This is a genomic window from Sphaerisporangium album (assembly GCF_003323745.1).
GTDB classification, from domain to species: domain Bacteria; phylum Actinomycetota; class Actinomycetes; order Streptosporangiales; family Streptosporangiaceae; genus Sphaerisporangium; species Sphaerisporangium album.
This window is the reverse complement of record NZ_QOIL01000011.1, coordinates 173,014-230,684: the sequence shown is the minus strand read 5'-3', so window position 1 is coordinate 230,684 and position 57,671 is coordinate 173,014. Positions and strand designations below refer to the sequence as shown.

Annotated in this window: 48 protein-coding genes (2 of these 48 only partly in view); 18 read left to right on the top strand and 30 right to left on the bottom strand. The window is 70.7% G+C overall.

The genetic code is table 11. The features are described 5' to 3' along the window. The 11 genes from DQ384_RS20790 to fxlM all read right to left on the bottom strand — a co-directional run. A protein-coding gene (locus tag DQ384_RS20790; RefSeq protein ID WP_114030514.1) for a solute symporter family protein crosses the window boundary here: on the bottom strand, positions 1-1,108 show its 5' portion. Its footprint begins 503 nt before the window's first position; only the first 1,108 of its 1,611 coding nucleotides appear in the window; it begins with the start codon at positions 1,106-1,108; its stop codon lies beyond the left edge, outside the window. Then, entirely contained in the window at positions 1,101-1,433 is a 333-nt protein-coding gene (locus DQ384_RS20785) for a DUF485 domain-containing protein (RefSeq protein ID WP_114030513.1), read from the bottom strand. Before DQ384_RS20785 ends, DQ384_RS20790 begins: the two co-directional genes overlap by 8 nt. Before the next feature lie 172 nt (positions 1,434-1,605). Then, complete coding sequence (locus DQ384_RS20780; RefSeq protein ID WP_114030512.1) at positions 1,606-3,336, bottom strand: sodium/solute symporter; 1,731 nt, start codon at positions 3,334-3,336, stop codon at positions 1,606-1,608. Between the two features lie 34 nt (positions 3,337-3,370). Then, positions 3,371-3,751 carry a hypothetical protein gene (locus DQ384_RS20775; RefSeq protein ID WP_114030511.1) on the bottom strand — a complete coding sequence of 127 codons (381 nt, stop codon included), beginning with the start codon at positions 3,749-3,751 and terminating at the stop codon, positions 3,371-3,373. Next, complete coding sequence (locus DQ384_RS20770) at positions 3,748-4,548, bottom strand: LytR/AlgR family response regulator transcription factor (RefSeq protein ID WP_114030510.1); 801 nt, start codon at positions 4,546-4,548, stop codon at positions 3,748-3,750. The genes DQ384_RS20775 and DQ384_RS20770 overlap by 4 nt, the downstream gene beginning before the upstream one ends. A 242-nt stretch (positions 4,549-4,790) precedes the next feature. Then, on the bottom strand, positions 4,791-5,909 hold the full coding sequence (locus tag DQ384_RS20765; RefSeq protein ID WP_220183038.1) for a hypothetical protein: 1,119 nt from the start codon (positions 5,907-5,909) through the stop codon (positions 4,791-4,793). Next, positions 5,906-6,859 (bottom strand): thiopeptide-type bacteriocin biosynthesis protein, encoded by a 954-nt coding sequence (locus DQ384_RS20760; protein WP_245966653.1) that lies wholly within the window; start codon positions 6,857-6,859, stop codon positions 5,906-5,908. Before DQ384_RS20760 ends, DQ384_RS20765 begins: the two co-directional genes overlap by 4 nt. Then, positions 6,856-8,010 carry a lanthionine synthetase C family protein gene (locus DQ384_RS20755; RefSeq protein ID WP_114030507.1) on the bottom strand — a complete coding sequence of 385 codons (1,155 nt, stop codon included), beginning with the start codon at positions 8,008-8,010 and terminating at the stop codon, positions 6,856-6,858. Before DQ384_RS20755 ends, DQ384_RS20760 begins: the two co-directional genes overlap by 4 nt. A gap of 23 nt (positions 8,011-8,033) precedes the next feature. Next, positions 8,034-11,102, bottom strand: a complete 3,069-nt coding sequence (locus tag DQ384_RS20750) for a lantibiotic dehydratase (protein ID WP_114030506.1) — start codon at positions 11,100-11,102, stop codon at positions 8,034-8,036. Between the two features lie 78 nt (positions 11,103-11,180). Next, positions 11,181-11,378 carry an FxLD family lanthipeptide gene (locus DQ384_RS20745; RefSeq protein WP_114030505.1) on the bottom strand — a complete coding sequence of 66 codons (198 nt, stop codon included), beginning with the start codon at positions 11,376-11,378 and terminating at the stop codon, positions 11,181-11,183. 55 nt (positions 11,379-11,433) lie between these two features. Then, positions 11,434-12,669: a methyltransferase, FxLD system gene (fxlM, locus tag DQ384_RS20740; protein WP_114030504.1), complete on the bottom strand. Its 1,236-nt coding sequence runs from the start codon at positions 12,667-12,669 to the stop codon at positions 11,434-11,436. Positions 12,670-13,303: 634 nt separating this feature from the next. Here fxlM and DQ384_RS20735 point away from each other — a divergent pair. After that, on the top strand, positions 13,304-14,479 hold the full coding sequence (locus tag DQ384_RS20735) for a helix-turn-helix domain-containing protein (protein ID WP_147268847.1): 1,176 nt from the start codon (positions 13,304-13,306) through the stop codon (positions 14,477-14,479). Here DQ384_RS20735 and DQ384_RS20730 read toward each other — a convergent pair. From DQ384_RS20730 to DQ384_RS20715, 4 genes are all read right to left on the bottom strand, one after another. Beyond that, positions 14,456-15,313, bottom strand: a complete 858-nt coding sequence (locus DQ384_RS20730) for an alpha/beta hydrolase (protein WP_114030502.1) — start codon at positions 15,311-15,313, stop codon at positions 14,456-14,458. The genes DQ384_RS20735 and DQ384_RS20730 overlap by 24 nt on opposite strands. Before the next feature lie 799 nt (positions 15,314-16,112). Beyond that, positions 16,113-16,985: a GyrI-like domain-containing protein gene (locus DQ384_RS44215; RefSeq protein WP_425451476.1), complete on the bottom strand. Its 873-nt coding sequence runs from the start codon at positions 16,983-16,985 to the stop codon at positions 16,113-16,115. 160 nt (positions 16,986-17,145) lie between these two features. Further along, positions 17,146-18,339, bottom strand: coding sequence for a sensor histidine kinase (locus DQ384_RS20720; protein ID WP_114030501.1), 1,194 nt, complete (start codon positions 18,337-18,339; stop codon positions 17,146-17,148). 149 nt (positions 18,340-18,488) lie between these two features. After that, positions 18,489-19,058, bottom strand: coding sequence for an ATP-binding protein (locus DQ384_RS20715; protein ID WP_220183037.1), 570 nt, complete (start codon positions 19,056-19,058; stop codon positions 18,489-18,491). A 229-nt stretch (positions 19,059-19,287) separates the two neighbouring features. Here DQ384_RS20715 and DQ384_RS41350 point away from each other — a divergent pair, with 229 nt between their 5' ends. After that, positions 19,288-20,874, top strand: a complete 1,587-nt coding sequence (locus tag DQ384_RS41350) for an NsdA family TPR-like regulatory protein (RefSeq protein WP_181871310.1) — start codon at positions 19,288-19,290, stop codon at positions 20,872-20,874. 96 nt (positions 20,875-20,970) lie between these two features. Here DQ384_RS41350 and DQ384_RS20705 read toward each other — a convergent pair whose 3' ends face one another. The 8 genes from DQ384_RS20705 to DQ384_RS20670 all read right to left on the bottom strand — a co-directional run bounded on the left by DQ384_RS20705 (position 20,971) and on the right by DQ384_RS20670 (position 32,181). After that, positions 20,971-24,147, bottom strand: coding sequence for a type I restriction endonuclease subunit R (locus DQ384_RS20705; RefSeq protein WP_114030500.1), 3,177 nt, complete (start codon positions 24,145-24,147; stop codon positions 20,971-20,973). After that, the gene (locus tag DQ384_RS20700) at positions 24,147-25,301 is read right to left on the bottom strand and encodes a restriction endonuclease subunit S domain-containing protein (RefSeq protein WP_114030499.1); all 1,155 of its coding nucleotides are present in this window, start codon (positions 25,299-25,301) and stop codon (positions 24,147-24,149) included. Before DQ384_RS20700 ends, DQ384_RS20705 begins: the two co-directional genes overlap by 1 nt. A 74-nt stretch (positions 25,302-25,375) precedes the next feature. Then, on the bottom strand, positions 25,376-27,121 hold the full coding sequence (locus tag DQ384_RS20695) for a type I restriction-modification system subunit M (protein ID WP_114030498.1): 1,746 nt from the start codon (positions 27,119-27,121) through the stop codon (positions 25,376-25,378). Positions 27,122-27,574: 453 nt separating this feature from the next. Next, positions 27,575-28,018: an HIT family protein gene (locus DQ384_RS20690; RefSeq protein WP_245966652.1), complete on the bottom strand. Its 444-nt coding sequence runs from the start codon at positions 28,016-28,018 to the stop codon at positions 27,575-27,577. Next, positions 28,015-29,172 (bottom strand): acyl-CoA dehydrogenase family protein, encoded by a 1,158-nt coding sequence (locus DQ384_RS20685; protein WP_114030497.1) that lies wholly within the window; start codon positions 29,170-29,172, stop codon positions 28,015-28,017. Before DQ384_RS20685 ends, DQ384_RS20690 begins: the two co-directional genes overlap by 4 nt. A gap of 199 nt (positions 29,173-29,371) precedes the next feature. Then, positions 29,372-29,746 carry a DUF5335 family protein gene (locus DQ384_RS20680; protein WP_114030496.1) on the bottom strand — a complete coding sequence of 125 codons (375 nt, stop codon included), beginning with the start codon at positions 29,744-29,746 and terminating at the stop codon, positions 29,372-29,374. 96 nt (positions 29,747-29,842) lie between these two features. Continuing rightward, positions 29,843-31,399 carry a sensor histidine kinase gene (locus tag DQ384_RS20675; protein WP_220183036.1) on the bottom strand — a complete coding sequence of 519 codons (1,557 nt, stop codon included), beginning with the start codon at positions 31,397-31,399 and terminating at the stop codon, positions 29,843-29,845. 41 nt (positions 31,400-31,440) lie between these two features. Then, complete coding sequence (locus DQ384_RS20670) at positions 31,441-32,181, bottom strand: response regulator transcription factor (RefSeq protein ID WP_114030494.1); 741 nt, start codon at positions 32,179-32,181, stop codon at positions 31,441-31,443. A 137-nt stretch (positions 32,182-32,318) separates the two neighbouring features. Here DQ384_RS20670 and DQ384_RS20665 point away from each other — a divergent pair, with 137 nt between their 5' ends. From DQ384_RS20665 to DQ384_RS20650, 4 genes are all read left to right on the top strand, one after another. Beyond that, complete coding sequence (locus DQ384_RS20665) at positions 32,319-33,707, top strand: ferredoxin reductase family protein (protein WP_245966651.1); 1,389 nt, start codon at positions 32,319-32,321, stop codon at positions 33,705-33,707. Positions 33,708-33,747: 40 nt separating this feature from the next. Then, positions 33,748-34,266, top strand: coding sequence for an FMN-binding protein (locus DQ384_RS20660; RefSeq protein ID WP_114030493.1), 519 nt, complete (start codon positions 33,748-33,750; stop codon positions 34,264-34,266). Continuing rightward, complete coding sequence (locus tag DQ384_RS20655; RefSeq protein ID WP_245966650.1) at positions 34,266-35,042, top strand: FAD:protein FMN transferase; 777 nt, start codon at positions 34,266-34,268, stop codon at positions 35,040-35,042. The genes DQ384_RS20660 and DQ384_RS20655 overlap by 1 nt, the downstream gene beginning before the upstream one ends. Before the next feature lie 73 nt (positions 35,043-35,115). After that, positions 35,116-36,324 (top strand): MalY/PatB family protein, encoded by a 1,209-nt coding sequence (locus DQ384_RS20650; protein WP_245966649.1) that lies wholly within the window; start codon positions 35,116-35,118, stop codon positions 36,322-36,324. A 126-nt stretch (positions 36,325-36,450) separates the two neighbouring features. Here DQ384_RS20650 and DQ384_RS20645 read toward each other — a convergent pair whose 3' ends face one another. Both DQ384_RS20645 and DQ384_RS20640 read right to left on the bottom strand, forming a co-directional pair. Then, complete coding sequence (locus DQ384_RS20645; protein WP_114030491.1) at positions 36,451-37,389, bottom strand: diacylglycerol/lipid kinase family protein; 939 nt, start codon at positions 37,387-37,389, stop codon at positions 36,451-36,453. 200 nt (positions 37,390-37,589) lie between these two features. Further along, positions 37,590-40,361 carry an immune inhibitor A domain-containing protein gene (locus tag DQ384_RS20640; protein ID WP_245966648.1) on the bottom strand — a complete coding sequence of 924 codons (2,772 nt, stop codon included), beginning with the start codon at positions 40,359-40,361 and terminating at the stop codon, positions 37,590-37,592. A gap of 330 nt (positions 40,362-40,691) precedes the next feature. On the opposite strand from DQ384_RS20640, the gene DQ384_RS20635 reads away from it, so the two are divergent. The 10 genes from DQ384_RS20635 (at position 40,692) to DQ384_RS20590 (ending at position 52,433) form a co-directional block, all read left to right on the top strand. Further along, positions 40,692-42,050 (top strand): FAD-binding oxidoreductase, encoded by a 1,359-nt coding sequence (locus DQ384_RS20635; protein WP_114030490.1) that lies wholly within the window; start codon positions 40,692-40,694, stop codon positions 42,048-42,050. Between the two features lie 80 nt (positions 42,051-42,130). After that, positions 42,131-43,834: a serine/threonine-protein kinase gene (locus DQ384_RS20630; RefSeq protein ID WP_114030489.1), complete on the top strand. Its 1,704-nt coding sequence runs from the start codon at positions 42,131-42,133 to the stop codon at positions 43,832-43,834. Between the two features lie 132 nt (positions 43,835-43,966). After that, positions 43,967-45,499: an acyl-CoA carboxylase subunit beta gene (locus DQ384_RS20625; protein WP_114030594.1), complete on the top strand. Its 1,533-nt coding sequence runs from the start codon at positions 43,967-43,969 to the stop codon at positions 45,497-45,499. Positions 45,500-45,503: 4 nt separating this feature from the next. Beyond that, entirely contained in the window at positions 45,504-47,570 is a 2,067-nt protein-coding gene (locus DQ384_RS20620; RefSeq protein WP_114030488.1) for an ATP-binding protein, read from the top strand. A 61-nt stretch (positions 47,571-47,631) separates the two neighbouring features. Further along, positions 47,632-48,429, top strand: coding sequence for an enoyl-CoA hydratase-related protein (locus tag DQ384_RS20615; RefSeq protein WP_114030487.1), 798 nt, complete (start codon positions 47,632-47,634; stop codon positions 48,427-48,429). A gap of 74 nt (positions 48,430-48,503) precedes the next feature. Further along, positions 48,504-50,285, top strand: coding sequence for an acyclic terpene utilization AtuA family protein (locus tag DQ384_RS20610; RefSeq protein ID WP_245966664.1), 1,782 nt, complete (start codon positions 48,504-48,506; stop codon positions 50,283-50,285). After that, positions 50,251-50,754 (top strand): DinB family protein, encoded by a 504-nt coding sequence (locus tag DQ384_RS20605; protein ID WP_114030485.1) that lies wholly within the window; start codon positions 50,251-50,253, stop codon positions 50,752-50,754. Before DQ384_RS20610 ends, DQ384_RS20605 begins: the two co-directional genes overlap by 35 nt. A gap of 79 nt (positions 50,755-50,833) precedes the next feature. Next, positions 50,834-51,076: a hypothetical protein gene (locus DQ384_RS20600; RefSeq protein ID WP_114030484.1), complete on the top strand. Its 243-nt coding sequence runs from the start codon at positions 50,834-50,836 to the stop codon at positions 51,074-51,076. A gap of 72 nt (positions 51,077-51,148) precedes the next feature. Then, the gene (locus tag DQ384_RS20595) at positions 51,149-52,000 is read left to right on the top strand and encodes a helix-turn-helix domain-containing protein (RefSeq protein ID WP_114030483.1); all 852 of its coding nucleotides are present in this window, start codon (positions 51,149-51,151) and stop codon (positions 51,998-52,000) included. A 175-nt stretch (positions 52,001-52,175) separates the two neighbouring features. Beyond that, entirely contained in the window at positions 52,176-52,433 is a 258-nt protein-coding gene (locus DQ384_RS20590) for a hypothetical protein (protein ID WP_114030482.1), read from the top strand. Between the two features lie 32 nt (positions 52,434-52,465). On the opposite strand, the gene DQ384_RS20585 is transcribed toward DQ384_RS20590, so the two are convergent. Continuing rightward, complete coding sequence (locus DQ384_RS20585; protein WP_245966647.1) at positions 52,466-53,572, bottom strand: leucine-rich repeat domain-containing protein; 1,107 nt, start codon at positions 53,570-53,572, stop codon at positions 52,466-52,468. 120 nt (positions 53,573-53,692) lie between these two features. Continuing rightward, complete coding sequence (locus DQ384_RS20580) at positions 53,693-54,826, bottom strand: epoxide hydrolase family protein (RefSeq protein ID WP_114030481.1); 1,134 nt, start codon at positions 54,824-54,826, stop codon at positions 53,693-53,695. A gap of 299 nt (positions 54,827-55,125) precedes the next feature. Between DQ384_RS20580 and DQ384_RS42230 the strand changes: the two genes are divergently transcribed. After that, positions 55,126-55,308 (top strand): alpha/beta fold hydrolase, encoded by a 183-nt coding sequence (locus tag DQ384_RS42230; RefSeq protein ID WP_220183035.1) that lies wholly within the window; start codon positions 55,126-55,128, stop codon positions 55,306-55,308. Further along, entirely contained in the window at positions 55,305-55,685 is a 381-nt protein-coding gene (locus tag DQ384_RS20570; protein ID WP_114030480.1) for a VOC family protein, read from the top strand. Before DQ384_RS42230 ends, DQ384_RS20570 begins: the two co-directional genes overlap by 4 nt. Before the next feature lie 467 nt (positions 55,686-56,152). Here the strand turns inward: DQ384_RS20570 and DQ384_RS20565 are convergent, their stop codons facing one another. The 3 genes from DQ384_RS20565 to DQ384_RS20555 form a co-directional block, all read right to left on the bottom strand. Further along, positions 56,153-56,929, bottom strand: coding sequence for a TetR/AcrR family transcriptional regulator (locus DQ384_RS20565; protein ID WP_181871309.1), 777 nt, complete (start codon positions 56,927-56,929; stop codon positions 56,153-56,155). A 215-nt stretch (positions 56,930-57,144) separates the two neighbouring features. Further along, positions 57,145-57,561, bottom strand: coding sequence for a ferritin-like domain-containing protein (locus DQ384_RS20560; RefSeq protein ID WP_114030478.1), 417 nt, complete (start codon positions 57,559-57,561; stop codon positions 57,145-57,147). 83 nt (positions 57,562-57,644) lie between these two features. Continuing rightward, positions 57,645-57,671: the final stretch of a glycosyltransferase family 39 protein gene (locus DQ384_RS20555; protein ID WP_245966646.1), read on the bottom strand. The gene runs 2,265 nt beyond the window's last position; 27 of the gene's 2,292 nt are visible here — the last part of the coding sequence; its start codon lies beyond the right edge, outside the window; the stop codon is at positions 57,645-57,647.

The window sequence follows — 57,671 nt, the reverse complement described above, 5'->3', positions numbered from 1 at the left end:
CGAAGCTGGACGAGGACGCCAGCGTCAGGCCCGCCACCACGGCGAGGATCGTCGCGAAGGCGACCGCGGCGATGACGGCGAGCAGGATCGTCCCGCCGACGTCGCCGAACATCAGCTCGCCCACCTTCTGGGCGAGCTGCGGGGCCGCGGTGTTGCCCGCCTTGTTCTGCTCGGCGATGGCCTTGCTGCCCACCAGCGCCGCGGCGCCGAAGCCGAGGACCAGCGTGAACAGGTAGAAGACGCCGATGATGCCGATGCCCCACAGGACGGACTTGCGGGCGTCCTTGGCGGTGGGCACGGTGTAGAAGCGGATGAGGATGTGCGGCAGGCCGGCCGTGCCGAGGACCAGCGCGAGGCCCAGGCTGATCAGGTCGAGCTTGCTCGCGAGGCCCTTGGCCTCGACGCCGTACTTCTGACCGTAGTTGAGGAAGGCCTCCCCCTTGCCGCTCTGCTGGGCGGCCGTGCCGAGCAGGTTGGAGAGGTTGAAGCCGAAGTGGCCGAGCACCAGCAGGGTGATCAGGGCGGCGCCGGTCATCAGCAGCACGGCCTTGACGATCTGCACCCAGGTGGTGCCCTTCATGCCGCCGACCACCACGTAGACGATCATCAGCAGGCCGACCACGACGATCGTGAGGGCCTTGCCCGCGGTGGAGGTGATGCCGAAGAGCAGGCCCACCAGGGCGCCCGCGCCGACCATCTGGGCGAGCAGGTAGAAGATGCTGACGACGATGGTGGAGACCCCGGCGGCCGTGCGCACCGGGCGCGGGCTCATCCGGAAGGCCAGCACGTCGGCCATCGTGTACTTGCCCGAGTTGCGCATCAGCTCGGCGACCAGCAGCAGCGCGATCAGCCAGGCGACCAGGAACCCGATGGAGTACAGGAAGCCGTCGATACCGGACAGGGCGATGATGCCCGCGATGCCGAGGAACGACGCCGCCGACATGTAGTCGCCGCCGATGGCCATGCCGTTCTGGAAGCCGGTGAACGAGCGGCCGCCCGCGTAGAAGTCGCTGGCGCTGCGGTTCTGGCGGCTGGCCCAGAAGGTGATGCCGAGGGTGGCGGCGACGAAGATCAGGAAGAGCGTGATGGACAGCGCGTGGTTACTCACCGCGCACCCCCTCGATCTCGCCGCGAAGCTTGTCGGCCAGTGGATCGAGCTTCTCGCCCGCGTGCCGCGCGTACAGCCAGGCGATCAGGAACGTCGACACGAACTGCAGAACCCCGAATATCAGCGCGACGTTGACGCTGCCGATGACCTTGGTGCCCATGAAGTCGCGCGCCCACGCCGACAGCACCACGTACAGCAGGTACCACGCGAGGAAGGCGACGTTCACCGGGAAGGCCCAGCTGCGGTAGCGCCGGCGCAGTTCCTGGAACTCGGCGCCGGCCTGCACCTGTTCGAACCCCGATGATTCATCTTGTCTGGTCGTCACGAGACCTCCCGCACACGGTGACTTGGATCACGCTCACCGTAGGAGGATGTGAGGAGTCGCGGAGGGCGCCGGGCGGCATTGTCGCCAAGCCGCCCCGACCCATCGCTCACAGGAGGGATGCCTGCGACGAAAGGCGTGTTCCACGCGACGAGCGGTCCCCCGGCGCCGGTGATCAGGTCGAGCGGGGGCGCCAGTCGCCGCGGTTGACGTCCAGCGTGTCGGGCGCGTGCAGCCGCACCATCGTCCGCGCGACGCCGCGCGGGGTCCGGCCGGGCGTGAGCAGCGAGACGGCGATCATCACGAGGAACGAGATCGGCACCGTCCACGCCGCCGGCTGCGCCAGCAGCGCGCCCGCCCAGCCCGTCCTGGGGCTCCCGGTGATGACGGCGAACCCGGCGCCGCCGGCCAGCCCGCCGCCGAGGAGCAGCCCGGCCATCGCGCCGGTGGTGGTCAGCCTGCGCCACCAGATGCCGAGCACGAGCAGCGGGCAGAACGAGGACGCGGCCACCGCGAAGGCGAGGCCCACGACGTCGGCGACGGCCAGCGACCGGGCCATGGTGGCGAGCACGAGCGGCACGCTGACCGCCATGAGCGTGGCGGCGCGGAAGGACGGCACTCCCCCGCGCAGGAGGTCCTGCCCGATGACGCCCGCCACCGACACCGCGAGCCCGGACGAGGTGGACAGGAACGCGGCGAACGCCCCGGCGGTGACGAGCGCGCCCAGCAGGTCGCCGGCGACGCCGCCGACCAGCCGTCCGGGCAGGGTGAGCACCACCGCGTCGGTGCGGCCGGTCATCAGCAACTCGGGCGTGTAGAGGCGGCCGAGGAAGCCGTAGACGGCCGGAAGCAGGTAGAAGGCGCCGAGCAGGCTGAGCACGACGAGCGTCGTCCTGCGGGCGGCCCGCCCGTCGGGGTTGGTGTAGAAGCGGACGAGCACGTGCGGCAGGCCCATGGTGCCGAGGAAGGTTGCGAGGATCAGCGAGTACGTCGTGTAGATCGGATGCTCGCGGCCGTGCAGCGGCAGCGCCCACTCGTGGTCGCTGAGCACCGGCAAATCCTCCACGTGCGGCACGGGCGTGCCGGCGGGGAAGGTGACCGTCGTGTCGTGGGCGATGCGGTGCGGGCCGGGGCTCAGGGCGATCGGCTCCCCCTGGACGGCGCGGCCGTCCACCCGGCCGGTCGCGGTGACCGTCACCGGCCGCTGGACGCGCACGGTCACATCGGCGCTCACCGCGACCGTCACCGCGTCGGCGAACACGGGCGGGGCATCGCGGTGCGGAGCCGGCCGTCCCGCGCTGTGCCAGGCGAGCAGCAGGAACGCGACCGGCAGCGCGAGCGCGGTCAGCTTGAGCCAGTACTGGAACGCCTGGACGAACGTGATGGACCGCATGCCGCCGGACAGCACGTTGACCCCGACGACCACCGCCACCAGCAGGCCGCCCACCCACGCGGGCGCGCCGGTGATCTCGCGGAACACCAGGCCCGCGCTCTGGAACTGCGGCATCAGGTAGAGCCAGCCGATGAGGACGACCAGCACGCTCGCCACGCGGCGCACGGCCATCGACTCCAGCCGGGCCTCGGCGAAGTCCGGCAGCGTGTACGCGCCGGAGCGGCGCAGCGGAGCCGAGACCAGCACGAGCAGCACCAGGTAGCCGCCGGTCCACCCCACCGGCAGCCACAGCATGTCGGCCCCGTAGGCGAGGATCAGCCCGGCGATGCCGAGGAAGGACGCCGCCGAGAGGTACTCGCCGCCGATCGCCGAGGCGTTCCACAGCGGCGAGACCGTCCGCGAGGCCACGTAGAAGTCGGAGGTCGTGCGCGACAGCCGCAGCCCGAACGCCCCGATGAGGACCGCGGCCACCACCACGACCAGCACCGCGGTGAGGCCGAGCCCGGCGCTCACCGCGCCCGCCGTGCCGGCCCCGTCGACCGGGGGCTCACTCGCGCTCGACCAGGTCGGCGAAGTGGCGCTCGTTGCGCTCGGCGTTGCGCACGTACAGCCAGGCTCCGGCCACGAACGCGGGGTAGATCAGCCCGGCGAGCACCACCCAGGGCAGGGGCAGCCCGAGCAGACGGGCCTCGCGCAGGCCGGGGACCAGCATGAACAGCAACGGCAGGCCGCCGACCAGGCACGCGAGCACCGTGCAGACGAACAGCGCCAGCCGGAACTGGGTGCGGATCAGCGAGCGCATGTAGACCTCGCCGAGGCTGGTCTGCTCGTCGATCTCCATCGTGGCCGGGTAGCGGGGGCGGCGGGCGGCCCTGGTGCGCGGGCTGGTCACGACCTCGCGGCGGGGCGGCCCCTTCTGCGGCGTCATTCGGCGCGGCCCCTGCGGGCGCGGCGCACCAGCAGGTCGCGCAGCTCGCGCGTGTGCCGGCGGCTCACCGGGATCTCGGTCTCGCCGATGCGCACCGTGCAGCGGCCCGAGTCGATGTGCAGCTCGTCGATGTGCTTGACGGCGACCAGGTGGCTGCGGTGGACGCGGACGAACCCGGCCCCGGCCCAGCGTTCCTCCAGGGCGGCCAGCGGGATGCGCACCAGGTGGCTGCCGGTGGGCGTGTGCAGCCGGGCGTAGTCGCCCTGCGCCTCGACGAAGCGGACGTCGGAGCTGGCCACGAACCGGGTCACGCCCGCCAGCTCGACGGGGATGGTGTCGGAGTCCGGGGCGGCGCGGGCGACGTCCTCCGGCGGAGGCCCGGGGACGGCGGCGGCCGCGTCGGGGGAGGCGGCCGGGACGGCCGCGCACACCCGGCGGATCGCCTCGGCCAGCCGTTCCGGCCTGACCGGTTTGAGCAGGTAGTCCTCGGCCTTGATCTCGAAGGCGTCCACCGCGTGGTCCTCGTAGGCGGTGACGAACACGACCCGGGGCGGACGGGTGAACTGGGCGAGCAGACGGCCGAGCACGACACCGTCCAGCCCGCGCATGCGGATGTCGAGGAACACCGCCTCGATCGGGCGGCCGTCGGCCATGGCACGGTCGAGGATCTTCAGCGCCGAGGCCCCGTCGCGCGCCGTGGCCACCTCGCCGATGCGGGGATCGGCGCGCAGCAGGTACGCCAGGTCCTCCAGCGCCGGCTGCTCGTCGTCCACCGCCAGCACGCGCAGCGCGGTCACGTCACTCCCATTCAGCCGATCGCACTCCTGAGTGAACTAGAGAGTGATGAATCCGACAGAGGAAGTCAACGCCTCATGTCACCGGCGGCCATAACTATCCGGAGACACCACGCGACCCCCCGCCCGGGTAACGGGCCATGTCCCGCTAAGCAGCAATGTGACCAGCTTTGAGCCCGCCGATGAACGCATGCCACTCATCAGCGGAGCAGACCAGTTTGTGTTTCAGAGCTACGTGCAGGCTCTCAGCATGGAGAAGAGGGGGCGAGCCGTATGGCTTCGGTCAAGACGTCTGTCGCGATCTTCGCTGAGCAGATCAGCGCGTCCAGCAGCGGCTCCGGCAGTTCACCAGCTCCCAGGCCAGCAGACGCCACCAGGCCAGTCAACGCTTGCCGATGCGCCGCGGACAAGGGATGGCCACCTGTGAGCACATCGCGAGCGGCGTAACCATCGCCAGACTCGACCACCTCCTCAGCCACCCGGGCGTGCACGCGGTCAGCCGCTCCGGAGGCCGTGCTGCTCGCGAGCGTGGCTACGGTCAGCCCGAGCCGGGCACGGAAGACCGCAAAGCCGGGCAGAGGCACTCTTCCAAGGAACTGCTCGACCATCGCCGCAACGTTTCGGCCGGCCGACGCGCTGCTCCGGTCCGCGCACATCACGCTCAGGCACGAGCCGACCAAGTGCTCCCAGGGCTCGGTCAGCGTGCACTCCTCCAACACCCTCTGAGCTGCTCGAGCTTCACCACGCAGGCAATGGGCGATGATCTCGGCCTGTCGTCCCTCCATCAGGTGCACGCCGACCCCGTTGTGGACCCGAGCATGGGTGACCGCCTCGTCCCAGCGGTCAGCGAGCGCCAGGGCGCGGATGCCGTCCGCGAGGTACTGCAGCCAGACCCATTCGCGCAGCTTGTGATGTTCCTGCCGGGTGGCGGTGATGTTGGTCAGGGGCAGGCGGCGGCCCTCGATCACCAAGTCGGTGCCGTTCCTGGCCGCTTGGTACATGCTGTCCAGCAGTCGTAGCGCGTGCTGCCCGGCGTCGGCGCGGATCTGAAGCCGGGCGAGGTTGAGGGCGGGTTCCAGCATGTATCGCGCTTGGAGCACGGTGAGGGGGTGATCGGCCTCACGGTAGATGTTGATGTGCTGCCAGCACAGCTCACGGGCCAAGTCCGGTAGGCCGCAGTCGCTCGCCAGCAGCGCGGCCTTGTTCAGTGCGTGCGCCCCCTCGTGCAGCGGATCCGCGCCGGGGCGCGCGGCGCTGTCGGCGATCTCCTTGACACGCTCCGGAAGCGAAGGGCAGGCGGGCCGGGCGCGGCCGACGAGCGGGAAGCGGCGGACGGCGGCACGCAGTATGAGGTCCATGATCAAGTCTCGGGAAGGAAGGCGGCCGTGGCCGCGCGGGAGAGGATGCCTTGCGTGGTGGCCGACAGGCCGAGCCGGTTCCAGTGGAAGATCACGACGTGAGTGAGGAGGGCCCGTAACCCGCGGTCAAGACGGCCTTCGGCAGCGGCGCGGCCGAGCTGGTTGCCGGCGGTCTGCCAGGCGGTGAGCCACGGCGCAGCGAACGCGGCGGGCCCACCGGGCTCGAACGGTTGGGTGTCGGCTTGGGCGGGGATGGACAGCAGCGTGCGCACGTTGGTGGTCAGCGCTTCGAGGCGGCCGGTGTCGGCGGGGGCAGGTGCTGGTCGTAGCTGAGTCGCGCGGGCGAACACGTCGCCGCGCTCGAACCAGTCCAGGCCGGCCGCCTGGAGCAGGGCGTTGATCAGCACGATGGACAGTTCACGGCGGCCGAGGCTGGGACTGTCCTGGCGGGCGAACTCCAGCGCGCCGAGGCTGTCGGCGCAGAACAGATCGTGCGCGGCCTGCATCCCGTCTGGTCCGCCGAATGCGGCGGTTTCCGGCTCGTAAATGGTCGGCCACCAGCGGGTGAGTGCCCCTGCTGCGGTCAGCTCATCGAGCACCTGGTCAACGGCGGGAACGTCGGCTTCCCGCAGACGCAGCCGCCAGCCAGGAGGCTTACGCAGGAACCACCAGCCGTTGACAGCCCCGCGCCCCTGAAGCTGTTCCAGACGGGGCCCGAGGTGGTGGGCGCTGATCTCCTCGGCGGTGTCCCAGTCGGGAAACTGGACGCGTAGCTGATACCAGCCGGTCTCAGCGCGGCGTTCGAGCGCCGCGAGCCCCGCGGCCTGGAAGGCGATGGCGGCCTCATCGAGGTCACCCGGGTCCACACCCGTATCGGCGGCCACCGTGTCGAGATCTACCCCTGCAAGAAAGGCGAGGACACCAGCGGCGAGCTGGTGCGGGGCCGTGGTCGTCAAGTGATGAGGAGGCATGCGTCCCATCCCGAACGTGGAGGAGTGGCCTGCCGCGCGGTTTCCAGGGCCAGCCCAACCCCGGCGGCTCCATCCGGCAGCCCTCCAGGATCGTCCTGGCCGTCAGCCGCACGCTGGGCCAGCGCGGCGGCGAGCGCGGGGAGTCGTTGGCCGATTGCGGCATTGGCGGCGTCGCCAGCGGCCCGGAACGCGGTCTGATAGACCCCGGCCATGCCATGGCACAGCCCCGTCCCTGTGATCTTGCTGAGTTGCTGATCGGTGAGGCACTCAACCATGGCCTTCTCGGCGATCCCACGATGGATGGGGTCGCGCGTTGCCAGGGCGGCGAGTTGCAGTGCGCGCGCGATCCCGGCCGTCCCGTAGCACCAGGACGGCCACCCTTGCCTCTGCTGGGTGGTGCGGCCGGTTCGCATTTCGTCGCGGGTGAGCCACTGAGGCCACCACAACCCTTCCGCCGAGGACTGCCGCCATCGGTCGAACCAGTGGCACAGCCCGTGGAGGGCGTCGATCTGGCCCGGAACCTCGCAGCCGCGCAGCGCGGCCAGGGACAGCAGAGCGAGCGGCCCGGCCGCGCCGTGCGCGAGGCCAAGATTGACGTGCCCGCCAGGCGTTGGGATCAGCGGGTCGGGATCGTGATCGACCCACCAGCCCGGCAGCTCTTGCCCGTCGATGCGGCGTGGTTTGGTCAACCGGATCATATAGTCGAGGACCTCGGCCAGCAGGTCGCTGCCGGGAGCTCGTAGGAGCAGCAGCCCGCCGATCCCGGCCAGCCCTCGGAAGAGGTCGAATTCGGCGAACGAGGCAGGGAGGCGTCGTCCCATCCGCTCCGCCGCGGTGGCCAGACGTCGCTGGGCCAGGCGCGCGACGTGCTTGTCCAGGGCGTGGGCCGCCGCCTGGTAGCGGGCATCGCGGCTGGCGCTGGCGGCGTGCAGGACGAACGCGACGGCGGGTGCCCCGTAGTAGAGGCCGGCGTGCGGTGCGCCGTCGATCGGCCCGTTCGCGACCTGCTTGATGTGGGCGTGAGCGGTTGCCCAGCCCCCAGTGCCGCTCAAGGCCCGCTCGATGTGTAGGAGCGCGGTCGCGGCAGACCCCTTAGCCAGTGATTGCCGCTCCACGTCGTGCGGGGTGAGCTGCACCGTTTCACTCGTCCTGCTGCTCACTAAGCACCTGCCAAGGCGAGACGGCGCATTGCGGCCGCGCGGGTGAGGCGGATCGTCACCTTCTCGAACTCGGGATCGACGCCGAGGGCTCGCACGTGGTGGTCATGCAGCAGGGTCCGCAGAACTGTGGCGGGCGTGCGCTGCTGGGCGAGGGCGTGATGGTAGTCGGCCAGCACCGCATCGCGCGCCTGCCAGGCGGCGGCGACGGCTTCGCCGTCCGGCAGAGTGCGCACGGCCTGGTAGTCCCCGGTGGGATCACTCCAGTCGAGCGCCTGGTTGCGCAGCGCCCGATCCAGCGTCCCGGTCTGCTGCTCCAGATGGCGAACCAGCGTCCGGTACCCGATGAGGCGGTCGGGGGCGAACGCGGCGGCCAGGTGCGCCATGGACGCGGCGGCCAGCGCCTGACCGGACAATCCGGTGCTGGTGGCCATCGTGATCTGCGTGATGGCCGCTCGGGTGTCGGCCGCGAACACCTGCTCGGCCGCCGTAAGGGCCGCGCCTTCGCCATATCGGCCGGGCTGCTCGCGGTAGGTGGCCAAGGTGAGGTGCGCGGGCAGTCCACGCGCCTCCAGGTGGGCGGCGAGCGCGGCTAGGCGCGCCGCTACCGGTCCGTACTGGCGGGAATCAGTCAGGCGCAGGAACACGGCGAGGTGCTGGTCGGCGTCGAGCCGGATCATGTCTCGGTGTCGGCGCACCCACCAGCAGGTGACCAGGTCGGCGACCTCGGAGACGAGGGCGGGCAGGTGGCGGGTGAGGATGTCATCGAATCGCGCCGGGTTGCCCACCAGGTGGGCGCACAGCACCGGGGCATCGCCCGGTCGGAGAGCAAGACCCGGTGCTGTGGTGATCGGCAGGTGGCGCGGAGGCGAGTCGGTCGCGGTCAGCGGGATCAGCAGTTCGGCTGGCCGCCCGATCCAGCCGAACCCCTCCGGCGGGTGGTCCTCTTGCAGCTCAACTCGCCCAGCTCGCCCCAGCCGTGTCCGAAGGACGGCGCGGTCCAGTGGCTGATCGAGGTCGAGCGGGAGCCGGAGGTCCTCGTGGCACAGCAGGACGCGCGCCGGTGCTCGCCTCTGGTGTCGCCACGCCTGCAGGGCGGCGTCCCAGTCCTGGCCGACGCCGGGTTGCAGGTCGGCGGGGGTGAGGAGCCAGCGGGCGGCGGCCAGGATGGTGCGCTGGTAGCGGATGCGCGGCAGGTACGGCAGGGTGCGCGCGGCACCGTAGCTGAACGGCCGGTAGACCGCGCTGCGGGCGTCGGCGATCTCGGCGAGGAAGCGGGCCAACGGTGGTGTCTGCACGACGGTGTCCAACGCGTGTCCGGGCCGAGGGACGACGAGCCGACCAGTGGAGGACTGCACCAGGTGCAGGTGAGCGGCATCAGCGGTGACCGCCAGGTCTCCGACGTCGATTGCGTTGTTGCCGGGGTGCTCGCCCAGATGCACGACCTCGGGGACGAGCGGTGGGACGCGCGTGACGTTCTCGTTGTGGGGGCGGCGGGGTGGGAAGGACAACTGCGCCGCGATGGCACCGTCGTGGTGCCTGTGGGACGCGGCCAGCCGCGTCTGCTGGTCCTCATTCAGCAGGTGGGTGAATCGTCCGGCCATGCTGGTGCAGGCCCGAGGCGCGGCAACGACGCGCAGCCCGAACTTGCCGCGGTTGATCGCCTCGGTGGATGTGGCATGCAGGGCGACACCGATCTCCACACGCTGTGGCGTCAAGACGGTGTCGTGGTCACCTACCGTCAGGGCCGTGATGTCTGCGTCGGTAAGGGTGATCTCGGCTCCGGTCATGGTGGCTTTCTGAATGAGGGCCAGCAGGTGGGCATCTCGCTCGGTGAGCGTGCGCCAGGTGGGCCGGGCGCGGGGGGCACCGAGGTAGCCGGCGGGGAAGCCAAGCCCGGAGTCGGCCACCAGCTCTTTCACCGGAACGAGGGCGCCGGGGCCATAGCGAGCCAGGAAGCGGGCGTGGTAGTCCATCCAGGCGGTGCGGCCGAACGGCTCGGTGGACAGCCGCAGCAGGACGGTGGCGGCGCGTGCGGCCTCTTGCAGTACCGGTTCCGGGATGGTGATCCACGCGTCGAGGGCTACGTCGATGGCCAGACCCGTGGCCGGTCGAGAACCGGAGGCGAGCGTCGCCATGTGCGTGCTGGTCGTGGCGCGGATCGCGGCGGCCTGTTCGGGGTCGGCGACAGCGTTGTGGCGGGCCAGCAGGTCGCGGAGGTGTTCGAGGTCGCGCAGCAGCGCCGAGACCTCGGCCAGGTCCTCACCGCCAGCGTCGTGCAGGACATCGAGCAGATGAGACAGCGGGTCAGCGGCCGTCATCGGCGGACGCAGGTTCGTGATCAGGATGTGCTGGTCCACCAGCGTGTGTAGCAGCGCGAGGATCTTCTCCGCAGGAGTTTCCGGGAAGCACCCGGCCAGTTGAGCGGTGAGCTGGTCGAACCGGATCGGTGCCGTGGCCAACGTCAGCACGAGTCGCATGGGCCGGGTCAGACGTACCGACACCTCATGCCCGGAGTCGCGGGTGTCGCCTTGTGCCCGGGTGGCCACGATGAAGCGGCCGTTGCGGACGACGCCGAGGCTGTTGGCAATCACCGTCAGGTGCGGGCGCAGGCGTTGATGCCGCTCGATCTGGTCTACAAGGCGGGTGATCCAGTCTCCGTCCACTCGCGCGAACGCCTGGTGCCGGGTGCCGATCTCGGCATGTGCGGGCCCGATGTCGGCTGTGGCAACTCCGGCGAACAGCCCAAACGGAGTCGGGCGGCGCTGCCAGCGCAGCAGGTAGGTGGCGGTAGACAGGATGGCGCGGCGCACGTCGTTGGCCGAGGCTGTGGCAGAGTCGATCAGGGCGTTGATGCGAGTGGCCAGCGCAGGACTGGCGATCAGGAGGGCCTCGCGGACGTCGCCGCGTGCCCATGTCTTCGCCAGCCAGGCTCGGCCTTCCGGTAGGAAGGCGGCGGGATCGCCCAGATCCAGATCAAGATGTTCGGGTAGTTCGAGGTCGCCCTGGTCGGTGCTCGCTCGCACCACCACAAGGCCGGTGTGCTGGTAGCGCGGGGGAACGCTTACCATGATCCCCTCTCCTTGGTCGATCGGGAACCGCACCGCCGACGCCCAAGTTGTCGCTGGACGTCGGCGGCAGAGAGTGATTCAGGACGGGTCGTTGGAACTGGTGCTACACGCGCTGGTGCTGCATGTGGTGCCGCATCCGTCGTCGGTGGCGCACATCATGGTCACCAGCGGTGTGGTCGCCTCCACAACGCGCATGTCCAGCTCGAACTCCTCGTCGGCCACGCCGCCCGCCAGGTTCTGGATGTCGGTGGCGTCGAGGGTCAGCGATGGGGTCATCGGATCACACTCCTCACATTGGGTTGGGGGTAAGGCATCCTGGCTGAGCGGCTGGTCAGCCGGTGGGCCAGGAGATCGTGACAAGACCGTGGGTCTTGTTGAAGGTCGCCGTACCGTCCGGCAGGCGGGTGGGGGCGTTGCTGCCGGTCGGCCAGTAGGCGAACATCGGCTCTGCCCGGTTCCGGGCCCGCTCGTCCCACGCCTGAATCTGCTTGATCATTGCGGCCGCGGCCTCCTGGCCGTGCGGCCCGTACGCGCGTGCCCCGAATTCCACACCCGTGCCCTCCAGCGCGGGCCGCACCGACAGGTAGGCGAAGGAGTCGCCGTGTACGCCGGCGAACGGGAACCACGTCTTGCGCTCCTGCGCCAGCTCGGTTCCTTCCTGCGCGGCGAGTCTGCAGAAACCCGGCAGGAAGCTGGCGAACCACAGGTGCAGGTCGGCGAATGACACGCCGTTCTTGATGGTGACCCCGGACCATACTTCGCTGCGTTCGGTGGCCAGGACACCGTCCAGCAGGCTCGGGTTGTTGGGTGCCCTGTCGTCGAATCGCAGCGTGACCATGTGGCCGTTCGGGTCCGGCAACCGAAGTTCCTGATCGATGTGCTCCCCGGTGCCCTGCATCGGGACGAATCCGCAGACCACGGCGGATGTACTGGCCAAGTGGTTGTTGACGCGGCGGAACGCGATGGAGCGGCTGATGCCGTTCATCCGCAACGGCACCACCAGCGTGCCGTCCTCGGCCAACTGGCGCAGCCAGGCCGGAGCCAGGTCCCACGCGCCGACCGTCACGATGATCGCGTTGAACTTCTCGAACCCGGGAATCTCGTCCTCGGCGTCGATCGTGAGCACTGTGACGCGGTCGCCGTACCCGGCAGCTTCTAGGAGCGTCGCGGCGCGGTCGGTCACCTCCGGGTCGATGTCCACGGAGACGACGCGGCCTTTCGGCCCGACGATCTCGGCGATCATCGCCGCGTTTACGCCCCCTGAACCGATCTCCAGCACCGTCATACCCGACTTCAGTTCGGCCTGTTCCAGCATCGCGGTCTGGATGTATGCCGCGCTGACGGAGGAGACGGCCACGCCGTGCTCGTCCCGCTTGGTCACCACCGCGCTGTCGAGCTGGTAGGTCACTTCCAGCGGAGTGTCGGCAGGGACGAAGGCGTGCCGCGGCACTGCGCGGAACGCCGCTTCGACCGAGGCCGAGGTGATGAACCCGGCGTCCCTGAGCTCGCCCGCGAGCTTGCCCCTCAATTCAGCGGCCCGCGTCTCGTCGGTGGCCTTGCCGTTCACAGATGATCTCCTCGTTGTTTGTCTACTGGTCGGGTTTCACGGAGGGGCGGTGTAGCGCGGGTTCACGCTGGCCATGGCCGGTCATCGCTGTCCACTGGACACGCCGGGACAGCCACGTACCCCCACGCAGTGCGGCATGTCTCGCGGGGGGTCCTCGCGCCGCCGAACACCAGCAGCACCAGGACCACGGCCCTTCCTCGCCCCGTCCGGACTCCGGGGCGCAACCGCTGAGGGCCGGGCCAACGCGATGGCAGGCTCTCCGCGCTCGTTTGTTCACCCGAGCACTTCCAGCAGGAAACTGGGCGGTACGTGGACGATCTTGGGAGGGTGTGCGGGGATGGCCTCGGCCGCCGCCTGGCGGTGCTCATGAGACTCGCCCTTCGTGACTCCGCTGGGCTCGGATGGCTCTACGCTTCTGCATGGGTCAGGACCTCGATTCCTGATCAAGGCGCCGGAATTCCCCCCGGTGTTCGTCGCGCCGTGGGCCGGGCCGCCTTTGTGGTGAGGGCGCTGGTAGAAGCAGCCCTTAGGGATAGCGTTGTCAGCACCGCTAGTCAGGGTCTAGGCGTGGGCTGTCCGCAGGGTGTCCGCGAGTTTGCGGACACCACCGTGCGGACACGGTAAGGAGCACCGCGTGGGCATTGAAACGTTCGGTGAGGCGCTTCGACGTTTACGTGCCGAAATGTCACTCCGCGAGCTGGCTCGTGTGGCCCACTGCAGCAAGAGCTACATCGCCGATCTTGAAAACGGACGACGGTTACCGACCATGGCGGTCGCCACGGCACTCGACAAGGCTCTCAGGGCAAACGGTCAACTCGTGGCCCTGGCTGACCGCAGACAACGCGCCGTTGTCTGGCCAGCGGCAAGCATGGAGACGCTACCACCTGTCGAGGGGGTCATGACGGACCCTCGCCGCTACGTGGGCGGGGCCGTGGTGAAGGAACTACGCCTCCAGCTCGACGCAAGCAAGGCGGAGGATGGCACTCTCGGACCATCAGCGGCTCTGCCCAGAGTGCAGGCCGTGATCGCGGCCATGCAGCACTCCGTCCGCGAAGTTCACCCTCAGATTCGGCGGCAACTTCTGGCCCTGGGAGCGGAGGCCGCGGAGTTCATCGGCTGGCTGTACCGCGATCTAAGGGATTTGCCCACGGCAACGTACTGGTACGACCGGGCGGTCGAGTGGGCGCAAGAAGCTGACGACGGCCCCATGCAGGGGTATGTGCTGCTGCGCAAGTCCCAGCTCGCTTATGACCGGCAGGACGCCTTGAAGGTGCTGACGCTGGCGGAAGCGGCGCAGCACAGCAGCACGCGGCTCCCAACTGGGGTGCGGGCAGAAGTACTGCAACAGCAGGCGTTAGGCCTGGCCATGATGGGGGAGCCGGTGCGCGAGGTCGAGGTGAAGCTCGACGAAGCGCGCGGACTGCTGCCCGGCGTGCCGAAGGAGGAGCCGGGGACACTCGGCAGTTCCTTCACGGAGCACATGCTGTTGCTGCGCAGCAGCGCGTGCTTCACCGAGGCGGGCAAGCCCGCCAAGGCGGCCGAGATCCTTGAGTTGATCATCGCTGGCGGCAGCCTGTCATATCGCGACGTCGGCTACTTCCAGGCCCGTCACGCGGCCGCGCTGGCCCTGATCGGCGAACCCGATCAGGCGGCCACTCTGGGGCTCGCAGCGGCGCGCGTTGCGCGGGCCACTCGTTCGCGGCGGACGATCACAGTCTTGGGCGACGTGGTGGAGTCGATGGGCCGCTGGCAGCGTCGGCCGCAGGTACGCGCCCTGCAGGACTTCTTAGCTGATCGTCCTGTCGCGTAGGCGTCCGTTCCGCAGCCATTCGGCGACCGTCCGGATCACCGCAGCCTGCCATGCCTGGCTCTGGGGGTTGTGATATTGCAGATCGTCGTGGACGGCGAAGGTGTGCTGTGAGCCTTCGACCTCGACCAGGTCGCACGGGGCGGTGAACTGGGGCACGGCCGCTCGGGAGGACTCGATCGGCACGAGGGTGTCCTTGGTGCCGTGCACGATCAGGGTCGGGGCCTTGATGGAACCGAGGATGGTGTGCGGCTGCAGCCAGAAGACCTCGTTGAGGAGTGGTCGGCCGTGGCGCAGGGTGGGGGTAAAGGTGATGGACCCCTGCTCGGTGAGCTCGCGGGCAACGTCTTCGTCTAGGTAGTCGTCGTGCCAGTAGGGGCGGCTGTCGATGGTGCGCTTCTTGTAGTTGAGCTGAGGGTTGAGCAGTACCAACCGGGACACTTCGTCAGGCCGGTGAGCGGCGTAGTAGCCGCAGATGCCACCGCCGAAGCTCGTGCCGAGCAGGCTGAGTCTGGCGGCCTTGGTCGTCTCGCGGAGCTGCTGCAGCGCGGCGCGGATGTCGTTGAGGATGATCGAGAGGGTCAGTTCTTCTTGTCTGCCTTCGCTCTCGCCGTGGCCGCGCAGGTCGAAGCGGAGGGATGCCAAGCCGTGGTCGCCCAGTCCGTGGGCCATCCGGGTGAAGAAGCCGCTTTCGTGACGCGTCACCCCGCCGCCGTGGACCAGGACGACGGCGTGCTCTGGCGGTCCATCTGGTGCGACGAGCGTTCCGGCGAGCTGCTGGCCGTCGAGAGTCCGGAAGGTGATCTCATGCTCTGTTGAAGTCACCTTCAGCAGCATAGGCACGGCCTCGGACCGGTGGAAGCATTCGCGATGGTCCAGAGAAGGGGCGTAGTTCAGGGCGAGGTAAGCGGCACGCGTCGGTCTGCGACGTGGACCCGCTGCGGGTTGAGGAGGCGGCGCAGTAGTTGCACAGGCTGGCCGGCGTGGTCGTAGGTGATGCGGGTGATGTCGAGCAGAGGACTCCCGCGGCCGACGTCCCCTGTATTTCGTTGATCATCACTTTGGCCTTGGCCGGGAGACGTAGGGCGTGGGCGACCTCATCGGTCGCGGGCCTGACGCGGCCGATGATGGTTGTGAGGTGCTGTGCTTCCTGCCCGGCGGCACGCGACTGCCCATGCGGCAGGCTCGTCGCGGAAGCCGATGGCCATGGGGATCTCGACAATGACGGCTGGCCCGAGGACGATCATGCCCTTGTTGGCCACGCGTCAGATCAGGCCCTCCTCCTTCAGAGCCGGCATGGCGTTGGTGATGACGTGCCGGCTACAGCCGTGCTCCCTCATTAGGTTCCGCATCGAGCAGGAGCGTCTCGGCGACGAGGCGCGTCGCCTGCGCGAGATCGAGGAGGCCGAGCACCGTGCCGCCCTCTCCGAGCGGTGGGGCATCTATAGGGACGGCGCCGGCCGGGTCGTCTGGTTCGCTGTCAGATTCAGGCGGCCGGAGTCGATGGGCGTCGAACCTGGAGTCGGTCCGGAAGCCCGCGACGTGGTGTGGTCAGGGAGCACCCTGGAGGGCCGGGCAGACGGAGGAGGCGCCGGTGGTCCGGGACCGGACTGGGGCCCGGGCCGCCGGCGCGCTGTCATCCCTCAGTCCGTGGTCCGCTCCACGGGGATCCACAGCTCGGCGTCCGCCTGGGTCCCGTCCTGCGACAGCAGGGTGCGTGAGATCTCGGGACCCGGCCTGCTCCGGTACGGGTTGGACGGGAACCACTGCGTGAACACGTCCCGCCACAGGTACTGGAGCGCCTGCGGGAACGCGCCCGAGCTCTCGAACACCGCCCATGTACCCGCCGGACGTCGAGGGCGTCCATGTCCTCGGGCACGTCGGCGCCGGTCACGACGGCGTGGTAGTAGTCGAGCTCGGTGCCCTCCTCACGGCCGTCGCCGACCTGGTCGGCCACGCTGACGATCCCCTGCGGCTCCTGGTCGGACAGTCCCGCGATACGCCGCACGGTCTCCTGGTCGATGCTCCGGATGAACTCGACCATCGCGGGGTTCATCCCCTCGTGGACGAGCGGGACGCGCGCCTTCTTGCCCACCACACGGAACTCCTCCTTCTCCACGACCCGATACCGCATGCTGCCGCTCCCTTCGATGATGAGACGGAAGGACATCCGTGGCTGGGAGTACAGAGCCGCACCGGTCCGCCTGGCCTCGCCGGGGCCGATGCCGTGCACGGCGCGGAACGCGCGCGCGAACGCCTCGCCCGAGCTGTAGCCGTAACACACCGCGACATCGAGCAGCGTCTCCTCCCCCGCGAGCACCTGAGCGCCCGCGACGGTGAGCCGCCTGCGACGGACGTACTCGGACAGCGGGATGCCCGCCAGCGCGGAGAACAGCCGCCTGAAGTGGTACTCCGACGTGACGGCGATCCGCGCGAGCTCGGCCACCTCGATCTGCTGATCGAGGTGCCGCTCGATGTACTCCATGGCCTGGCTCAGCCGTTCCAGCACTCCCAGCCCTCCTTCCCTTTCCGTTCACCACGCTAGGTAGGACGTGACCCGCCGGACCCGACATCCTGTGCCCGGTGCGGTCGGGTACGGCGAGGCCTTCGCTCACAGGCGTCATGGGGCCACGCCCGTTGCCGGCCGGAAGACGGGGTGATCAGACCCGCTAGACCGAGACGCCCTTCTTGTACTTGGGGAGGCGGACGCTGATCTTGGCGCCAGCGCCCTGTGCCGTCTCGACCACCAGGCCGTACTCGTCGCCGTAGACCTGGCGGAGCCGCTCGTCCACGTTGGCGAGGCCGACCCCGCCCGCGCCCGAGCGCTCGTCGGGGTCGCCGGACAGGATGCGCCGCAGCCGCTCGGGGTCCATGCCGATGCCGTCGTCCTCCACGCTGATCAGGCACTCGGCGCCGGCGTCCTCGGCGAGGATCGTGATGCGGCCGACCCCGTCCTTGCTCTCCAGCCCATGACGCACGGCGTTCTCCACCAGGGGCTGAAGACAGAGGAACGGCACCGCCACAGGCAGCACCTCCGGGGCGATACGCAGCGTCACCCTGAGCTGGTCGCCGAAGCGGGCGCGCTCCAGCGTGAGGTAGCGGTCGATCGAGCGCAGCTCCTCGGCGAGCGTGGTGAACTCCCCGTGCCGCCGGAAGGAGTAGCGGGTGAAGTCGGCGAAGTCCAGCAGCAGTTCACGGGCGCGCTCGGGGTCGGTGCGCACGAACGAGGCGATCGTCGTCAGCGAGTTGTAGATGAAGTGCGGGGAGATCTGCGCCCGCAGGGCCCGCACCTCGGCCTCCATGAGCAGGGTGCGCGACCGGTCGAGCTCGGCCAGCTCCAGCTGGGAGTCCACCCAGGTGGCGACCTCCTGCGTGGCGCGGACCAGGCCCGCCGAGGCGTGGTCGCCGTAGGCCGCCAGTGAGCCCACCACCCGGTCGTCGGTGGTCAGCGGCACCACCACGGCGTACCTCACCGGGCACTCGGGCAGGTCGCAGGAGACCGCGTCGGGGCCGAGCACCTGGATGCGGCCGTCGCGCAGGGTCTCGGCGGCGTCGGCGAAGGCGTTCTTGGCGTGGTGGTCGCCCGCGCCGTCGTAGACCAGCAGCTCCTCGCCGTTGGTGATCGCGATGGCGGGCGAGCCGAGCAGCTCGCGCAGGTAGCGCGAGGCCTTCAGCGCCCCCGCGGCCGTCAGGCCCGCGCGCAGCGGCGGCGCGGCCAGGGAGGCGGTGTGCAGGGTCTCGAAGGTGGCGCGCTCGGCCGGGCTGGTGCCGAGCTCGCGCCGGCCGCGCAGCACGCGCCACAGCACCACGGCCGGGACTCCGACGAGGACCAGCAGCACGGGCACGGCCAGGAGCGGTTCCACGCCGCCGGAGCCTACCCGACCGTCCCGGCCCCAGCACCCGCCGATAATCGCCGGCCCGCCCACCCGCCGCACGGACGGCTCACCTGACCGCTCACCGCCCGGCCCCGCCTCCCCCGGTCCACCCCGCCGTCCCGTACGGGCAACGCCGATCACGGCCTGCGTGCGAGGTAGGCCCACACTCTGTGCCCAGTCGCCGGGGCGCCCTGGAAACCGGTCCGTTCCGCCAGGGCGGTCACGATGGCCAGCCCACGCCCGCCTTCCGCGCACGGGACGTCCGCCTGGCCGTGGCCGCCGAACCGCGGGACACCGGCCCCGCCGAGGTCGTAGACGGTGACCAGGACGCTCGCGGCCGCCGCGGGGCCGCCGAGCGGTTCACGACGGGGCGAGGTGAGGATGATCTCCACGGTGAAGTGACCGCCCGGGGATCCGCTGCGGGTGTGGCGGACGGCGTTACCCGCCAGTTCGCCGACGACCAGTTCGGCGTCATCGGCGAACGGCGTGCCGCCGAGCAGGAAGCGGGTGAGGCGCCTGGCCTCCGCGGCCTGGTCGAGCGCGCCGGGGAAGGCGCGCCGCCAGATGAGGATCTCCGGGCCGGTCCGTACGGCCTCGTCGACCGGCAGGGCGCGGGAGGAATGACCGGCCTGCGGCAGGCCGGGCGAGGTGACGGGAGCGGCGGCCACGCGAGGCACCTCGTCGCCGGGGTCGGTTGTGATGGACACGAGCCACAACGATCGACGATCGGATGCACCTCGCCGATCCCACCTTCCACCAGGACGATCTTTCAACCGGGACCCCCGGTGACGTGCGCGAACACATGCATCCGGCTGGTCACCACCCGCCAGGCGCCCTGCGTGATGCCCCAACTTCATCATTCTCTGTAGTCAAGGAGATACTTTCCGTATAAGTTCTGTGCTCCGGGAACTGTTCGAGCCGGGGAGGCACACGGCCATGTCGGGCGAGGGAATCCACATCCTGCTGGAATGCCGGCGACGCGGCGAGGCGCTGCGCGCCATGGGCTACACCCATGACCAGATCGCCGACCTGTTCTCGGTCTGCCACGATGTCAGCCCGCTACGCCTGTACCGCTACGCCTACGGGCTGACCGCCGCCGAGGCCGCCGCGCGGTACAACGACCTCGACCCGGCGGGCACCGCCGCGCTGCGCGAGTCACGGCTGTACGAGTTCGAGCACTGGCCGCAGCGTGGCATGCGCCCGACCGCCCGCACCATCGCCCTGTTCGCGCACGTCTACCAGACCACCGCCCGCCGCCTGGTCGGCGACCGGGTCTACGCCTCCTACAGCGTGCGCGACCGCGACCTCATCGACCGCACCGACCACCGTTCGTCCCTCAGCCCCCAGCGGCCCTCTGCCGTCCCGGCCGCCCTTCCCGGGCATGTCACCATGGGTGAGCAAGTGGAAGCGGCACGCCCGGCGATCCCGGTTCCCGGCTACAAGGACTGCGCCGCGCTGCTGCGTGCCCTCACAGCCGAGGAGGCCGATGTGAAGCGCCGTGACCTGCTCTTCGAACTGGCCCTGGCGCTCGGCGGCGCCCCCGCCCTGGTGCTCCTGCGCCACCTGTCCCCACCGGAGAAAGACCGGCTGGCCACCGCCATCCGATCCGCTACTCGGGTAGACGCCGCCACCGTGGAGCTGATCGAGAAGCTCACCGCCCGCTGCCGCCGCCTGGACGACGAGTTCGGCCCCGCCAGGGTCCTGCCCGTCGTGGACGGCCAGCGGGCCCTCGTCGCCGACCTGCTGCGCCGCGAGTCGCTCCTCCCCGCCCTCCGCGACCGCCTCATCCGCGCCTACGCCGAACTCAGCCAGCTCTCCGGCTGGCTCCACCACGACCTCCTCGACCACACCGGAGCCCGCCAGCGCTACCGGGAGGGCCTGACCGCCGCCCACCAGATCCGCGACCCCACCCTCATCGCCTACCTACACACCTGCCTGGCGAACATGTCACGATTCCTGGGCCTTAACGGCGAGGCTCTCGACCACATCTACGCCGCCCAAGGCTGGGCACAGAAAAGCCCGAGCACCCTGCTCCGATCGGTACACGCCGTGGACCTCGCGCGGATCCTGGCCGCGAACGGCAGTGCCCGCGACAGCGAACACGCACTCGTCCTGTCGCGCCATCTGGCCGAACGGCCGAGAACCGAAGCTGATCCCGCCTACCTCTACTGGTGGACGGCCGCAGGCGTCGAACGGCACACGGCGGCCTGCATGGTCGCCTGGGGACGTCCGGACGACGCGATCCGTACGGCAGAACGAGCCCTGGCATCGGGCATGCGCAAATCCGCACGCGGCAGAACCCTGCTGGAGTACGCCGAGGCCCTGATCGACAAGCGGGAAATAGCCGCCGCCACCGACAAGATCGGCCAGGCGGCCCAGATCACCGTAGGGCACAGCTCCGGACGCCTGGCCGACACCGTCCGCCAGACCCGCGCCCGCCTCGACCCATGGGCGACCAACAAACACGTCCGCACCCTAGACGAGGAACTCGCCTCCCTGGGCATCCCCCTGATCGGCAGGTGACAGGGCGACCGGCGGACCGGCCGCTTGTCGCGGTCCTCACCAGCGACGAGGAGTACAAGCGCTGTGTGGACTTCACGGGGAGGCTTGATGACCGGGTTACGAGGGGTGGAGGTCAACACCCTCGGCAAGCCGATCTGCCTCCACGTCGATCGCGGCCTCGTAGAACGCGGCCTCGTAGAACGCGTCGGCGAGCGCCACGATGATCCCTTTGATCGCAAGCCCGTCGGTGAAGAAGTAGTCGGCCATGGTGTTGTGCGCCTGCTGGTTGTCGGCGACGGCCTCGGTGACGGCCGCCTGGAAGTCCTGCGACTCCATGAACTGCTTCTTCGAGTTCACCCGGGTCTGCTGGATCAGGTCCGGGTCGGTGAGCAGTCGCTGCACGAGCCCCTGCACGAACTCCCGGATCTGGGACTCGGCGAACGACTCGGCACCGAAGAGGTCGTTCATCTTGTCGATGACGACCTGGAGCGCGACGTACTTCGGCTCCTTCCTGGTGCCGGTGCCCGCCGCGCTGATCCCCTTCAGCGCGCCGTCTCCGGTCAGCGAGATGTCGACCGCGATCGCCTTGTTGTGCTTCACACCGACCAGGACCACGTCCGACAGGTCGACATCGGCGCTCCACGAGGACTCGGCGATGACCCTCTCCAGAAGCCGGAGGAAGATCGAGAGCATCTCCATGTACGGGTCGGCGTAGTTGACGATCTGGCTCATGAAGTCATAGAGCCGCACGTAGGTGGAGACGTCCTTGCGGAACAGATCGAGGGTGTTGAGCGTGACCTTGTCCTCGGCCTCGATCGCCGCCGCGTAGCGACGCCGGAAGTCATGCTGAGCTGGGCTGATCGCCGCCGAGAGCGCGTTGTTGCCCTTGCGGGCGACCCACAGCTCGGCGACCTGGCGGACCTGCTCCTCGGTGTAGATCCCCGCCTGGGCGAGCTTGTTCGCAAGGTGGACAACGACGTACGGGTCGGTCTCGGTCTCCAAAGTGGCGTTGGTGAAGTACGGCTCGAAGGCGGCCCGGATGTCGTCGGGCTTGTTGGCGAAGTCGATGACGAACGTCTTGGTCTTCTGCTCCCCTCCGGCGGTGCGGTGAGTTCGGTTGAGCCGGGAGAGCGTCTGGACGGCGGTGACCCCGGAGAGCTTTCTGTCGACGTACATCGCCGAGAGCAGCGGCTGGTCGAAGCCGGTCTGGAACTTGTTGGCGACCACCATGATCTTGTACGTGTCGCCCTTGAACGCGGCGGCTAAATCGGCGCCCGCTCCGGGGTTCATCTTGGCCTCGGTGAAGTCGTCGTCCTCCGGCGGCCTCGGCCCCCAGTCCTGGCTCCACTCGTCCTTCTCGGTCATCGACACCGACCCGGAGAAGGCGACTAAAGTCCGGTAGTTGTACGACGCGTCCTCGGCGGCCCGCTTGGCGATGTAGGCCTCGATCGCCTTCCGGTACTTCACCGCGGCCTTGCGCGAGTCGGTGACGACCATCGCCTTCGCCCTGCCCTCCAGCAGGTGGGCGACGTTGACGTGGAAGTGCTCGACGATGATCTCGACCTTCTGGCTGATGTTGGTCGGGTGGAGCTGCACCCATCGCATCAGCCCCTTGCGCGCGGCCGACTCCTCGACCTCGCCACCGTCACCGCTCTCGGCCTTACCGGCGATCTTCAACGCGGTGTCGTAGGACTGGTAGCCCTTGAGCACGTCGAGGATGTAGCCCTCCTCGATCGCCTGCTTCATCGAGTACAGGTGGAACTCGCGCTTGCCGCCCGGACCCTGGCGGCCGAACAGGTCCAGAGTCTTGTTCTTCGGCGTCGCGGTGAAGGCGAAGTAGGAGATGTTCTCCGACTCGGCCCGCTCGGTCATCTCCGCCGCCAGGATCGCCTCGACGTCGACCGAGCCACCGTCTTCGATCTCCTTGATCTCCTCGGCGGTCAGGACCTGCTTCAGCTTCGAGGAGATCTGCCCCGACTGCGAGGAGTGCGCCTCGTCGGCGATAACAGCGAACCGCTTGCCCTTCAGGCCGGAGTCGGCCCGGATCTCATCGAGGGCGTGCGGGAAGGTCTGCACCGTCACCGCGATGATCAACTCGCCGTTCTTCAGCGCCTGGGCCAGGAGACCGGACTTCGACTTCGCGCCGGCCTTGCGCACGTCCTCGGGGCTGATCGTCGCGACGATCTTCCCGGTGCCGTCGATCTGCCGGATCGCGTCCTGAAGCTGCCCGTCGAGCACCGTGCGGTCGACGACCACAATGACCGAGTCGAAGACCTTCTCATCATCGACGTGGAGCCGCGCGAGACGGTGCGCCGTCCAGGCGATCGTGTTCGTCTTCCCCGACCCTGCGGAGTGCTCAATCAGGTAGCGCTGGCCAACACCCTCGTCGGTCACGGCGGCCACGATGTTCGTGACCGCCTCCCACTGGTGGAACCGGGGGAACAGCATGCTCGTACGGCGCACCGATGTGCCGGTCGCGACGTCCCACTCCTCCTTGGTCTCCACGATCATCAGCCGGCCGATGATGTTGAGCCACGCGTGCTTCTCCCAGACCCGCTCCCACAGGTACGCCGTCGCCGACTTCCCGTCCACACCGGGCGGATTCCCGGCACCGTCTTCGAAGCCGGTGTCGAACGGCAGGAAGTGCGTCTTGTCGCCTTCGAGCCGGGTCGTCATCGCGGCCCGGTCGTTGGACACCGCGAAGTGGACCAGCGCCCGGTGCCCGAACGACAGCAGCGGCTCGACTCGGCCGCTGGTCAGTGGGTTGCGTTCCTTGCGGTACTGCTGGATCGCCTCGTCCAGCGACTGCGTGAAGTCGGTCTTCAGCTCCACCGTGGCGACCGGGAGCCCGTTGACGAAGAACACCAGGTCGATGCTGCGCTTGTCGGCGGTCGAGAAATGTACCTGGCGCATCACCCGCACGCGCATCGCCGCATACTCGGCGTTCGTCGTCTCGTTCAGCGTCGTCTCGGGCCGGAACTGTGCCATCTTCAAACGGCCACCACCGATGTACAGCACTCCGGTACGAAGGATGTTCAGCATCCCGCCGCCGTGCTCCAGCGGCTTGTCCAACACCGTGACCAGCACGTCGAGGAACTTCGCCTGCGACCCAGCCGCCTTCAACGCCTTCTCGTACGCCGCCTTCTGCGTCGCCTCCAGCCACGCGAACAGATCCTCGGGGAACAGCGCTCGCTCCCGGTCATATCCGGTGTCGTTGGCTGAGTACAGCCAGCCGTGCGCTGCGAGGTACTCACAGATCTCGGTCTCGAAGACAACCTCGTTGTGGTCGGCCATCACACGGCTCCTCGTACGTCGATCTGGCCGGTCACCGCCGCCGTGATCAGCGCGGCTCGGCGCTCCCGCGAGAGCTCGATGAACCGCTCGGTTTCCGCAATCAAGGCATCGATAGCAGAGACTTTCGTATCCAAGTCAATAGCAATCCGGCGCTGCGAATCCAGAGAGATGGTCGGGAACGGCAACTCGCGCAGAGCCCCAACGTTGAAGTGCCCTTGGAGTGCTCCAACGGAGCCTTCATCAATATGGGAAGCGGCCACAGGAGAGTTGAGGTACCAGACGAGGAAGTCTGCGTCAGTTCCCGTCCCCGGACGAATTATGAGGATATCAATGGCGTTGGCACCATCAAGCGATTCAGGGACCTTGGCGGCTGCACCAGCCTGACCAGTTCGGACGACGACAACATCCCCCCCATTGAGGCGGGACTTGGGGTTTGCGGCGTCCCCTTCAGCGGAGATGTACACCAGGTCACGAGTAGAAACAGAACCTCGGTTGATGTTGAGGCCGCGCAGGGCAGGTACGCCGTCCTCTACGTACCACCGGGAAGGCTGCACGACGATACCGACGGTGACGTCCCGGACTACGCGTTTCAGCGGCTGCTGAGCCTGAGCGTCGAGGAAGGCGGCACCGATGACTGCCTCGCGACGCTCGCGGAGCATCACGATCAGACGCTGCTGCTCTTCGATGAGCGTGTCAATGCGGGCAGTCTCGCGGTCGAGGTAGTCGGCGATGGCGCGTTGCTCCTCCAGTGGCGGCACCGGAACCGCCATGCGAAGGAAGACCTCTGGGTAGAGGCGAAGCCGCGACGACCAGATCCCCCGAGAGATCCGAGTCATTTCCATCACGTACTCAGTCGAGCGATACAGATAGTCGAAGAATCTCGGCTCGAACGGTGCCGCGGGGCGCGGCCGGTAGACACCATAAGCCGGGCTCACGATGCCTGCATGCCGAGCGACGCCAAGAGCGCCCATCCAGGCCCACATCGTGTTGATGACGAGGTCACCTTGCTCGACAACACGGTATCCCTCGAGGCTCTCGGCCTCCGTCATCGTGACATTCTTCTCCGATCGGGGACCGACTCCAGTTAGGTGCGAGACACTGAGAAGTTCCTCAGAGCCGTCCGTCGACAGCGTTTGCGCCTCGAACAGCAGCACCTTGTTCCGCATCCAGCACCAGTGGCGTGGAATCGAGGCGGTCCAGGCTGGCGCTAGATCGGTGTGGGCGTTGGTCACTGCTCGACCTCCCGCAGCAGATCGAGGATCTTGGCGACCTGCTTTTCCAGGTCGGCGTCGATCTCGGCGAGAGGGCGGGGCGGGACGTACTTGTAGAAGTGGCGGGTGAAGGGGATCTCGTAGCCGACCTTGGTCTTGGCCCAGTCGATCCAGGCGTCCGGCACGTGCGGCTTCACCTCGGTGTCGAAGTACGCCTGGATGACCTCGGCCTTGGCCGCGGCGCCGGCGGTCGAGCCGCCGTAGGTGAAGGGCACGTTCTCGGTGTCGCGCTTCTTGGGGTCGGGCTTCGGGGTGCCCTTGCGGTCGACGACGGGGTTGCCGTCCTCGTCCAGAAGTGGCCGCTCGACGGTGATGGCCCAGTAGCCGAACTCGTCGGTGCGCAGCACCTTTGAGAAGTCTGGGTCGGCGTCGGTGAAGTCGGCGTACAGCCGCACGACCTGGGCGCGGTCGGTGTCGCTGATCTCGCGGCCCTTGGAACCGAGGTTCTTGCGCATCTTGGTCCAGAACGACGTGCCGTCGATGAGCTGGACCACGCCCTTGCGGGCGGGGTGCTTGTCGTTGTCGAGGATCCAGATGTAGGTGGCGATGCCGGTGTTGAAGAACATGTTGGTCGGCAGCGCGACGATCGCGTCGACCAGGTCGTTCTCCAGCAGCCACTTGCGGATGTTGGACGGGCCGGACTCGGCGGCGCCGTTGAAGAGCGGCGAACCGTTCATGATGATCCCGGCCCGGCCGCCGCCGTCCTCGGGGGCGCGCATCTTGTGCGCCAGGTGCAGCAGGAACAGCATCTGCCCGTCCGAGGTGGCGGGCAGGCCCGGCGCGAACCGGCCGTACGGCCCGGCCTCCGCTTTCTCCTTGGTGACGGCCTTGGCGTACTGCTTCCAGTCGACGCCGTACGGCGGATTGGACATGCAGAAGTCGAACTGGCGGCCCTTGAAGGCGTCGTCGGTCAGCGTGTTGCCGAAGGCGATGTTGGACGCGTCGTGGCCCTTGGCGAGCAGGTCGGACTTGCAGATCGCGTACGACTGGGGGTTGTACTCCTGGCCGTACAGGCTCAGCCGGGCGTCCGGGTTCTGTGCGAGCAGGTGCTCCTCGGCCAGGGCGAGCATGCCGCCGGTGCCGGCGGTGGGGTCGTAGAGTGTGCGAACGATGAGTGCCTCAGACAGGTCGGCGTCCTTTTCGGCGAAGAGCAGGTCGACCAGCAGCCGGATCGCGTCACGCGGCGTGTAGTGGTCACCGGAGGTCTCGTTCGCGGCCTCGTTGAACTTGCGGATGATGTACTCGAACGCGTCGCCCATGTCGGCGTTGGACACGACATCGGGGTGCAGGTCGACGGCGCCGAAGGACTTCACGATCTCGCGCAGGAGACCGGCCCTCTCCAGGGCGATGATCTCCTTCTTGAAGTCGAAGTACTCGAACACATCGACATCGACGGAGAACCGGTCGATGTAGTCGACGAGGTTGTCCTCGAGCCCGTCCGCGTCCTTCAGAAGGTTGTCGAAGCTGTACTTCGAGGTGTTGTAGAACGGCCGGCCGGTGGCCTTCTTGACCTCCATCCGGAGCCGGGCCGGGTTTTCGTACGCCGCGGCCAGGGCTCGGACGGTCTCGCGGTCCGGCTCCAGGATGCAGTCGAGGCGCCGAAGGATCGTGAACGGGAGGATCACGTTCCCGTACTGGTTGGGGCGGTAGGGTCCCCGAAGCTGGTCGGCGATCGACCAGATGAAACTACCGAGCGTGCTCACAGGGCTCCTTACAGGACTCACTCAACATGCATGGCTGCGCGGGGCCACTGGGGTAGTCGCGCCCCCGCAACGCACGTCCGCTGACGAGGCGTCGGGAAGCCATCTTCGCGCACCTCGGCCTCCTGCGTACGCGGGAAATCAGCCGGAAATTCAGGCCCGCCCGCACCGTAGCGGAGGGGCCGGCGCGAAGCGCGGCAAGGGGAGGTCAGGCAGCCTCGGCGAACTCCGCCTCACACAGGCCGCGCGGGATCGGGCCACTCTGAACCACCGCGGCCGATGCCCAGATCCGGCGCGGGCGGATATCAGCGAACCCTTCGGCGTCGCCGCCCTTGGACCCGCTCCGCTCTGAGCCTCACCAGCCGACAGTTGCATGGGCTGTTGTGCGGGTCGTCGTTCCCTCCTTATAGGCGAACATCACGTTTGCGTGCCGGGCGCCGCCCGTCATCCGGCACGCTATGGGGTGGCTTCAAGGGTCTCGCGGATTCTTTTGGCGTAGGTGGCGGCTTCGGTGTCGTCTTCGTATTTGACTCTCGGCCAGAAGAAGCCGCGCAGGCCGTCCTTGCGGTTGCGGGGTACGATGTGCGCGTGCAGGTGCGGCACGCTCTGGCTGACCTTGTTGTTCATCGCCACGAACGTGCCCGCCGCCGCGAGCCCGTCCTCCACCGCGCGCGCGAGCGCCCGCACCCGCGTGAAGAACGGGCCGACCGCCTCCACCGGCAGGTCGGTGAGGGTCTCGACGTGCGTCCTCGGGACGACGAGGACGTGCCCCTTGAACACCGGGCGCGCGTCGAGGAACGCCACGGCGACGTCGTCGGCGTGCACGACGTGCGCGGGCAGCGCACCGGCGGCGATCTCGCAGAACGGGCAGCCGGGCACCGTCCCGGCGGCGGCGCTCACCAGCCCACCTTCGCGTCCCCGGACACCAGCGCGCGGGCGATCACGATGCGCTGCACGTCGTTGGTGCCCTCGCCGATGGCCATCAGCGGCGCGTCCCGGTACAACCGCTCGACCACGAACTCCTGCGAGTACCCGTACCCGCCGTGGACGCGCATCGCCTCCATCGTGGTCCTGACCGCGACCTCGGAGGCGAAGTACTTGGCCATCGCGGCCTCGGCGTTCACCGCCCCGGCCTCCGAGCGCCTGGCCGCCCAGTACGTCATCAGGCGGGCCGCCTGGATCTCGGTGGCCATGTCGGCGAGCTTGAGCTGGATCGCCTGGAACTCGGCGATGGGACGGCCGAAGGCGTTGCGCTCCTTGGCATAGGCCAGCGCCGCCTCGTAGGCGCTCTGGGACACCCCGACCGCGCGGGCCGCGATGTTGATACGGCCGAGTTCGAGGGCGGACAGCACCTGCTGCATGCCGCGCCCCTCCACGCCGCCGAGCAGCGCCGAGGCCGGCACGCGGACCCCGTCCAGGACCACCTCGCACGTCTCGGTGCCCTTGTAGCCGAGCTTGGGCAGGTCGCGGCTGATGGTGAAGCCGCGGTCGGCGTCCACGAGCAGCACCGACATGCCCTTGTGGGCGGGCTCGGTGACGGAGGTCTTCACCAGGACGGGCAGCGGGTCGGCGTGCCGGGCGTTGGTGATCCACGTCTTGGTGCCGTGGATCACGTACTCGCCGCCCTCGCGGACCGCCCGGGTCCGGATGCCCTGCAGGTCGGTGCCCGCGCCCGGCTCGGTCAGGGCGATGCCCGTGCGCCGCTCGCCGGTGGCCAGCGCCGGCAGGTACGCCTCGCGCTGCTCCTCAGTGCCGTACCTGGCGATCATCCATGTCGACAGGGAGTGGGAGCCGAGGACGCCGGCCACGCCCATCCAGCCGCGGGAGATCTCCTCGAAGACCAGGGCGAACGACACCCGGTCCAGGTCCAGGCCGCCGTACCGCTCGGGGACCGTGACGCCGAACAGCCCGAGCCGCGCGAAGCCCTCGACGATCTCCGCCGGGTAGCGGCCCTCGCGCTCCCAGTCGGAGGCGACCGGGACGATCTCCTTGTCGACGAACTGGCGCATGGTGCGCTGGAACAGCCGCTGCTCCTCGTTCAGCTCGAAATCCATGGACGTCCGATCTCCTCGCTCCGGCCGCCGCGCGGGGGCGGCTCGCCCGGCCATGGTTTCACGCTGCCACGCCGGCCGCCCCGGCGCGAGGCGGGGGCCGGCCGGGCACGGGTGATCACCTGGCCTCGGACGCGGCCGGGCACGGACGATCGGGCGCTGAGATCCGGCGCTGCAGATCGGGCGCTGAGATCCGGCGCGGTCAGGCGTAGGCGGTCTCGGGCGTCTCGACGAGGTAGACCGTCACGATCGTCTGGTCGCCCTCGGCGTCGTACACGTCGAAGGCCCGCTGCTCCCCCTGCCCGACGACGTCGGCGAGGATCGTCCGGGGGTGGTCGACCGCGTGGCGCAGCACCACCGGGTAACGCCCGTCCCGGCCGCCCACGCCGACCGAGAACTGGTCGTCCTTCGGGTCGTACTCCAGGTAGGCCAGCGGCAGCCTCTCCGCCTCGTAGAGATCGCCGAAATCCTTGCGCAGCTCCTCGATCGTCACGTCGGCGCCCTCGTAGTCGCGGGTCATCGCGTCGAAGAACTCTCGCCACCGGTCGCGCGGTAGCTCCGGCCGTTGCTCGTTCATCTCCTCGCCCCCTCCCCGGCCGCAACTGGGCCGCGTCCTCACCATGCTGGGCGAATCGTTGATCGTCCACATCACCCGATCGACTAGAACCGCCGGTCAAGGATGCGGCACGTGCCCCGTCCCGGACGTGGGGAAGGCCTCCGGCCCCGCGGGCAGGGCCTCCGGCCCCGGCGTGGGGAGCAGGATGCGGAACACCGTGCGGCCGGGACGGCTCTCGGCCTCGACCGAGCCGCCGTGCGCGGCCACCACCGCCCGGACGATCGCCAGCCCGAGCCCCGTGCCGCCCGAGGCCCGCGACCGGCCCTGGTCGGCGCGGACGAACCGCTCGAAGATCTCCCCCACGAGCTCCTCGGGGATTCCGGGCCCGTCGTCGATCACCGAAAGCTCCGTCAGCCCCGCCGGTCCCGCCGGCCCGTGCGCGGGGGCGCCCGTCACAGGCTCGCGCGCGGGGGCGCCCGCCCGGACCAGCACGGTGGTGCCCGCCGGGGTGTGCCTGCGGGCGTTGTCGAGCAGGTTGGCCAGCACCTGGTGGAGCCGGTCGGCGTCCCCCCGGATCATCACCGGCTCCTCGGGCAGGTCCAGCCGCCAGCGGTGATCGGGCCCTGACACGCGGGCGTCGCCGGTGGCGTCCAGGACCAGCCGGGTCAGGTCCACCTCGTCGCGCCGCAGGGGGCGCCCGGCGTCCAGGCGGGCGAGCAGCAGCATGTCCTCGACGAGACGGCCCATGCGCACCGACTCCGCCTGGATCCGGTCCAGCGCCCGCCCGACCTCCGGCGGCACGGGGCCGGGGTGGCGGCGGGCCAGCTCGGCGTGCCCGCGGATCGCGGCCAGCGGCGTGCGCAGCTCGTGGCCGGCGTCGGCGGCGAACGTCCGCAGGCGCTGCTCGCCCGCGTGCCGGCGGGCCAGGGCGTCGCCGACGTGCTCCAGCATCCGGTTGAACGCCGCCCCGACCTGCCCGACCTCGGTGCGGAGGTCGGTGTAGGGGACGCCGTCCGGCAGCGCGACCTCGCCGTCGGCCAGCGGCAGCTCGGTCACGCCGCGCGCGGTGGCTGCCACCCTGCGCAGCGGGCGCAGCGCGGCGCCCACCCACATGGCCCCGGCGACGCCGGTGACCAGCAGGGCGACGGCGAAGACCACGCCCTCCACCACCTGGAGCCGGTGGACGATCCCCTCGGCCTCCACGAGAGGAAGCCCGGTGACGAGCGTGTCGCCGTCGGCCCCCGGCACGGCCATCAGCCGGTAGTCGCCGAGCCAGGAGAGCCTCGCGCTGTGCCCGTGCCCGTCGGCCGGCAGCGCCGCGAGCGTGGCCCGATCCCGCGGGGACAGGCTCAACGCGGAACCGGCGGCCGAGACGTCGTCCAGGTCGCGGCGCGGGCTCACCACCCCGGCGTGCGTCACCGTCCCGTTCAGCACCCGCGCGCCGAAGGTGCCCGCCGCCTGGGCCCGCGTGTCGCCCCGGGCGGCGTACCGGTCGTCGCCGGGCTGGGTGGCGGCGTGCTCCAGGCTGGCGGCGTACCTGCCCTTGGACTGGGCGAGCTGGTGGTCGACGCCCGCGAGCAGGGAGCGGTCCAGGGCGAGGAAGCTGGCCACGCCCACCGCCGCGCAGGCGCAGGCCAGCAGGACGAGCAGCCCGGCGATGAGCCGGCCTCGCATGGTCGCGGGCAGCCCGCGTGCCCACCGTGTCCGCGCGGGGATCATCCGGACGCCGGTTTGATCACGTACCCGACGCCCCGGACCGTGTGGATCAGCGGCGGCGCCCCGGCGTCGATCTTCCTGCGCAGGTAGGAGATGTACAGCTCGACGACGTGCGCCTGCCCGCCGAAGTCGTACGACCAGACGCGGTCGAGGATCCGCGCCTTGCTGAGCACCCGCCGGGGGTTGCGCATGAGGAAGCGGAGCAGCTCGAACTCCGTCGGGGTGAGGTCGACCAGGTGCCCGGCCCGGGTGACCTCGCGCGCGTCCTCGTCCATGACCAGGTCGCCGACGACCAGCCTGTTCCCGTCGCCGGCGCGGGCCATTCCGGCCCGGCGCAGCAGGCCGCGCAACCGGGCGAGGACCTCCTCCAGGCTGAAGGGCTTGGTCACGTAGTCGTCGCCGCCCGCGGTGATGCCGGCGATGCGGTCCTCCACCGCGTCCTTGGCCGTGAGGAAGAGCACGCAGACCTGGGGGATCTCGGCGCGCAGCCGGCGCAGGACCTCCAGGCCGCCGATGTCGGGCAGCATGACGTCCAGCACGACGGCGTCGGGGGTGAACTCGCGGGCCGTCCTCAGCGCGGACGCGCCGTCGCCCGCCACCCGCACCTGCCAGCCCTCGTAACTCAGCACCGCGCTCAGGACCTCGGCCAGGTCGGGCTCGTCGTCGACGACCAGCACGCGCACGGGCGTGCCGTCGGGGCGCACCAGGCCCGTGACCGGGGGTTTCGTGGTCTCCTCCATGGTTTTCCCAGGGTCCTCTCCGTAATGCAACGCACCCTATGGGATTCCTCTGAGAATCCTCTGAAGGGCCGTCCTGAGAGGAAACGCAGAGAATGCGCTGGCACGGTGGCCGGTGAACCCGACGAAGGGAGCATTTCGTGACCACCATCGACGCCGGCCATCGGGGACGGGCGCCTGGGCGGCACACCTCCGCCCCGGACCGGCGCCCGGCGCGGGGCGTGCGTCCGGGCGTGGTCTCGGCGGTGACCCTGGCGCTCATCGGCGCGGGGGCGGCGGCCGTGGTCGGGCTGTGGTGGGCGGACACCCCGTCGGTGGCCGGGATCGGCGACTGGCTGACGAACGCGGGGCGGATCACCGGGCTGCTGGCCGGCTACGCGATCGTCGTGCTGCTCGCGCTCATGGCGCGCGTCCCGGCGCTGGAGCGGGGCCTCGGCGCCGACCGGCTGGCCCGCTGGCACGCGATGGGCGGGCGGTACACCGTCGGGCTCGCCGTCGCGCACACCCTGCTGATCATCTGGGGCTACGCCGTCACCGGCCACGCCTCGGTGGTGTCCCAGACGGCGAGCCTGGTGCTGTCCTACCCCGACGTGCTGGAGGCGACGGTGGCGGTGCTGCTGCTGGTCGGCGTCGGCGTCGTGTCCGCGCGGGCGATCCGGCCGCGCATGCGCTACGAGACCTGGTTCTACCTGCACTTCTACACGTATCTGGCCGCGGCGCTGGCGTTCGGCCATCAGCTGTCCGGCGGCGCGGAGTTCGCAGGGAACCGGGCCGCCCGGCTCGCGTGGTACGCGCTGTACGGCGGGGTGGGGGCGCTTCTGGTCTGGTACCGGTTCCTCACCCCCGTGGCGCGGGCCTTCCGGCACCGGCTACGGGTCACGCACGTCGTGCGCGAGGCCCCGGACGTCGTCTCGATCCACCTGACCGGGCGCCGTCTCGGCGAGCTGAGGGCCGAGGCCGGGCAGTTCTTCCGCTGGCGGTTCCTCACCCGGGACCTGTGGTGGGCGGCCAATCCGTACTCCCTGTCGGCCGCGCCCTCGCCGCACGAGCTGAGGATCACGGTCAAGGACCTGGGCGACCAGAGCCGGTCGCTGGCCCGCCTGCGGCCGGGGACGCGCGTGGCGGCTGAGGGCCCGTACGGCGCGTTCACCGCGGGGCGGGCGACCAGTCGCAAGGTGCTGATGATCGCCGGCGGGGTGGGCATCACGCCGATCCGGGCGCTGTTCGAGACGGTGCCGGGCGAGGTCACCCTGCTCTACCGGGCGAGCGCCCCGCGGGACGTGGTCTTCCAGCACGAGCTGTCGGCCATCGCCGCCGCGCGGGGCGCGGCCGTGCACTATCTGGTGGGCCCGAGGGCGCGGATCGGCGAGCCGTTCACGGCCGAGGTCCTCGCCTCGCTGGTCCCCGGGCTGCGCGACCACGACGTCTACGTGTGCGGGCCGCCCGGCATGACGGCGGCCGCCGTGGCGGCGCTGCGCCGCGCCGGGGTGCCGCGCCGCCGCGTCCACCACGAGTCCTTCGAGTTCTGACCGCCCGCCGGTCTCCGGCGTCCTGATCCGAGGAGCCCCCATGCGCAGAGCCACGTTCGCCGTGCTCGCCACGGCCGCCGGCCTGATCCTGCTGCTCTCGTTCAAACCCCACGACGTGGCCTCCGCCGACCGGCCGCCCGCCGCCATCGCCCCCGCGACGGCCCCCTCCGCCCAGGACGGCTCCGTCGCCTCCGGTAGCGACTCCGGCTCGTCCGGAGGCGACTCCGGGACGCGGGCGGGCGGCTCCGGCTCGTCGTCGGGCGGTTCAGGCTCGTCCACGGGCTCGCGCACGGTGACCGGGGACGCCGTCGACACCCGCTGGGGCCCCGTCCAGGTGCGGATCACCGTCGCGGGCGGGCAGATCACCGCGGTGGACGCCGTGGTGGTCCCGGACGCCAACCCCCGCGACCGGGAGATCAACTCCGTGGCCGTGCCGATCCTCACCCAGGAGGCGCTGGCGGCGCAGAGCGCCCGGATCGACACGGTGTCCGGCGCGACCTACACCAGCGAGGGCTACACCGGATCCCTGCAGAGCGCCCTGGACAAGGCGGGCCTGTAGTGCGGCACGTCGAGCGCGTCATGGGCACGGTCTTCTCCTTCGACCTGCGGCACGAGCCGTCCGAGGAACTGCACGCGGCCCTGCGCGGGGCGGTGGCCCTGCTCCACCAGGTGGACGCGGTGTTCTCGACCTACCGCGTGGACAGCCCGGTCAGCCGTCTCGGGCGCGGCGAGATCACCCTGGCCGAGTGCCCGCGGGAGGTCGCCGAGGTGCTGGCGCTCTGCGAGGAGGCGGCGGCGGTCAGCGTGGGGTACTTCACCGGCGCCCCGGGCGGGCGGCTCGACCCGTCCGGCGTGGTGAAGGGGTGGGCGGTGGAACGGGCGTCGGCGCTGCTGCGCGCGGCGGGCGCGACCCGGCACTGCGTCAACGGCGGCGGCGACGTGCGGGTCTCGGGCGAGCCGGAGCCCGGCCGGCCGTGGCGGGTGGGGGTCGCCGACCCGTGCCGCCCCGGCGAGCTGGCCACGGTCGTCTCCGGCCGTGATCTCGCGGTGGCGACGTCGGGGACGGCCGAGCGCGGCCCGCACATCCTGAACCCGCACACGGGCGCCCCGGCGACGGGCCTGGTTTCGGTCACCGTGGTCGCCGAGACGCTGACCAGGGCGGACGCGATGGCCACGGCGGCCTTCGCCATGGGAGCGGCGGCCCGTGACTGGGCCGAGCGGCAGCCGGGCCTGGAGGCGTTCGCGGTCGCGCCGTCGGGGGCGACGTGGTGGACCGGCGGCTTCCTCCGCTATGGCCTGGTGGAACCGGCACAAGTCCCAAAACCTATGCTATGACCTGACTTATCGGTGAAGCGGGGAATACTCGGCCTCCTGGCCGGGTCCGGCGGCCCTTCGCGAAGGGATGATCTTGACCAGCACAGGCGGCGGCCACGCGGGCCCTCTGTCCGCGTACACCCTCGACCAGCTCCGGGAGCGGCGCAGCTCCAAGTGGCGGGAGTATCCACCGGACGTGCTGCCGGTGTGGGTGGCGGAGATGGACACCCCGCTCGCCGAGCCGATCGCGGCGGCGCTGGCCGAGGCGATCCGCCAGGGCGACACCGGGTACGCCGCCACCGGAGGACTGCCGGAGGCGTTCGCCGGGTTCGCCGCGCGCCGGTTCGGCTGGCGCCCCGACCCGGCCGCGATGCGCCTGGTTCCGGACGTCATGGCGGGCATCGTCGAGGTGCTGCACCTGGTCACCGAGCCCGGGGACCGGGTGGTGGTCAACACCCCCGCCTACCCTCCGTACTTCTACTGGCTCCCCCGCATCGGCCGCCCGATCGTCGAGAACCCCCTGGTGCTCACCCCGGCCGGCTACCGGCTGGACCTCGCCGCGCTGGAGCGCGACTTCGCCGCCGGGGCCTCCGCCTTCCTGCTGTGCAACCCGCACAATCCCACCGGCCTGGTCTTCGGCGAGGACGACCTGCTGGCCGTCGCCGGGCTCGCCGGCCGGTACGGGGTGCGGGTGGTCTCGGACGAGATCCACGCGCCGCTCGTCTACCCCGGGGCCCGGCACGTGCCGTTCGGGTCGCTGGACGCCACGGCGGGCGCCCGCTCGATCACGCTGGCCTCGGCCTCCAAGGCGTGGAACCTCGCCGGGCTGAAGGCGGCGCTGGCCGTCCCCGGCGCGGAGGCCCACGCCGACGTCGCCCGCATCGCCCCCGAGGTCGCCGACGGCGCCGGGCTGCTCGGCGTGATCGCCTCGGAGGTGGCCTTCGCCTCGGGCGAGCCGTGGCTGGAGGAGCTGCTGGCCGATCTCGCCGCCAACCGGGCGCTGCTCGGCGAGCTGCTGGCCGAGCGGCTGCCCGAGGCCGGGTACCAGCCGCCGCAGGCCACCTACCTCGCCTGGCTGGACCTGCGCGCGCTGGGGCTCGGCGACGACCCCGCCGACTGGCTCCGGCGGCGGGGCGACGTCGCGCTGTACCCCGGGCCGAAGTTCGGGGCCCCCGGGCGCGGGTTCGCCCGGTTCAACTTCGCCACCTCCCCCGGGCGGGTGGCCGACGCGGTCGGCCGGATGGCGGCCTCGCTGGCCGGCCGGCCCCGTGCGGGCGCGGGCGGGACGCCGGTACGTCCCTAGCCGCCGCGCCCGCCGGGAGGCGTTCAGCCGAGCAGGGTGGTCAGGAAGGCGTTGGTGAAGATCCGGTGCGGGTCCAGGGCCTCGGGCGGGCGTTCGTCACCGAGGTCACCCTGCGCGCCCGTTCGATCAGGTGTCGACGAAGCGCGGGGGCACCATCACCCGCAGGCCGTTCGGAATCGTGCGGATCGTCAGAGGCGTGCGCAGGCGGACCTCGCCGTCGACGTCGGCGGCGATCGTGGGCTCGGTCTCCAGCAGCATCTCGCCGCCGGTGACGAACGGGCCGCCCGCCAGGCTGCGCCAGCGCCCGCCCGCCGCCCGTACCATCGTCTCGGCGATCAGCCGGAGCCGCTTGCCCGAGCCGAGCTGGTAGGCGACCAGGCGGCGGTTGTCGATGCTGATGTCCCGGGCGATCTGCCAGCCGCCGTGGTAGCGCCCGTTGGCGATGTTGAGCTGGTGGGTCAGCAGCTCGTGACGGCGGCCGTCCACGGTGATGAAGGCGCGGAAGGGCTTGTGCCCGGGCAGGACGGTCAGCGCGGTCAGCGGGTAGGCCGCGCGGCCGAGGGCGCGCTTGAGCCAGGGCTTCACCGTGCCGGCGACCTCGACCGACACCCCGAAGCTGGCGAGGTTGGCGAAGGGACGGTCGCCCGCCATGCCGAGGTCGATGTCGGCGACCTTGCCCCTGCTGAACACCTTGACGGCCAGGCCCAGGTCCAGCGGCAGGCCGAGGCTGCGGGCGAAGTTGTTGGTCGTGCCGAGCGGCAGGACGCCGAGGGCGACGTCGCGGTGGGCGACGTGCTTGACGGCCTCGCTCAGGCTGCCGTCGCCCCCGCCGACCACGAGCAGGTCGGGCCGCAGGTCGAGGGCCTCGTTGATCGTCTGCGGAAGCCGCGACGGGTCCATGACCGCGTAGGACCGCAGTGGCCGGAACCCGTCGGCCTCCAGCAGCCGCAGCGACTCGAAGTACCTGTGGCGGCCCTTGCGGGACCGGGTGTTCACCACCAGGACGGCTCGGCGCAGGTCGCGGATCGCCGCCGTGTGCTCCGCCTTGCTCCGCAGCTCGCTCACCGATCTTCCGTCCTTAGCGCTTCCGGGGGGACATGCCGTGCAGTCGCGAAACGTCCTGGACAGCGTACGGGACGGGCGCGGCGATGCCGTACCCGTCCCGCAGGCCGTTTCACGGGCCGCCCGTGCCGGCGCGGCCCGCCCGCGTCACCCGCCCGGACGGCTCACCGTCCGGGCGGGTGCCCGCGTTTCACTCCTTGTGGTTACTTCTTCGGCGTGGTGAACTGCGCGATCACGCCGAGGTTGCCCGGCAGCGGAGCCAGGAGCTGGATCTTCACGCCGAGCTGCTTGCCCTCGTCACCGGGGTTGCCGGAGCCGAGGGTGAAGCCGTTGACGTCCTCTCCGTACAGGTCCGTCGCGGGGGTGCCGTCGGCGTTGACCACACGGAGGGAGTAGGGCGCGTTGCCCTTGGACGGGACGACCGTGGAACCGTCGCGGAACCGGAAGTACAGGCCGGTGTCGCGGCTCTCCAGGCCCGGGTACCAGCCCTTGGCGTCGGTGAACGTGCTGACCGGGTTCTGCGGCTGGAACTGCGTGCAGTACTCGGTGAACGCCGCGCCCTCGATGCACTCCTTGAAGGGGTACGTCTTGATGAAGCCGAAGGCCGCGTTGGACGACTGCGGGCGGGAGGGGATGTTCTTCAGCGTGCTGGTGTCCACCGTGGCCGCCTGGCCGGTGCGGCGCAGCGGGTCGAAGTGGGAGTCCACCAGGAGGAGCTGGCCCTTGGCGCCCGCGGACGGCAGCTCCCAGACGTTGCTCGCCGGGTTGTTGTAACCGAGCGAGGCGTCGCGCAGCCACACGAGCATGCCCGGCGCGTTGTAGGGGACCTTCTCGACCTTCCAGGCGCCGTCGCGGTTCCAGGTCGTGTCGTAGGTGTAGCTCAGGCCCTTGTCGAAGCCGTCCAGGTTACGCCACTCGGCGAGGTAGTACTGGGCGCTCTTCAGGAAGCCCGGGTGCTGCACCCAGCCCGCGCCGCTCGTGTCGACGAAGGTGCCGGTGGCGGGGGTCCAGCCGGCGAGGCCGGACTCCACGTCGTCGCTCCAGAGGGTGCTGCCACCGCTGACGAGCGAGAAGTCGTCGACGAACCAGCCGCGCTCGTTGGCGGCCGCGTCGGTCGCGTACCGGAGGCGGAGCTTGACGTTCTTGCCGGCGAACGGAGCCAGGTCGGCGTAGAAGTGCTGCCAGCCGCCGGAGTCGCCGGTCAGGCCGTACTTCTTGTTGCCGTAGTCCTTCATCCGCTTGTTGGGGTCGGCGTAGTCGTCATCGGTGGAGACGAGCGCGCCGTCCGCGCCGTAGATCTTCTGCTCGTTCCAGGTCGCGCCGCCGTCGGTGGAGACCTCGACGAAGCCGTAGTCCCAGTCGCCCTCGATGGTGTAGTCGTTCCAGAACCAGAACTTGGTGTCGGCCCCGGCCGGGACGGCGATGTCACGCGTCAGCTTGACGTCGGCCCAGTCCTGGTCGTTGCTCGCCCACCACACCTTGGCGCCGCTGTGCGGGGTCGTGAGCGTGACGTCCTTGTCGGGCAGGTTGACCCGGACGCCGTCCTCGGTCAGCTTGGGCGTGCGCGAGGACTGGCCCACGGTGAGGAGCTTGGTGCCGTCGCCCGGGTTGAGGACCTTCGGGTTGGCCCAGCCGAGCACCCACTTGTCCCACAGGCCCATGTGGATCGGCATGGACTGGAAGATCGGGCCGGAGTGGGAGCCGGTGGACATGAGGTCCCAGAACTCCACGTCGCTGTCGCCTGCGCCGGTCGCGTCGTACAGGTCGGGCAGGCCGAGGTCGTGGCCGTACTCGTGGGCGAACACGCCGACGCCCGAGTCCTCGGGCTGCACGATGTAGTTGGAGATCTTGACCGAGGTGCCGGGGATCGTGTAGCCGCCCGGGATCGCGCTGGAGTGGGCCCAGATGGCGAAGGTGCCCTGGGCGCCGCCGCCGCCGGACTTGTCCTCACCCGCGTGGACGAGCACCAGGTGGTCGATCACTCCGTCGGGCTCGGCGTAGTTGCCGTCGCCGTCGGCGTCGGAGGTGTCCTCCTGGTCGTAGTCGGCCCAGGGGAAGTTCGGGTTCGCCTTGGCCAGCTCGTTCACGGCGTCCACGCCCATCTGGGCGGCGCCGCGCGGGTTGTCCGGGTGGCCGGAGGAGTCCTGGACGGCGGCGTGGCAGGCGCCCGCGCCGTACCAGGCCTCGGAGTGCGGGACCTTGATCCAGCCGATGGCCTCACCGGTGACGGTGTAGGCGCCCTTGGACATCTCCTCGTACATGTTCTTCATGGTGTAGCCGGAGATGTCGATGCCCGGCTTGCCGTCGCGAGGGTCCTTCAGGTCCGTGCGGACCCGCTTGGTGATGCCCTTGGTGCTGTAGAGCATGTCGTTGTAGTGGGCGTTGTTGAAGTCCTTCACCCACATCGAGTTGTTGTCCTTGCCGCCGCCAGCGGCCGTGGCGGGGTCCGGGATGTTGTTGTGCAGCGGACCGCTGATCTTGGTGCCGGGCGGCTCGGTGATGCAGTCGTCCGCGTCGGTGGTGTCCTTCGGGTGGCTGAACCCGGAGAAGTCGTCGTTGGCGTTCTCGTTGAATTCGACCAGCAGCGTGAGCAGCTTGGCCTTCTTCGTCGTCTGCGCCTTCTTGTACAGGAACTCGAAGGGGTTCTTACCCGTGCGGACGGCCTGGCGCTCGTGCTTGGCGAGCTCGCGGGCCGCGACCGGGTTGCCCTCGGCGAACTTGTGGTCGATGTCCTCGGCGGTCGGGGTGCCCGCCTTCCGCTTGTCGGTGGCGGTGTCCACCTTCTCGTCGGACTTCGACGCGCTGTCGCCCTGGACCCTCGGCGGCGCGTAGTTGATGTAGTAGTCGCTCGCCGTGGGCACGTACCTGGCGACCGTCGTGTCCCCCGACGCCGCGGCGCTGGTGACCGAGAGGCCGGCGGCCGCCAGTCCCATGACCGGCAGCACGGCGACGAGCCGCCTGATTTTGCGTGACAACAGGGTTCCTCCTCCGCCCGTGGCCGGGCTTCACCCGGGTTCACCGGGCGACGTCCAAGGCACGCCGGGATGGACGCGCCAGCAGTGGAGATCCGGCGCGTCCACCATGGAACGCCCCAGAATCGGCAAAGCGGACGTTAGAGGAAAAAGTAAAGTAACAGTAAAGGCATCCGAGGATGTTGTGAAATCGTCATACGGATCGGACGGCGCCTACGGGGTTCCAGCGTCCCGGACGTCCCGTACCCTCCCTTTACCGGCGAACACCGCCAGACATATCACCTCTTGCCCCCGAGTCGGCGGGTTTCCCGGGCAGAACGTACAGTCACAGGCGTGAACGCTCTCGCTGCCCTGGTCGACGCGCTCCCGGCTGGACGAGTCCTGACAGATCCGGACGTCACCGATTCCTACGCCCGCGACCAGACCTTCCTCGTGCCCGGCACCCCGCTGTGCGTCGTGGCGGCGCAGACCCGTGACGACGTCGTGACCACCCTGCGCTGGGCGACCGAGCACCGCGTGCCGGTCGTCCCCCGGGGCGCGGGCACCGGGCTCGCCGGCGGCGCGACGGCCGTCGACGGCTGCGTGACGCTGTCCCTCGCGCGCATGACCGCGATCCGCGAGCTGTCCCCCGCCGACGAGATCGCCGTGGCCGAGCCCGGCGTGATCACCGCCGACCTGGACCGCGCCGCGCGCGAGCACGGGCTCATGTACGCCCCCGACCCCTCGTCCTACGAGATCTCCACGATCGGCGGCAACCTCGCCACCAACGCGGGCGGGCTGCGCTGCGTGAAGTACGGCGTGACCCGGGACTCCGCGCTCGGCTTGGAGGTCGTGCTCGCCGACGGCAGGATCATCTCCACCGGGCGCCGCACCATGAAGGGCGTGACCGGGTACGACCTCACGGGCCTGTTCGTCGGCTCGGAGGGCACGCTCGGCGTCATCACCTCGGCCACCCTGCGCCTGCGCCGGGCCCCCGCGCTGCCGCCGGTCACCATCGCCGCCGAGTTCCCCTCGCTGCGCGCCGCGGGCGACGCCGTGGCGGCCATGGTCGCGGCCGGGTGCCGGCCGTCGCTGCTGGAGCTGATGGACCGCAACACGCTCAAGGCGATCGACGACTGGAAGAACATCGGCCTCGAACCCGGCGTCCAGGCCATGCTCATCGCGCAGGCCGAGGGCGACGCGCCCGGCGACGCCGCCGAGATGGCGCGGCTGTGCGAGCTGAACGGGGCCGGCTTCGTCGCGGTGTCCTCCACCCCCGAGGAGACCGAGGAGCTCATCGGCATCCGGCGCCTGGCCTACTCCGCCAAGGAGCGGCTCGGGGCGTGCCTGGTGGAGGACGTGTGCGTCCCCCGCTCGGTGCTGCCGGACATGATCTCGGCGGTCGAGCGGGCCGCCGCCCGCCACGACGTGCTGATCTGCACGGTCGCGCACGCCGGGGACGGCAACCTGCACCCGGTGTTCATCTTCGACCGGGGCCTGCCCGAGCCGCCGCAGAACGTCTGGGCGGCGGCCGACGAGGTGTTCCGCGCCGCTCTCGACCTCGGCGGCACGCTCACGGGCGAGCACGGCGTCGGGCTGCTCAAGCGGCGCTGGCTCGGCCTGGAGAGCGGGCCGGTCGTGAGCGAGGTCCAGCGGGGGATCAAGCAGGTCTTCGACCCTCTGGGCATCCTGAACCCCGGCAAGGCCATCTGACCATGAAACCCCGATACCAACGGTCTCGCTGGTAGCGTTCTATCTCAGAACGGGCAGACAGGCGGATATCGGGGGTCGGGGTGGCACAGGCGCTCACGGACGACGATCCGCGCCGCCTCGGCGCGTTCGAGATCACCGGGCGCCTCGGCGAGGGCGGCCAGGGCGTCGTCTACCTCGGCAGCGGCCCGGACGGGCGGCAGGTGGCGATCAAGCTGCTGCACGCGCGGCTCTCCTCCGATCCCGAGGCCCGTGGGCGCTTCCTGCGCGAGGTCTCGGTCGCGCAGCGCGTGGCCCGGTTCTGCACCGCCGCCGTCCTGCACGCCGACCTCGCCGGCAACCGGCCGTACATCGTCAGCGAGTTCGTGCCCGGACCCTCGCTGCGCCAGCTCGTCGAGCGCGAGGGGCCGCGCCGGGGCGCCGCGCTGGACCGCCTGGCCATCAGCACGGCGACCGCGCTGTCCGCGATCCACCGGGCCGGCATCCTGCACCGCGACCTCAAGCCCGCCAACGTGCTCATGGGCCCCGAAGGCCCCGTGGTCATCGACTTCGGCATCGCCAAGGCGCTGGACTCCCCCGGCGCGACCGTCACCCAGGACACGCTCGGCACCCCGTCGTACCTGGCCCCCGAGCAGCTCAGGGGCGCGCCCGTCACGCCCGCCGTGGACCTGTTCGCCTGGGGCGTCACGATGGTCTTCGCCGCCACCGGGCGGCCGGCCTTCGGCGCGGACTCGATCCCCGCGGTGATCAACCGCATCCTCAACGAGCAGCCCGACCTGTCCGCGCTGGACGGGCCGCTGCGCGGCGTCGTGGCCGCGTGCCTGTCGAAGGACCCCGCCCGGCGCCCGTCGGCCGACGACGTGGTCGCGCACCTGATGGGCCGCCCGGCCGGCCCGCCGCCGGGATCTCCCGGAGTGGCGGGATCCGCCGGGGCGGCCGGCAAGGACGGGCGCGGGGCGAGACGCGGGGGCAGGGCGGTCCTGCTGCCGGTCGCGGCGGGGGCGGTGGCCGCCGTCCTGGCCGGAGGCGGCGCGCTGATCGCCCAGACGGTCGCCTCCACCGCGGCCCCGGTGCCGCCGACGGCCACGCCGACCACCGTGCCCACGGGCTCCGAGCCGCTGGTGGAGGGCACCGCGTCCGTCGCGCCGGTCCCGAGCGCGACCATGGCGAGCCCGTCGAGGAGCAGGACGCCCCGTCCCACGGCCGGGACGACGCGCCAGGCCACCGCCCCGGCGAAGAAGCCGGCCCATACCGCGAGGCCGTCGAAGTCCCCCACCCCGACGAAGGCGCCGACGAGGTCCCCGTCGCCCTCGGACCGGCCCACGAGCGCGCCGACGCCCACGGGCAAGCCGACCCCGACGAGCAAGCCCACGGCGAGCCCGACGGCCAAGCCCACCGTCAAGCCCACCGTCAAGCCCACGGTGAAGCCCAGCGTCACGCCGACCCCCAAACCCACGCCCAAGCCGAACCCGTACACGGCGGCCCAGGTGTGCGGGTCGGGGTACAAGGTCCTCGAATCCCACGCGTTCGGCTCCGGGACGACCTATCTGCTCTACAACGGCGCGGTGGGGAAGAACTGCGTCGTCACGCTGTCGAAGTACGTCGTGCCGCAGAAGGTCAGGATGAGCGCGATCCTCCAGGTGAAGGGCGGCGCCACCGGGAGCGACACGGGCGTCTACACCGCCTACGCCGGGCCGATCCGCCTCGCCGCCAAGAAGGTGTGCGTGATCTGGGGCGGCGGGTACGGCTCCGCCACGTGGAAGAGCGGCTGGTCCCACTGCGGCTAGCCGGGTCCGCCGCCGGAAGTGTCGGCGCGGTGTACTAACTTCTGGGCCAGGCCACCGGCATCCGGGGAGTGAAGCGTGATCGACAGCAGGCTCGACGCCGCGAGCGCCGACCACCGGGCGAGGCGCGAGGCCATGCTGGCCAAGTTGCGCGACCTTTCGGCCGAGCAGGCCAAGGCGGTGGCGGGCGGCGGCCCCAAGTACGCCGAGCGCCACCACCGGCGGGGCAAGCTGCTCGCCCGCGAACGCGTCGAGCTGCTCCTCGACCCCGACTCGCCGTTCCTGGAGCTGTCGCCGCTGGCCGCGTGGGGCACCGACTTCCCGGTGGGCGCCAGCGTGGTGACCGGCATCGGGGTGGTCGAGGGCGTCGAGTGCGTGATCACCGCCAACGACCCGACCGTACGCGGCGGCGCGTCGAACCCGTGGACGCTGCGCAAGACGCTGCGGGCGGCCGACATCGCGTTGGAGAACCGGCTCCCGCTGATCAACCTGGTCGAGTCGGGCGGTGCCGACCTGCCCACGCAGAAAGAGATCTTCATCCCAGGCGGGCGGGTGTTCCGCGACCTCACGCGTCTGTCGGCCGCCGGCGTCCCGACCGTCGCGATCGTGTTCGGCAACTCCACGGCGGGCGGCGCGTACGTCCCGGGCATGAGCGACCACGTGGTCATGGTCAAGGAGCGCGCCAAGGTCTTCCTCGGCGGCCCGCCGCTCGTCAAGATGGCCACCGGCGAGGAGGCCGACGACGAGTCTCTGGGCGGCGCCGAGATGCACGCCCGGGTCTCCGGCCTGGCCGACCACCTCGCGCTGGACGAGCACGACGCGCTGCGCCTCGGCCGTCGCGTCGTCCGGCGTCTCAACCACCGCAAGCCGGGCCCGGCGCCGGGCGCCGCGCGGCCTCCCCTCTACGACGAGGAGGAGCTGCTCGGCATCGTCCCCGAGGATCTGCGCGTGCCGTTCGACCCGCGCGAGGTCATCGCCCGCATCGTCGACGCCAGCGAGTTCGACGAGTTCAAGCCGCTGTACGGCGAGAGCCTGGTGACGGGTTGGGCCGAGTTGCACGGGTATCCGATCGGCATCCTGGCCAACGCCCGGGGCGTGCTGTTCAGCGAGGAGGCGCGGAAGGCGGCGCAGTTCATCCAGCTCGCCTGCCGGTCGGGCACCCCGCTGCTGTTCCTGCAGAACACCACGGGCTACATGGTCGGCAAAGAGTACGAGCAGGGCGGCATCATCAAGCACGGCGCCATGATGATCAACGCGGTGTCCAACTCGACCGTCCCGCACCTCACCGTCGTCATGGGCGCCTCCTACGGGGCGGGCAACTACGGCATGTGCGGGCGGGCGTACGACCCGCGCTTCCTGTTCTCGTGGCCGAGCGCCAAGTCGGCCGTCATGGGCCCCGCCCAGCTCGCGGGGGTGCTCTCCATCGTCGGGCGGGCCGCCGCCGAGGCCCGCGGCCAGGCCTACGACGAGCAGGCCGACGCGGCGATGCGCCAGATGGTCGAGGCGCAGATCGAGTCGGAGTCGCTGCCGTTCTTCCTGTCCGGGCGGCTGTACGACGACGGCGTGATCGACCCGCGCGACACCCGCACCGTCCTCGGCCTGTGCCTGTCCGCCATCGGCAACGCCCCCGCCCCCGCCGGACCGGGTTTCGGCGTCTTCCGGATGTGAGCCCATGATCAGTCGCCTGCTGGTGGCCAACCGTGCCGAGATCGCCCGCCGCGTCTTCCGCACGTGCCGCGACCTCGGCATCGAGACCGTCGCGGTGTACTCCGACGCCGACGCCGGCTCCCCGCACGCCGCCGAGGCCGACCACGCCGTGCGGCTGCCCGGGGTGAGGCCCGCCGACACCTACCTCGACATCGCCGCGGTCGTGGACGCGGCGCTGAGAGCGGGCGCCGACGCCGTCCACCCCGGCTACGGCTTCCTGTCCGAGAACGCCGCGTTCGCGCGGGCGGTCATCGAGGCCGGGCTGACCTGGGTGGGGCCGGGGCCGGACGCCATCGCGCGCATGGGGTCCAAGATCGAGGCCAAGGCGCTGATGGCCGCGGCCGGGGTGCCGGTGCTCGCCTCGGTCGTCCCCGGGTCCCCGGCCGAGCTCGCCTATCCCGTGCTGGTGAAGGCGTCGGCGGGCGGCGGCGGGCGCGGCATGCGCGTCGTCCGCGACCCCGCCGGCCTGGAGGCCGCGCTCGCGGCGGCCGGAGGCGAGGCGCTCGCGGCGTTCGGCGACGGCACCCTGTTCGTCGAGCCCCTGCTGGAGCACGCCCGCCACGTCGAGGTGCAGGTCCTGGCCGACTCCCACGGCACCGTCTGGACCTTGGGCGAGCGCGAGTGCTCGATCCAGCGCCGCCACCAGAAGGTCGTCGAGGAGGCGCCCTCGCCCGGCCTGTCCCCCGCCGTCCGCGAGCAGCTGCGCGACGCCGCCGTCCGGGCCGCCAAGGCGATCGGCTACGTCGGGGCGGGCACCGTCGAGTTCCTGGTCAAGGACGGCGCCGAGGGGCACACCGTCGCGTTCCTGGAGATGAACACCCGGTTGCAGGTCGAGCATCCGGTGACCGAATGCGTGTACGGCGTCGACCTGGTGCGCCTGCAACTGGAGGTCGCCGAGGGCGCCCGCCTGCCCGCCGCGCCGCCCGAGCCGTCGGGGCACGCCATCGAGGTCCGCCTGTACGCCGAGGACCCCGCGGACGGCTGGCGTCCCCAGGCGGGCACGCTGCGCCTGTTCGAGGTGCCGGGGGTCGGCGCGCGCTTCGAGGTGCCCGCCAGGGCCGCGTACGGGCTCCGGCTGGACTCGGGGGTCGAGACCGGGTCGCGCGTCGGCACGCACTACGACCCGATGCTGGCCAAGGTCATCGCCTGGGGTCCGGACCGGGCGGCGGTGGCGCGGCGGCTCGCGTCCGCGCTGGCCCGCGCCCGCGTGCACGGGGTGACCACCAACCGCGACCTGCTCGTGCGCGTGCTGCGGCACGAGGCGTTCCTGGCGGGCGACACCCACACCGGCTTCCTGGAGGTCCACGACCTGGCGTCCGCGCCGGAAACCTTGTCCGGGTCCGGCTCCGCGTCGGGCTCCGCGAGGCCCTCCGCCGACCCGGTCGTGCCGCTGTCGGCGCTGGCCGCCGCGCTGGCGCTCGCCGCCGGGCGCCGGGCCGCCGCGCCGGCGCTGGGCGGGCTGCCGAGCGGCTGGCGCAACGTCCCCTCCCAGCCGCAGCGCGCCGCCTTCGAGGGTCCGGCGGGGCGGGTCGAGATCGCCTACCGGCTGACCCGTGACGGCCTGCGGGCCGAAGGCTTCGAGGACGTGCGGCTCGTCTCGGCCGCGCCGGCGCTGGTCGTGCTCGACGTCGCCGGGGTCGCCCGGCGCTTCGCCGTCGCCAGGTACGCCGGCCCCCCGCGTGAAGCCGCACACGAGCCCACGTCCGATACCGCGTACGACGCCGCCCATGACGCCGTGTACGTGGACTCCCCTCTCGGCTCGGTCCGGCTGACGGCGCTGCCCAGGCTGCCCGAGCCGGTGGCGCGGGTGGCCCCCGGTTCTTTGCTCGCCCCCATGCCGGGTACGGTCCTGCGGGTCGAGGTCGCGTCCGGGGCCCGCGTCGCGGCCGGGCAGCCGATCCTGACGCTGGAGGCGATGAAGATGGAGCACGAGATCCGCGCCCCCTCGTCCGGGGTGCTGTCCGCGCTGAACGCGACCCCCGGCCTGCAGGTGGAGGCGGGGGCCGTCCTGGCCGTGATCGAGAACTCGTGACCCCCGCAGTGACAAGGCCGGCGCTCGGGAAAGCCGGTGCCGTGAGAAAGAGGGTGCTTCAGTGACCACGCTGGTCCACCACGAGACGCGGGGCGGCGTCGCCACCGTGACCCTGGACTCGCCCTCCAACAGGAACGCGCTGTCGGTGCGCCTCCTCGGCGAGCTGGAGCGCGCGCTGGAGGACGCCATCGGCGACGAGGCCGTGCGCGTGATCGTGCTGACGGGCGCGGGGCCGGTGTTCTGCTCCGGCGCCGACCTGAAGGAGCAGGCGCCCGCGCGCGCCGAGCGTCCGGACGACGCGCCGGTCACCGCGTCCTTCCCCGGCGTCATGAGCCTGATCTGGCAGAGCCCCAAGCCGGTGATCTGCCGGCTGAACGGCACCGCGCGCGCCGGGGGGCTCGGGCTCGTGGCCGCGTGCGACTTCGCCATCGCCCCCGACTCGGCGACGTTCGCGTTCAGCGAGGTGCGGCTCGGCGTCGTCCCCGCCATGATCTCGGTGACGGTGCTGCGGCGGCTGGACCCGCGCGCCGCCGCCGAGTACTTCCTCACCGGCGAGGTGTTCGACGCCGCCCGCGCCGCCGAGATCGGCCTGCTGACCCGCGCCGTCCCGGCCGGGGAGCTCGACGCCACGGTCGCGCGCTACGCGGACATGCTCCTGCGCGGCGGCCCGGAGGCGCTGGCGATCACCAAGCGGCTGGTCCGCGAGGTTCCGGGCGTGACGGTGGACGAGGGCATGCGGCGCATGGCCGAGCTGTCCGCCCAGCGCTTCACCTCCGCCGAGGGGCAGGAGGGTCTGCGAGCCTTCATGCAGAAGCGCCCGGCCTCCTGGGTCCCGTCCGCCGACGCCCCCGCCTCGTGAAGGCCGCCCCGGCGCCGCTGCGCGTCGCCAACTGCAGCGGGTTCTACGGCGACCGGCTGTCGGCCGCCCGCGAGATGGTCGAGGGCGGGCCGATCGACGTGCTCACCGGGGACTGGCTGGCCGAGCTCACCATGCTGATCCTCGCCGGCAACCGGCTGAAGGGCCGCCCGGGGTACGCGCGCACGTTCCTCACCCAGATGGAGCAGGTGCTCGGCACGTGCCTGGACCGGGGCATCAAGATCGTGTCCAACGCGGGCGGCCTGGACCCGGCCGGGTGCGCGCGGGCCGTCGCCGAGCTGGCCGACCGGCTCGGGCTGGACGCGCGGGTCGCGCATGTGACCGGCGACGACCTGACCGGGCGGGACCTCGACGCCCTCGGCGCCCTGGTGAACCTCGACACCGGCGAGCGGCTGGACGCGACGCCCCTGACCGCCAACGCCTACCTCGGCGGCCGGCCCGTCGCCGCCGCCCTGGAACTCGGCGCCGACGTGGTGGTGACTGGCAGGGTGACGGACGCGGCGCTGGTCACCGGCCCGGGTATGTGGCGGTACGGCTGGGGTCCCGGCGACCTCGACGCGCTCGCCGGGTCGGTCGTCGCCGGGCACGTCATCGAGTGCGGCTGCCAGGCGACCGGCGGGAACTACGCGTTCTTCACCGAGGTGCCCGGCATCGCGCACTGCGGCTTCCCGATCGCCGAGCTGCACGCCGACGGCTCCAGCGTGATCACCAAGCACCCGGGCACGGGCGGCCGCGTGTCGGTCGGCACGGTGACCGCGCAGCTCCTGTACGAGATCGGCTCTCCCCGCTACCTCGGCCCGGACGTCGTGGCCCGCTTCGACACGATCCACCTGAAGCCGGACGGCGAGGACCGCGTCCGCGTCTCGGGCGTCCGGGGCGAGCCGCCGCCGGGCACGCTGAAGGTCGCGCTCAACCACCTCGGCGGCTACCGCAACACGATGACGCTCGTGCTCACCGGCCTGGAGATCGAGGCCAAGGCGCGGCTGGCGCTGGACGCCGTCTTCGCCCGCGTCCCGCGCGAGTCCTTCGACGAGGTCCACGTGGAACTGACGCCCGTGGCCGCGCCGGACGGTCCCGGCGCGCTCGCGCTGCTGCGCGTCACGGTGATGGACGCCGACCAGAGGAAGGCGGGGCGCGCGTTCTCCTCCGCCGTCGTGGAGACCGGGCTCGCGAGCTTCCCGGGCTTCTACGCGCTCACTCCCCCGGGAGAGGCGTCCGCGTACGGGGTGTACTGGCCGGGCGCCGTCCCCGCGGGGGCCGTGCGGGCCGAGGTGTGGTTCGGCGACCGGCGCGCCTGGCAGGACTCCCCGGCCGGCCGCCCGTCCGGCGAGGCCCACGGTCCGAGCGGCGACGGCACGGAAGGCACGGTGAGCGGCACACCGGACGACGCGGCGGGTGATCTCGCCGTCGGCGGCCCGGCGCCGGGCGGAGAGGGCGGCGGGCCCGTCCGCGAGGTCCCGCTGGGGACGGTCGCGGGAGCGCGGTCCGGCGACAAGGGCGGCAACGCCAACCTCGGTGTCTGGGTGCGCACGGACGCCGAGTACGCCTGGCTGGAGGGCTTCCTGACCGCCGACCGGCTCCGCAGCCTCCTCCCGGCCCTGGCCTCGTTCGGCATCGACCGGTACCGGCTGCCGAACCTGCGCGCGCTGAACTTCGTCGTGCACGGCCTGCTCGGCCGGGGCGTGGCGGCGAGCCCGCGCATGGACGCCCAGGCCAAGGCCCTCGGAGAGGAGCTCCGCGCGGCGGTAGTCCGGATTCCTATAACCGTTGGACAGGCGAGCGCGGGTCTAGCACGCTCCTCACATGACCAGAACGGACACACCTCCCACCTGGGATGAACGGGCCACACTGACCACCATGCTCGACTACGTCCGGGCCACCGTCCACGCCAAGTGCGAGGGCCTGGCCGAGGAGGACGCCCGCGCCACGCCGCTGCCCACCTCGCCGCTGATGAGCATCAGCGCGCTGGTGAGCCACCTGCGGTGGGTCGAGTACGCCTGGATCCAGATCCGGCTGCTCGGCGAGGAGGACCGCGGCCCCTGGACCGACGACGATCCCGACCGCGAGATGCGCATCGCGGCCGAGATCCCCCTGGACCGGCTCCTCAAGGAGTACGAGGAGCAGTGCGCGCGCTACCGCGAGCTGGTGGCCGTGACGGATCTCGACACCGTGGCGAAGAAGCCCACGCGGAGCGGCGAGTACGTGACGCTGCGCTGGATCATGCACCACCTCATCGAGGAGACGGCCCGGCATAACGGGCACATCGACATCCTTCGGGAGATGGCGGACGGCGTCACGGGGGACTGACCTCCTCAGCATGTCCAGATAATCTACAATTGCGCGCAATTGTGCTGTTTCGGCAGCATTAACGGGGAGGAGGACGTTTATGCGCCTGCGGTTTCTAGGTTCCACATCCGAGGCCGGCGCGTGCCCGTCGCTGTACGAGACGGACCGGGGCACGATCGTCGTCCAGGGCCTCACGCTGACCGACCCGGACGCCCGGGCGGATCTTCGCGACGTCCTGGACGGCGAGTCGGCCGTGGAGGTGCCACGCGCGCTCCTGGTGGAGGTCGCGCGCACCGTCCTGTCCGGTCGCGACCCCGACCTGACGGTAGTTGATCACGAATAGGGTGATCCCTATGGCACGCACGCTCCCGCCGGTCTAACCTCGTGCGAGTCCGAGGCCGACCGGAGGGTGAGGGTGAGCAGCTTTCAGCAGGCGCGGATCGACCTGGGCACCCGGCTCCGCCACCTCCGCGAGGCGGCCCAGCTGTCCGGCAAGGACCTCGCCGCGCGCCTGAACTGGCAGGCCTCCAAGGTCTCGCGCATCGAGAACGCCCGGCAGACCGCCACCGAGGACGACGTCGTGGTGTGGGGCCAGGCCGTCGAGGCGTCGCCCGAGGTCATCGACGAGCTCATCGCGGAGGCCATCGGCCTGCTGGAGCGGCACGACTCCTGGCGCCAGCGGCACAAGAGCGGGCTGGCGGCGCTCCAGGAGGACATCCGCGACCTGGAGTCGCGTACCAAGCTCTTCCGCGCGTTCGAGCCCGGCGTCGTCATGGGCCTCCTCCAGACGGCCGAGTACGCGCGCAACATCTTCTGCAAGGTCCGCCGCGTCTACGGCGCGACCGACGACGTCGACGCCGCGATCCGCGTCCGCATGCGCCGCCAGGAGATCCTCTACGACCCCGAGCGCCGGTTCCGCTTCGTCGTCCCCGAGGCCGCGCTCCGCTACCGGCTCGCCCCGGACGAGGTGATGCGCGGCCAGCTCGACCGGCTACTCGCCGTGACGACCCTGCCCAACGTCGAGTTCGGCGTGATCCCCTTCTCGGCCGAGTTGCCGTCCACGTTGCTCAACGGCTTCTGGATCTACAACGAGTCCCTCGTGGGCGTGCCGACGCGCACCAAGGACCTCCAGCTCCGCGATCCGGAGGACGTCGCCTTCTACGCGAACGCCTTCGAGGACCTGTGCGAGGTCGCGGTGTTCCGCGAGAGGGCGCGCGAGGTGATCTTCCGGGTGCTGGTGGACTTCGCCGACCGGACGGCCCCATAATCCACCGACAGCTATAGAACCGAAATATTCGGACGAATCCGCCCTAACCCTCTGGCCTGGAGTCCGAAAATTCTGGTTGGGCCAACAATCGCTCCCTAATACTCACAATTGCTTGCCCGCTATGCCAAGATCATGCGATCCTGACTTCTCCGATAGAAGCGGAGGTGGGGAGTGCATGCTGGACACCATGTCCTGTCTTGAGCGGTTCGCCCTCGCGGCCCGCGGACATATCGACCTTTCCGTGCGCGTCCTCGGCGGCACCCCGGTCACCGTCCGCGTCCGCAACCGCTTCAGCAGCACGCTGAACGAGGTCGTCACCTGCACCCCCGACGGCGTCTTCCTCACCTCCTGGGGCTACCGCCTCGGCACCGCCGACAACGTCGAGGCCGCCGCCGCGCGCCTGGCGTACCTGCTCGCCGCCATGCCCGCCTGAGACCCCCTTTCGCGCGGAGCGGTCACCGAACGTCACAGCAGGACGGCGCAGCCGCGCTCACGGAGCGTGTCGAGCACGGCGGGGTGCCCGTCCAACTTGTTCCAGCGCAGGTCGAGCTTCTCCAGGCGGGGCAGCGCGGCGAGGGCCTCCGGGAGGTCGCGCAGCCGGTTGTTCCGTAGGTCGAGGTGGGTCAGCGCGGTCAGCCCGCCGACGGCGTCCGTCAGGCGGGTGAGCACGTTGTCCCGCAGGTCGAGGACGCGCAGCTCGCGCAGGCCGCCGAGGGCGGAGGGCAGCCCGGCGAGGCGGTTGCCGCGCAGGTGCAGCTCGCGCAGCGCGGCAAGGCGCCCGAACGACTCGGGCAGCGCGGTCAGGCGGTTGTTGTAGAGCCTGAGCTCGACCAGCCCGGCGAGGTCGCCGAGGCTGCCGGGCAGGTCGGTCAGCCGGTTGTCGGTGAGGTTGAGGTACGCCAGCCGGCGCAGCCTCCCCAGCGAGGACGGCACCGAGGTGAAGCCGTTGTCGCTCAGGTACAGGTAGTCGGTGAGGTTCACCAGGTCGCCGATCGCCTCGGGGATCCGCGCCAGGCGGTTGTGGCCGAGGTCGAGCATGCGCAGCTCCCGCAGGCGGCCGATGCTTTCGGGGATCTCCGTGATCGCGTTCTCGGCCAGGTTGAGCGAGCGCAGCCCCGTCATGCGCCACACCGCGTCCGGTACGGAGGTGAGCCCGTTGCCGCCTGCCGCGAGGTGCCGCAGGCTCGCCAGGCGGTCCAGGTCCGCGGGGAGCTCCGCGACCTGGTTGCCGTAGAGGGAGAGCGTGGTCAGGCCGGGCAGGTCGAGCAGCGCGCGGGGAAAGGCGTCCAGGGCGTTGCCGTCCAGGTGGATCTCGCGCAGCGCCCGGAGCCGGGCGACCTCGGGCGGCAGGCCGGTGAGCCGGTTGCCGTCGAGCCGGAGTGTGACCAGCCTGGTCAGGCCGCCGATCGAGGCGGGGAGTTCGGCGAGCCGGTTCCACGCCAGGTCGATCCGGCGCAGCTCCGTCAGGTCACCGACCTCCCCGGGCCAGGTGTCGATCGCGCGCCCGGGAGCCGGCAACTCGACCACCACGCCATCACGGCGGATCAGCGTCTCAGAAGGCAGCGTTCTCACCGCCGTACCGTACTGCCCGCGGGGGGGACGGGGTGTGTCCAGTAGTTAACGGCTCTGTCGCAAGAAAGGGGGCAGTGCGGCCGCGTCACCGGGCTTGAGAGACGCGGCCGCGGGCGAAGGTCAGCGGACCTTGCCGAAGAACTCGCGGATGTCGGCGGCGACGTGATCGGGCTGCTCCATCGCGACGAAGTGGTGGCCGCCTGGGTTGTCTTCCGGCCAGTGAACGATGGTGTTGTGTCGTTCGGCGAGCCGGCGGATTCCGGGCGGTCCGCTGTACACACCGGTCGGCGCCGCCGTCTGCCCCTCCGGCCAGCCGAAACCCGCGCTGTCGTAATAGGGCCAGGATGAGGTTCCCAACGTCCCGGTGAGCCAGTAGAGGCTCACGTTGGTGAGGATCAGGTCGCGATCGATCACCTGCTCCGGCGGTTTCGCGGCGGTGGCGAACTCCTTGAACTTCTGCGTCATCCAGGCCAGCGCGGCGACCGGGGAGTCGTGCCATCCGTAGGCGAAGGTCTGGGGCGCCGCGCGCAGCAGCCCATGATGGTCCACGCCGCTCATCCAGTCCTGCTTCTGGAGCTGTGCGTAGGCCGCCCGCTCGTCGTCGGTCATCTCGGGAACGTCGTCTTCGGTGGGGAAACCGAGCCCGCTGATGACATAGACGCCGATCACGTGATCCGGGGCGACCTTGGCGACTTCCGGGGCGACGTACGCGCCGAAGTCCCCGCCCTGGGTGCCGTAGCGGTCGTATCCGAGGCGGCGCATCAGCTCCGCCCAGATCCGCGCCACGCGCGTGACGTTCCAGCCGATCTCGCGCGGCGGCGCGGAGAACCCGAACCCGGGCACCGACGGCACGACCACGTGGAACGCCTGAGACGGGTCGCCGCCGTGCGCGCGAGGATCGGTGAGGGGGCCGATGAGGTCGGTGAACTCCACGAACGAGTTCGGCCAGCCGTGGGTGAGGATGATCGGCAGGGCGTCGGGCTCGGCGGAAGGCACGTGCAGGAAGTGGATGTCCTGACCGTCGATCTCGGTCATGAACTGGGGAAATTCGTTCAGTCGTGCCTCGTGCCGGCGCCAGTCGTAGCCGTCGCGCCAGTAGCCGGCCAGGTCCTTGAGGTAGCCGGCGGGGACGCCGCGGCTCCACTCCTCGCCGGGTAGTCGCCGGGGCCACCGGGCGCGGGCCAGCCGGTCGCGCAGGTCGTCCAGACCTGCCTGGGGGATATCAATGCGGAAGGGGCGGATCTCGGTGCTCATGGTTCTCCTCGGTGTGTGCCCGCCGCGTTGTCCCGGAAGATCCGGGTGGTGTGTCGCGGTGACGTGATCGACAGTAGGAACCATTTAGGTCAGTTCCTGTCCCATATGGCTGGGCATGATGGATCCATGAGCGACACCCCCGCACGATTGCTCGCGCTGCTCTCCTTACCGGCGCGGCGGCGGCGCTGTGGGCGGCGGCCGAGCCGGACACCGCGATCTCCGCGATCGTCTCGCGCGGCGGGCGGCCCGACCTGGCGGGGCCCCGGCTCGCGGCGGTCCGCGCCCCCACGCTGCTCATCGTGGGCGGCCGGGATCCGATCGTGGTGAAGCTGAACGAGGAGGTTCACCGGCGCCTGAGCGCCGAGAGCCGGATCACCGTCGTGCCCGGGGCCACCCATCTGTTCGAGGAGCCCGGCGCACTGGAGGCCGTGGCCGAGCACGCCAGAGACTGGTTCTCGACCCATTTCACCGGTTCCGCATGAGCGGGAGCCCCAGATTCAGGTGGTCGACCGTCTGCCTGGAGGCGCTCGACGGGCCGGCGCTGGCCTCGTTCTATCGCGAGCTGCTCGGCTGGCGGGTCAAAGCCCAGGAACCCGACTGGGTGCTGCTCGCCCCGCCGGACGGCGGCCCCGGTTTGTCGTTCCAGAGCGACCCCGGTTTCGTCCGCCCGGCCTGGCCCACGCGGCCCGGAGAGCAGCAGCTGATGATGCATCTGGACATCGAGGTCGACGATCTCGACGCAAGCAGCGCCCGCGCCGTCGAACTGGGCGCGACCGTGGCCGATTTCCAACCTCAGGACGACGTACGCGTGCATTTCGACCCGGCCGGGCACCCGTTCTGCCTCTGGGTGAGCGCATAGCGGAAGCGGCCTAGTCTTACCGAAACCCCGGGACGGGAGAAGTCGATCTAGCGGGGAGGAACCTCCCAGATCGGCGCGGCCCGGCCGACGCTCGCACTGGCGAACGTCCTGCCGTCGCGTGCGAACACGACGTCACCGACATTGGCATGACCGGAGCGGACCGCCAATCGCCGACGCGCTGCTCCGGGCATTGGCGTCTGCGGGACGCGAACGGTGACCCCGGCCCGTCAGACTCGTGCGTCGGCGGTCCCGGCACGGACACGTTCACCCGCTGCGAGTACACCTCCGACCAACCCTGACCCACCCCACGGTGGACCCGAGAGTCCTTCCGCCAGCTATCGGGAGGCCTCTCGGGTCCACGCACTTCACTGCCAGAACTCTCGGGACAGGACAACGATGGCCGCGCCGCTCACCACCGGGATCAGCATCAACCCCGCCGGCCAACCCGTCAGCGCTCGAGTGCGGGGTCAGGAGGAGGGGAAGGCGGAGCGGTCTATGCCTACCTCGCGGGCGGCGGCTATGCGGGCGTGTTCGAGGAGGCGGCGGCGGGAGAGGACGGAGGGGTGGAGGGTGTAGCGGATGATCAGGCCGTCGAGCATGCCGTCGATGCGCTCGGCGGCGCCGCGCGGGTCGTCGCACACGAACTCGCCGGTGTCGACTCCCGCGCTGATCACCTGCTCCAGCGTGCCGATCCAGCCCGACTCCAGCTCCAGCAGGATCTCCTGGACGACCGCCTCGCGCAGCCCGGCCGCGAACGCGTCGATCCAGAGGAGCCAGCTCTGGTCGGCGCGCGACCTCGGGATGTAGTAACGCAACACGCGGTCCAGCCGCTCGGCGGCCGAGCCGGGCTCCTGGATCAGCTCCCTGAGCCGGCCCACCTCGCCGTCGATGGTGGAGCGGAGCATGGCGGTGATCAGGTCGTCCTTGGTGGCGAAGTGGTAGTGGATCAGGCCGCCGCTGACGTTGGTCGCCTTGGCGATGTCGGCCACCCGGGTGCTGGAGATGCCGCGTTCCAGCACGACCCGGCGCGCGGCCTCGAGCAGCTCCGCCCGGCGATGGTCAGCCTGGCCGGACCGGCTGACACGCATACCCCCCGCTGCCCCATCCGCACTGCCCGCACTGCGCACGGCCTTGATCCTACTACCCGGCGGCATTCCCGCCCGCCGCATCGTCGTGAAGACCTCGTCATCGACCAGCGGCAGGCGCTGCGCGGCGCCGCCGGCCGCCTGACCCAGGAGTTCCACGGCGCCGTGGATGCCGCGACCGTCCAACGCGTCCTGCTTTCGCGCTACACCCTGCTGGCCGCCACGTGCAGCGTCCGCAACCATCTGCCGCTGCTGGCCGAGCGCGGCCCGCCGGTCGCTGCGGCTCGCCGTCCTGCCCGCCTGGACGGACCGGGAGGCGGGACGGAGCGGCACCGGCGAGGCGCGGTCACGCCGGCGCCGGTGGGCGCGGCCGCTCAGTCGCCGAGGGCCGTCTGCAGGTCCATGACGTGGTCCTGGGTCTGCTGGAGGAGCGGGCGCAGGGCTTCGGCGACGTCGGGCAGGCCCAGGTCCATCGCCTGGGCGACGCGTTCGCGGTAGCGCTGGAGCTGGGTCTGTTCCAGGTCGAGGTCCAGGCGCAGCGCCTCGGCGCCCTCGGGCACGCTGGGGATCTCCGGGACCGTCACCGACGGGACGCCGCCGAGGAAGGCGATCTGACCGGCGAGCGTCGTCGCGTGCTCCAGTTCCTGGTGCAGGTGCGCCTTCAGCTCCTCGATCAGGCTCTGGTACTCCGCCCCGGTGATCGTCGCGGTGTGCTGGGTGTACTGCACGATGGAGCGGTACTCGCTCTCCAGGTCCTCGTTGAGGAGGGCGATGAAACTCTGCTGGTCCACGCTTGATCATCCTTCCTTCGTCGCTGAGGTCCGGGCTCCTACCCCGTCCTGCGGGCGCGATGCGCCCTGCCTGGGCTTTCGGCTCAGCCGAGGCGGTAGAGCGTCCCCTG

Excerpts from the sequence above, each read along its gene's own strand:
- DQ384_RS20675 (WP_220183036.1), bottom strand. The coding sequence starts at position 31,399 with ATGCGAGGCCGGCTCATCGCCGGGCTGCTCGTCCTGCTGGCCTGCGCC.
- DQ384_RS20705 (WP_114030500.1), bottom strand. The coding sequence starts at position 24,147 with ATGGCCGACCACAACGAGGTTGTCTTCGAGACCGAGATCTGTGAGTAC.
- DQ384_RS20570 (WP_114030480.1), top strand. The coding sequence starts at position 55,305 with ATGAGCGGGAGCCCCAGATTCAGGTGGTCGACCGTCTGCCTGGAGGCG.
- DQ384_RS20685 (WP_114030497.1), bottom strand. The coding sequence starts at position 29,172 with ATGGATTTCGAGCTGAACGAGGAGCAGCGGCTGTTCCAGCGCACCATG.
- DQ384_RS20600 (WP_114030484.1), top strand. The coding sequence starts at position 50,834 with ATGCGCCTGCGGTTTCTAGGTTCCACATCCGAGGCCGGCGCGTGCCCG.
- DQ384_RS20750 (WP_114030506.1), bottom strand. The coding sequence starts at position 11,102 with ATGGTAAGCGTTCCCCCGCGCTACCAGCACACCGGCCTTGTGGTGGTG.
- DQ384_RS41350 (WP_181871310.1), top strand. The coding sequence starts at position 19,288 with ATGTCGGGCGAGGGAATCCACATCCTGCTGGAATGCCGGCGACGCGGC.
- DQ384_RS20730 (WP_114030502.1), bottom strand. The coding sequence starts at position 15,313 with ATGCTGCTGAAGGTGACTTCAACAGAGCATGAGATCACCTTCCGGACT.
- DQ384_RS20610 (WP_245966664.1), top strand. The coding sequence starts at position 48,504 with ATGGTCGAGGGCGGGCCGATCGACGTGCTCACCGGGGACTGGCTGGCC.
- DQ384_RS20605 (WP_114030485.1), top strand. The coding sequence starts at position 50,251 with ATGACCAGAACGGACACACCTCCCACCTGGGATGAACGGGCCACACTG.
- DQ384_RS20775 (WP_114030511.1), bottom strand. The coding sequence starts at position 3,751 with ATGACGCCGCAGAAGGGGCCGCCCCGCCGCGAGGTCGTGACCAGCCCG.
- DQ384_RS20680 (WP_114030496.1), bottom strand. The coding sequence starts at position 29,746 with ATGAACGAGCAACGGCCGGAGCTACCGCGCGACCGGTGGCGAGAGTTC.
- DQ384_RS20660 (WP_114030493.1), top strand. The coding sequence starts at position 33,748 with ATGCGCAGAGCCACGTTCGCCGTGCTCGCCACGGCCGCCGGCCTGATC.
- DQ384_RS20620 (WP_114030488.1), top strand. The coding sequence starts at position 45,504 with ATGATCAGTCGCCTGCTGGTGGCCAACCGTGCCGAGATCGCCCGCCGC.
- DQ384_RS20745 (WP_114030505.1), bottom strand. The coding sequence starts at position 11,378 with ATGACCCCATCGCTGACCCTCGACGCCACCGACATCCAGAACCTGGCG.
- DQ384_RS20670 (WP_114030494.1), bottom strand. The coding sequence starts at position 32,181 with ATGGAGGAGACCACGAAACCCCCGGTCACGGGCCTGGTGCGCCCCGAC.
- DQ384_RS20590 (WP_114030482.1), top strand. The coding sequence starts at position 52,176 with ATGCTGGACACCATGTCCTGTCTTGAGCGGTTCGCCCTCGCGGCCCGC.
- DQ384_RS20580 (WP_114030481.1), bottom strand. The coding sequence starts at position 54,826 with ATGAGCACCGAGATCCGCCCCTTCCGCATTGATATCCCCCAGGCAGGT.
- DQ384_RS20625 (WP_114030594.1), top strand. The coding sequence starts at position 43,967 with ATGCTGGCCAAGTTGCGCGACCTTTCGGCCGAGCAGGCCAAGGCGGTG.